General features: G+C 39.7%; 54 protein-coding genes, 5 tRNA genes and 1 riboswitch (1 of these 60 running past the window's edge). Of the genes, 44 read left to right on the top strand and 15 right to left on the bottom strand.

Annotation, left to right across the window (positions count from 1 at the left end):
* Positions 1-322, bottom strand: the 5' portion of a protein-coding gene (gene lpxL, locus I6F49_RS00295) for an LpxL/LpxP family Kdo(2)-lipid IV(A) lauroyl/palmitoleoyl acyltransferase (RefSeq protein WP_197177951.1). 608 nt of this gene lie to the left of the window's left edge; only the first 322 of its 930 coding nucleotides appear in the window; the start codon lies at positions 320-322; the stop codon falls past the left edge of the window.
* Between the two features lie 109 nt (positions 323-431).
* Positions 432-1,787: an outer membrane channel protein TolC gene (gene tolC, locus I6F49_RS00290; protein ID WP_166376475.1), complete on the bottom strand. Its 1,356-nt coding sequence runs from the start codon at positions 1,785-1,787 to the stop codon at positions 432-434.
* A 151-nt stretch (positions 1,788-1,938) separates the two neighbouring features.
* On the opposite strand from tolC, the gene I6F49_RS00285 reads away from it, so the two are divergent.
* The 10 genes from I6F49_RS00285 to I6F49_RS00240 all read left to right on the top strand — a co-directional run bounded on the left by I6F49_RS00285 (position 1,939) and on the right by I6F49_RS00240 (position 13,332).
* Positions 1,939-2,565 carry an NUDIX domain-containing protein gene (locus I6F49_RS00285; RefSeq protein ID WP_010553288.1) on the top strand — a complete coding sequence of 209 codons (627 nt, stop codon included), beginning with the start codon at positions 1,939-1,941 and terminating at the stop codon, positions 2,563-2,565.
* Positions 2,566-2,615: 50 nt separating this feature from the next.
* Positions 2,616-3,074, top strand: coding sequence for a DUF1249 domain-containing protein (locus tag I6F49_RS00280; protein ID WP_166419721.1), 459 nt, complete (start codon positions 2,616-2,618; stop codon positions 3,072-3,074).
* Positions 3,061-3,846, top strand: coding sequence for a metallophosphoesterase (locus I6F49_RS00275; protein ID WP_166419722.1), 786 nt, complete (start codon positions 3,061-3,063; stop codon positions 3,844-3,846). The genes I6F49_RS00280 and I6F49_RS00275 overlap by 14 nt, the downstream gene beginning before the upstream one ends.
* Positions 3,831-4,391: a YqiA/YcfP family alpha/beta fold hydrolase gene (locus tag I6F49_RS00270; protein WP_166419723.1), complete on the top strand. Its 561-nt coding sequence runs from the start codon at positions 3,831-3,833 to the stop codon at positions 4,389-4,391. Before I6F49_RS00275 ends, I6F49_RS00270 begins: the two co-directional genes overlap by 16 nt.
* Positions 4,392-4,499: 108 nt before the next feature.
* Entirely contained in the window at positions 4,500-6,389 is a 1,890-nt protein-coding gene (parE, locus tag I6F49_RS00265) for a DNA topoisomerase IV subunit B (protein ID WP_197177950.1), read from the top strand.
* A gap of 29 nt (positions 6,390-6,418) precedes the next feature.
* Complete coding sequence (locus tag I6F49_RS00260; protein WP_197177949.1) at positions 6,419-7,513, top strand: PQQ-dependent sugar dehydrogenase; 1,095 nt, start codon at positions 6,419-6,421, stop codon at positions 7,511-7,513.
* 10 nt (positions 7,514-7,523) lie between these two features.
* The gene (gene parC / locus I6F49_RS00255) at positions 7,524-9,818 is read left to right on the top strand and encodes a DNA topoisomerase IV subunit A (RefSeq protein ID WP_197177948.1); all 2,295 of its coding nucleotides are present in this window, start codon (positions 7,524-7,526) and stop codon (positions 9,816-9,818) included.
* A gap of 162 nt (positions 9,819-9,980) precedes the next feature.
* Positions 9,981-10,694, top strand: coding sequence for a 1-acylglycerol-3-phosphate O-acyltransferase (locus I6F49_RS00250; RefSeq protein WP_024590693.1), 714 nt, complete (start codon positions 9,981-9,983; stop codon positions 10,692-10,694).
* Positions 10,694-11,029, top strand: coding sequence for a ribonuclease E inhibitor RraB (rraB, locus tag I6F49_RS00245; protein WP_007585369.1), 336 nt, complete (start codon positions 10,694-10,696; stop codon positions 11,027-11,029). The genes I6F49_RS00250 and rraB overlap by 1 nt, the downstream gene beginning before the upstream one ends.
* Before the next feature lie 1,115 nt (positions 11,030-12,144).
* Positions 12,145-13,332, top strand: coding sequence for a polysaccharide lyase family 7 protein (locus tag I6F49_RS00240; RefSeq protein ID WP_197177947.1), 1,188 nt, complete (start codon positions 12,145-12,147; stop codon positions 13,330-13,332).
* Positions 13,333-13,422: 90 nt separating this feature from the next.
* On the opposite strand, the gene I6F49_RS00235 is transcribed toward I6F49_RS00240, so the two are convergent.
* Entirely contained in the window at positions 13,423-14,394 is a 972-nt protein-coding gene (locus I6F49_RS00235) for a zinc transporter ZntB (protein WP_166419729.1), read from the bottom strand.
* A gap of 286 nt (positions 14,395-14,680) precedes the next feature.
* Between I6F49_RS00235 and I6F49_RS00230 the strand changes: the two genes are divergently transcribed.
* Genes I6F49_RS00230 through I6F49_RS00220 form a run of 3 tightly spaced genes read left to right on the top strand, consistent with a single transcriptional unit; the run spans position 14,681 to position 17,068 of the window.
* Entirely contained in the window at positions 14,681-15,115 is a 435-nt protein-coding gene (locus I6F49_RS00230; protein WP_166419730.1) for an ATP-dependent zinc protease family protein, read from the top strand.
* Between the two features lie 2 nt (positions 15,116-15,117).
* Positions 15,118-16,023: a 30S ribosomal protein S6--L-glutamate ligase gene (rimK, locus tag I6F49_RS00225; RefSeq protein WP_002961977.1), complete on the top strand. Its 906-nt coding sequence runs from the start codon at positions 15,118-15,120 to the stop codon at positions 16,021-16,023.
* Entirely contained in the window at positions 16,010-17,068 is a 1,059-nt protein-coding gene (locus I6F49_RS00220; protein WP_197177946.1) for a succinylglutamate desuccinylase/aspartoacylase family protein, read from the top strand. Before rimK ends, I6F49_RS00220 begins: the two co-directional genes overlap by 14 nt.
* Before the next feature lie 108 nt (positions 17,069-17,176).
* Here the strand turns inward: I6F49_RS00220 and I6F49_RS00215 are convergent, their stop codons facing one another.
* From I6F49_RS00215 to recQ, 4 genes are all read right to left on the bottom strand, one after another.
* Positions 17,177-17,749, bottom strand: a complete 573-nt coding sequence (locus I6F49_RS00215; RefSeq protein ID WP_166419732.1) for a mechanosensitive ion channel domain-containing protein — start codon at positions 17,747-17,749, stop codon at positions 17,177-17,179.
* A gap of 68 nt (positions 17,750-17,817) precedes the next feature.
* Positions 17,818-19,527, bottom strand: coding sequence for a ShlB/FhaC/HecB family hemolysin secretion/activation protein (locus tag I6F49_RS00210; RefSeq protein ID WP_197177945.1), 1,710 nt, complete (start codon positions 19,525-19,527; stop codon positions 17,818-17,820).
* A gap of 171 nt (positions 19,528-19,698) precedes the next feature.
* The gene (locus I6F49_RS00205; protein ID WP_166421312.1) at positions 19,699-19,983 is read right to left on the bottom strand and encodes a DUF3630 family protein; all 285 of its coding nucleotides are present in this window, start codon (positions 19,981-19,983) and stop codon (positions 19,699-19,701) included.
* Between the two features lie 7 nt (positions 19,984-19,990).
* Positions 19,991-21,814: a DNA helicase RecQ gene (gene recQ / locus I6F49_RS00200; protein ID WP_197177944.1), complete on the bottom strand. Its 1,824-nt coding sequence runs from the start codon at positions 21,812-21,814 to the stop codon at positions 19,991-19,993.
* 201 nt (positions 21,815-22,015) lie between these two features.
* Here recQ and I6F49_RS00195 point away from each other — a divergent pair, with 201 nt between their 5' ends.
* Both I6F49_RS00195 and rarD read left to right on the top strand, forming a co-directional pair.
* Entirely contained in the window at positions 22,016-22,471 is a 456-nt protein-coding gene (locus I6F49_RS00195; protein WP_197177943.1) for a thioesterase family protein, read from the top strand.
* A gap of 51 nt (positions 22,472-22,522) precedes the next feature.
* The gene (gene rarD / locus I6F49_RS00190) at positions 22,523-23,440 is read left to right on the top strand and encodes an EamA family transporter RarD (RefSeq protein WP_166421310.1); all 918 of its coding nucleotides are present in this window, start codon (positions 22,523-22,525) and stop codon (positions 23,438-23,440) included.
* A gap of 16 nt (positions 23,441-23,456) precedes the next feature.
* Here rarD and I6F49_RS00185 read toward each other — a convergent pair whose 3' ends face one another.
* Positions 23,457-24,692 carry a GGDEF domain-containing response regulator gene (locus tag I6F49_RS00185; protein ID WP_197177942.1) on the bottom strand — a complete coding sequence of 412 codons (1,236 nt, stop codon included), beginning with the start codon at positions 24,690-24,692 and terminating at the stop codon, positions 23,457-23,459.
* An 85-nt stretch (positions 24,693-24,777) separates the two neighbouring features.
* Entirely contained in the window at positions 24,778-25,152 is a 375-nt protein-coding gene (locus tag I6F49_RS00180; protein WP_166421308.1) for a DUF413 domain-containing protein, read from the bottom strand.
* Between the two features lie 91 nt (positions 25,153-25,243).
* Between I6F49_RS00180 and I6F49_RS00175 the strand changes: the two genes are divergently transcribed.
* The 8 genes from I6F49_RS00175 (at position 25,244) to ung (ending at position 32,988) form a co-directional block, all read left to right on the top strand.
* Entirely contained in the window at positions 25,244-26,116 is an 873-nt protein-coding gene (locus tag I6F49_RS00175) for a LysR family transcriptional regulator (RefSeq protein ID WP_007583736.1), read from the top strand.
* Positions 26,117-26,282: 166 nt separating this feature from the next.
* A complete protein-coding gene (locus I6F49_RS00170; protein WP_197177941.1) occupies positions 26,283-27,215 on the top strand; it encodes a porin in 933 nt (310 codons plus the stop codon).
* Positions 27,216-27,318: 103 nt separating this feature from the next.
* Positions 27,319-27,384: riboswitch (cobalamin riboswitch) on the top strand.
* Positions 27,385-27,569: 185 nt separating this feature from the next.
* Positions 27,570-28,382 (top strand): ABC transporter ATP-binding protein, encoded by an 813-nt coding sequence (locus I6F49_RS00165; protein WP_197177940.1) that lies wholly within the window; start codon positions 27,570-27,572, stop codon positions 28,380-28,382.
* Between the two features lies 1 nt (position 28,383).
* A complete protein-coding gene (locus I6F49_RS00160) occupies positions 28,384-29,388 on the top strand; it encodes a FecCD family ABC transporter permease (RefSeq protein WP_197177939.1) in 1,005 nt (334 codons plus the stop codon).
* Positions 29,389-29,392: 4 nt separating this feature from the next.
* A complete protein-coding gene (locus I6F49_RS00155; protein ID WP_197177938.1) occupies positions 29,393-30,877 on the top strand; it encodes a cobyric acid synthase in 1,485 nt (494 codons plus the stop codon).
* On the top strand, positions 30,870-31,469 hold the full coding sequence (gene cobO / locus I6F49_RS00150; protein WP_197177937.1) for a cob(I)yrinic acid a,c-diamide adenosyltransferase: 600 nt from the start codon (positions 30,870-30,872) through the stop codon (positions 31,467-31,469). Before I6F49_RS00155 ends, cobO begins: the two co-directional genes overlap by 8 nt.
* Positions 31,469-32,329: a cobalamin-binding protein gene (locus I6F49_RS00145; RefSeq protein WP_197177936.1), complete on the top strand. Its 861-nt coding sequence runs from the start codon at positions 31,469-31,471 to the stop codon at positions 32,327-32,329. The genes cobO and I6F49_RS00145 overlap by 1 nt, the downstream gene beginning before the upstream one ends.
* Entirely contained in the window at positions 32,326-32,988 is a 663-nt protein-coding gene (ung, locus tag I6F49_RS00140; protein WP_197177935.1) for a uracil-DNA glycosylase, read from the top strand. The genes I6F49_RS00145 and ung overlap by 4 nt, the downstream gene beginning before the upstream one ends.
* Positions 32,989-33,095: 107 nt before the next feature.
* Here the strand turns inward: ung and I6F49_RS00135 are convergent, their stop codons facing one another.
* Positions 33,096-33,284 carry a DUF3545 family protein gene (locus I6F49_RS00135; RefSeq protein ID WP_166421303.1) on the bottom strand — a complete coding sequence of 63 codons (189 nt, stop codon included), beginning with the start codon at positions 33,282-33,284 and terminating at the stop codon, positions 33,096-33,098.
* A 224-nt stretch (positions 33,285-33,508) separates the two neighbouring features.
* Positions 33,509-34,459 carry a transaldolase gene (gene tal, locus I6F49_RS00130; protein WP_007583747.1) on the bottom strand — a complete coding sequence of 317 codons (951 nt, stop codon included), beginning with the start codon at positions 34,457-34,459 and terminating at the stop codon, positions 33,509-33,511.
* A gap of 225 nt (positions 34,460-34,684) precedes the next feature.
* Here tal and yaaA point away from each other — a divergent pair, with 225 nt between their 5' ends.
* From yaaA to I6F49_RS00115, 3 genes are all read left to right on the top strand, one after another.
* Positions 34,685-35,464 carry a peroxide stress protein YaaA gene (gene yaaA / locus I6F49_RS00125; RefSeq protein WP_197177934.1) on the top strand — a complete coding sequence of 260 codons (780 nt, stop codon included), beginning with the start codon at positions 34,685-34,687 and terminating at the stop codon, positions 35,462-35,464.
* Between the two features lie 120 nt (positions 35,465-35,584).
* Positions 35,585-36,541 carry a mechanosensitive ion channel family protein gene (locus I6F49_RS00120; protein ID WP_197177933.1) on the top strand — a complete coding sequence of 319 codons (957 nt, stop codon included), beginning with the start codon at positions 35,585-35,587 and terminating at the stop codon, positions 36,539-36,541.
* 238 nt (positions 36,542-36,779) lie between these two features.
* Complete coding sequence (locus I6F49_RS00115; protein WP_024592854.1) at positions 36,780-37,463, top strand: hypothetical protein; 684 nt, start codon at positions 36,780-36,782, stop codon at positions 37,461-37,463.
* 93 nt (positions 37,464-37,556) lie between these two features.
* Here the strand turns inward: I6F49_RS00115 and I6F49_RS00110 are convergent, their stop codons facing one another.
* Positions 37,557-37,877, bottom strand: a complete 321-nt coding sequence (locus tag I6F49_RS00110) for a BON domain-containing protein (RefSeq protein ID WP_165727216.1) — start codon at positions 37,875-37,877, stop codon at positions 37,557-37,559.
* 434 nt (positions 37,878-38,311) lie between these two features.
* Positions 38,312-39,538 carry an ATP-dependent RNA helicase SrmB gene (gene srmB, locus I6F49_RS00105; protein WP_165727217.1) on the bottom strand — a complete coding sequence of 409 codons (1,227 nt, stop codon included), beginning with the start codon at positions 39,536-39,538 and terminating at the stop codon, positions 38,312-38,314.
* A 75-nt stretch (positions 39,539-39,613) separates the two neighbouring features.
* On the opposite strand from srmB, the gene I6F49_RS00100 reads away from it, so the two are divergent.
* From I6F49_RS00100 to I6F49_RS00090, 3 genes are all read left to right on the top strand, one after another.
* Positions 39,614-40,312 carry a tRNA1(Val) (adenine(37)-N6)-methyltransferase gene (locus I6F49_RS00100; RefSeq protein ID WP_197177932.1) on the top strand — a complete coding sequence of 233 codons (699 nt, stop codon included), beginning with the start codon at positions 39,614-39,616 and terminating at the stop codon, positions 40,310-40,312.
* A 119-nt stretch (positions 40,313-40,431) separates the two neighbouring features.
* Positions 40,432-40,878 carry a DUF2147 domain-containing protein gene (locus I6F49_RS00095; protein ID WP_197177931.1) on the top strand — a complete coding sequence of 149 codons (447 nt, stop codon included), beginning with the start codon at positions 40,432-40,434 and terminating at the stop codon, positions 40,876-40,878.
* 154 nt (positions 40,879-41,032) lie between these two features.
* Positions 41,033-41,500, top strand: a complete 468-nt coding sequence (locus I6F49_RS00090; RefSeq protein ID WP_197177930.1) for a YHS domain-containing (seleno)protein — start codon at positions 41,033-41,035, stop codon at positions 41,498-41,500.
* A 90-nt stretch (positions 41,501-41,590) separates the two neighbouring features.
* On the opposite strand, the gene fldB is transcribed toward I6F49_RS00090, so the two are convergent.
* Positions 41,591-42,112, bottom strand: coding sequence for a flavodoxin FldB (gene fldB, locus I6F49_RS00085; RefSeq protein ID WP_007583764.1), 522 nt, complete (start codon positions 42,110-42,112; stop codon positions 41,591-41,593).
* Positions 42,113-42,206: 94 nt separating this feature from the next.
* Here fldB and xerD point away from each other — a divergent pair, with 94 nt between their 5' ends.
* The 15 genes from xerD to I6F49_RS00010 all read left to right on the top strand — a co-directional run bounded on the left by xerD (position 42,207) and on the right by I6F49_RS00010 (position 57,131).
* Positions 42,207-43,133, top strand: a complete 927-nt coding sequence (gene xerD, locus I6F49_RS00080) for a site-specific tyrosine recombinase XerD (protein WP_197175915.1) — start codon at positions 42,207-42,209, stop codon at positions 43,131-43,133.
* Between the two features lie 63 nt (positions 43,134-43,196).
* Positions 43,197-43,925 (top strand): bifunctional protein-disulfide isomerase/oxidoreductase DsbC, encoded by a 729-nt coding sequence (gene dsbC / locus I6F49_RS00075; protein WP_024596174.1) that lies wholly within the window; start codon positions 43,197-43,199, stop codon positions 43,923-43,925.
* Between the two features lie 80 nt (positions 43,926-44,005).
* Positions 44,006-45,727 (top strand): single-stranded-DNA-specific exonuclease RecJ, encoded by a 1,722-nt coding sequence (gene recJ / locus I6F49_RS00070; protein WP_197119781.1) that lies wholly within the window; start codon positions 44,006-44,008, stop codon positions 45,725-45,727.
* A 143-nt stretch (positions 45,728-45,870) separates the two neighbouring features.
* Positions 45,871-46,969 (top strand): peptide chain release factor 2 gene (gene prfB, locus I6F49_RS00065; RefSeq protein ID WP_139016071.1). Its coding sequence is split into 2 segments (ribosomal slippage): positions 45,871-45,945 and positions 45,947-46,969, totalling 1,098 coding nucleotides; the frame shifts between segments, so codons are not numbered across the junction.
* A 26-nt stretch (positions 46,970-46,995) separates the two neighbouring features.
* Positions 46,996-48,531: a lysine--tRNA ligase gene (gene lysS / locus I6F49_RS00060; protein WP_165727225.1), complete on the top strand. Its 1,536-nt coding sequence runs from the start codon at positions 46,996-46,998 to the stop codon at positions 48,529-48,531.
* 330 nt (positions 48,532-48,861) lie between these two features.
* Entirely contained in the window at positions 48,862-49,044 is a 183-nt protein-coding gene (locus tag I6F49_RS00055; protein WP_010553261.1) for a hypothetical protein, read from the top strand.
* Between the two features lie 128 nt (positions 49,045-49,172).
* Positions 49,173-49,265: transfer RNA gene (locus tag I6F49_RS00050), tRNA-Ser, on the top strand.
* 38 nt (positions 49,266-49,303) lie between these two features.
* A tRNA-Arg gene (locus I6F49_RS00045) sits at positions 49,304-49,380 on the top strand.
* 75 nt (positions 49,381-49,455) lie between these two features.
* Positions 49,456-49,532, top strand: a tRNA-Arg gene (locus I6F49_RS00040).
* 51 nt (positions 49,533-49,583) lie between these two features.
* Positions 49,584-49,660: transfer RNA gene (locus I6F49_RS00035), tRNA-Arg, on the top strand.
* Positions 49,661-49,775: 115 nt separating this feature from the next.
* Positions 49,776-49,852 (top strand) — tRNA-Arg (locus I6F49_RS00030).
* Between the two features lie 710 nt (positions 49,853-50,562).
* On the top strand, positions 50,563-51,738 hold the full coding sequence (locus I6F49_RS00025; protein WP_197177929.1) for an exo-beta-N-acetylmuramidase NamZ family protein: 1,176 nt from the start codon (positions 50,563-50,565) through the stop codon (positions 51,736-51,738).
* A gap of 9 nt (positions 51,739-51,747) precedes the next feature.
* Positions 51,748-53,406 (top strand): penicillin binding protein PBP4B, encoded by a 1,659-nt coding sequence (gene pbp4b, locus I6F49_RS00020; RefSeq protein ID WP_197177928.1) that lies wholly within the window; start codon positions 51,748-51,750, stop codon positions 53,404-53,406.
* 191 nt (positions 53,407-53,597) lie between these two features.
* Entirely contained in the window at positions 53,598-54,974 is a 1,377-nt protein-coding gene (locus tag I6F49_RS00015; RefSeq protein WP_165740614.1) for a Na+/H+ antiporter NhaC family protein, read from the top strand.
* Positions 54,975-55,388: 414 nt separating this feature from the next.
* Positions 55,389-57,131 (top strand): potassium/proton antiporter, encoded by a 1,743-nt coding sequence (locus I6F49_RS00010; protein ID WP_197177927.1) that lies wholly within the window; start codon positions 55,389-55,391, stop codon positions 57,129-57,131.
* Positions 57,132-57,215: 84 nt separating this feature from the next.
* Here the strand turns inward: I6F49_RS00010 and I6F49_RS00005 are convergent.
* Positions 57,216-57,671, bottom strand: a 456-nt coding sequence (locus tag I6F49_RS00005; protein ID WP_197177926.1) for a transposase, incomplete at its 5' end; no start/stop codon positions are given.

The raw sequence follows: 57,671 nt of genomic DNA, 5'->3' as shown, positions 1-57,671 counted from the left end.
ATGCTTTTTGTGCTCGCCACTGCGGCCACCACCAGGCCATACCAGTCTCAACCATTGCAATACCGGTGTTTTCCATATTTTTGAGCACAAGTTTTTTTTGATCTGCTTCGCTCATATCAGGAAAACACAGCTTAATATTTACTTCTGCAATATGGCGACGGCGCTTCATAAATTTATGAACTAAGCGACCAAGCTGTTTACCCATTGCCAATTGTAGTTTTTGCGGTAACCAAGAAATTAAATATAAAAATAGAACGCCAATCCACGTTAACCAGTATCGAGGGCCCAAAAAAGATGCTTTAAAAGGAGATGAGGTGACCACAAAAATATCTCTGAGAATAAAAACGATAGTTTAACGCTAAGCGCTGTAAAATACAAAAAGCCAGCATTTAGCTGGCTTCCAATGTTTTTAACTACATGAATTATGCGATTTAAGCGGCTTTTAAACCTTGGTTTATAGCAACTAGATCTGCACTTGTTAATGTACCAGCAGCTTGTTTTAGGCGAAGGGTAGATAACACATAACGGTAACGTACATCAGCAAGGTTACGCTTTGCATCGTATAAATTTTGCGTACTTACTAGTACGTCAACAATGGTACGAGTACCTACTTCAAAACCAGCTTCAGTTGCTTTAAGCGCACTTTGAGCTGAAACAACAGCTTGCTCTAGCGCTTTGTAAGTAGCAATGTCTGAAACAACTTGGTTATAAGATGTAATCACTGTGCGAGTTACTGCACGATAATTTGTTTCATAATCTTGGCTCGCACCTACGTAAAATGCACGGGCCTGATTTGTTGCAGCAACTGTAGCACCACCTGAATATAAAGGTACGCTAAAGTTAAGCCCTACAGAGCTTGAGTCTGAACGTGGCTGATCATCAAAGTTAGCGCCATTTATTTGATTGTCTGTAAGAGAATCGCCGTAACTAGCACTTAGGGTTAGTTTTGGGTAATGACCCGCTTTTGCTAATTCAATTTGATCTTTTGCAATATCAACCGTTACTTTAGACACTTGCAGGTTTATATTTTTATCTTCAGCTATTTTAACAAAGTCGCTTGAGCGCTTAGTTGGTTTAGTTGTTGAGAAAGTATCTGTATTTAAAAAATCTAATTTTTCGTGGTATTTACCTGTAATCTCACGAAGTTGCTCGCGTGCTGTTTCTACAGCATTACCTGCAATAATTTCTTGAGCTACTGAGTTGTCAAACTGAGCTTGCGCTTCGTGTACGTCTGTAATTGCTGTTAGGCCAACTGCATAACGTTGTTTTGTTTGCTCAAGTTGGCGTTCAATGGCACGTTTTTCAGCTTCAACAAATTCAAGGTTATCGCTTGCACTTAATACGTTAAAATAACCCTCAGCAACGCGTACAATTAAGTTTTGTTTAGCTGCATCGTATAGGCCGCTTGCTTGTAGAGCTTGTTTATCAGCAATATCTAACGTATTCCAGGCACCTAAATCAAATAATGTTTGGCTTAAGCTTACACCGCGAGAGAATTGGTCTGTATCACTTTCAACTTTTACTTGGTTAGATAAGTCGCCAACGCTTTGGTACGACGTTGCATCGCTTTTTGTATAACCCATAGTTAAACCAATTTGAGGTAATAGTGCACTCATCGCCAAATCGCTTTGGTAAGACTGCGCATCGGCTTGGGCTTTTGCTTTTAAAACAGTAGGATCGTTAGCTGTCGCTATTTCAAAAACTTGTAGTAAATCTTCAGCTTTCACTGCTGTTGCACCTAGTGCGCATGATAAACTAACTAGCGCCGCAAGAATGTTCTTTTTCATGTGGGGTTCGGTCCTTAGACAATTTTTGTACTAAAAGCATGTTAACCTGTTTTACTCCATAACAAAAAAAATAATTAGTAAAACAGTATGTTCAAGTGTAACAGAATATATTAACGCATTTTAAAGCTTTAGATAAGTAGGAGGTAGGTACGTGGTTGATAAAAAACTCGTTCAATTTACACATAAAGATGTAAATTTAAAGCCAATAAAAAACCTTTATAAAGGTTTTTTTCAGGTTGATTTGTACCAGTTTGAACATGCTCTTTTTGCGGGTGGAAAATCTAAAGTAATTAGCCGAGAAATATTAGAACGTGGCGATGCAATTGCAGTACTCCCTTATGACCCAATTTCAGATACTGTTCTTTTAATTGAGCAAATACGTATTGGCGCTATTAAAAGCAAGCATTCGCCTTGGCTACTAGAGTGCATAGCTGGAATGACAGACGGCAGCACTGATTACGAATCAGTTGTAAAAAAAGAAGCGTATGAAGAAGCTGGGCTTGAATTAACTGAACTTGAATTTATGCTTTCATACCTATCAAGCCCTGGTGGTACAACTGAGCGCTTGCATTTGTATTTAGCGCGTACTGACTTAAGCCAAGTGAAATCAGGTGTATATGGTCTTGAAACTGAAGGGGAGGATATAAAAACTCACATTCTATCAGTTGATGATGCGCTAATGCGCCTCAATAACGGTGAAATGGATAATGCGGCAACGGTTATTTGTATGCAGTGGCTTGCGCTTAATCGCGAAAAAATGGCCAGCAAATGGGCATAAGTTTTTACTAAAACTCTTATTAAAACTATTACTAAAACTATGGCGGTACTTTGACAGCACAATTAGCAACAAAGCGATATATTCAGAGCCTCCCAAAGTATTTAACACTTTGTGAGCATAACTATGTGCGACTATTAAAGTTGTTACCGAGCGAGCGCAATATAGGAAGCATTCGAGAAGTAAAACTTGGCAATAGTGAATTTGCTACAAAAATTGATGGCAGCGCAAAATACACCATGGATATTTCAATTAAGCAGCTAACAGGAATGGTTAAAGGGATTATGCCGCTGTATTTAACGGTGCGTTTGTATCACGATGCCAAAGTGGCTGAAATTGTTCATCACGATTACCATCAACGTATAAAACCATCTTATGGATACCCTAACCCTAAAATGCATCAAAAAGATGAAAAGTATCAACTTAATGCTTTTTTATACGACTGGTTAGTAGCCTGTGTAGAGCACGGGCAAGCGACATTAAATTGGGATGTAAATAATGGCTTGGTTTGATGATACGTATACATTTGATAAATCATCTTTGTGCATTGCTCATATTACTGACAGTCATTTATTTGCAGACAAAAGCGGTGAGTACTTTAATGTAAATACCGCAGATCATTTTGAACAAGCCTTAGCACACATTGCTGAGCAGCCAATAGACTGCATTATTTTTGGGGGCGATTTAACGCAAGATCATAGCTTTGAATCGTACTTACTATTTAGTGAACTTATAAATGCCAGTGACATAACTTGCCCTGTATTTTGGGTGCCAGGTAATCATGATGAACTAGCAATGCTTAATCGTATAAGTGGTGGGCAAATAAATTCGGCTAAACATATTATTGCTAATGGGGTTGAGCTACTTCTTATTAATTCGAAAGGACCTACGCCCGCAGGATGGGTTACTGGTGCGCATTTGGATGAAATAACGGACGCTTTAGTCAACTCGAGTAATAGTAAAATTATATTTTGTCATCATAATCCGCTGCCAATAAATGGCTACCTTGATAAACACTTATTAGAAAATGGCCCACAGCTTTTAAATATTTTAGTTAATAGTAATAATGTATCTGCGCTTTTTCATGGGCATGTGCACAATGATTACGAACAAAGTTTTAGAGGGCTGCCCATATATGCGACCCCAGCCAGCTCAATACAGTTTGTAAAGCACACTTCACAGTGGGAGCAAAAAAATACAGGGCCAGCTTATAGAATGCTAAATATAAAAAGTAAAAAAGATAAAGTAGATGTAAAAACGGAAGTAGTATGGCTAAACGCGTAATTTATATTCATGGCTTTAATAGTTCACAAAAATCATATAAAGCTGTGCGCTTTGGTGAGCTTATGGCAAACTATGACGTTGATTATTGTGTACCGAACCTAAACCACGAGCCCCTACAGGCTATCATTGAGCTTGAGCAATTACTAACGCCAAATACCGTTTTATTAGGTAGCTCGTTAGGTGGTTTTTTTGCCACGTATTTATCGCAGCGTTATCAAATTCCTGCAGTGGTTATTAATCCCGCGGTCGCACCCTATAATTTATTACAGACGTTACTTGGGCCTAATTATAATCCGTATCAAGATTATCATTACGACTTAAATAACAGTCACATTGAGGCGCTTACATTACTCGCTGTAGATAAATTAGCACACCCTGAGTTGCTGTACTTATTACAGCAAACAGGCGATGAAGTGTTGAACTTTCAACACGCAGTAAAATATTATTCACAATGTAAGCAATTGATAGAATTTGGTGGCGATCATAGCTACGTTGAATTTGAACGCACCTTTGCAAGTATTGTAGATTTTCTTAAAATCACGTAAAACTAGTTAGCCTGAACTGAGGTTAGTTACTATATTAACGCTTTAGCGCATATAACAATAAAACTAGTAAAACGTATTAGAGCCTTAGCGGATATAAAGACAAAAACTATGAGTGATCAAAATTATAACGCCGAAGCCATTGAAGTACTTAATGGATTAGATCCGGTAAAACGACGCCCAGGGATGTACACAGATACAACACGTCCCAATCATTTAGGCCAAGAGGTTATCGATAACAGTGTCGATGAAGCTATGGCGGGTCATGCTACTCGTATCGACGTCATACTCCACGAAGACAATTCGCTTGAAGTAAGCGATGACGGGCGTGGTATGCCTATTGATATTCACCCAGAAGAAGGTATCCCTGGGGTAGAATTGATCTTCACTAAATTACACGCTGGTGGTAAGTTTTCTAATAAAAACTACCAATTTTCGGGTGGTTTACACGGTGTAGGTATTTCGGTAGTAAATGCGTTATCTACGCGTGTAGAAGTAACAGTAAGACGCGATGCTCAGCAATTTAGAATGGCATTTGAAAGCGGCGATAAAGTAGAAGACTTAAACGTAATTGGTACAGTCGGTAAGCGTAACACCGGTACTACGGTTCGTTTTTGGGCTGATGTTAGCTACTTTGATTCACCAAACTACTCAATTACCAAGCTTAATCATTTATTAAAAGCCAAAGCGGTTTTGTGCCCAGGGCTACGTATTAAGTTTGTTAATAAGCAAACAAAAGAAACCCAAGAATGGTTTTACGAAACAGGCTTAAAAGATTATTTAGTTGAAGCCGTTAAGGGTTTTGAAACATTACCGCAAGACCCGTTTGTTGGTGAGTTTAAAAGTTCAATTGAAGGCGCTGACTGGGCTGTTGTATGGCTGCCAGAAGGTGGCGAATCAATAGCTGAAAGCTACGTTAACCTTATTCCTACCGCGCAAGGTGGTACGCATGTAAATGGTTTACGCCAAGGCTTGCTTGAAGCAATGCGTGAATTTTGTGAGTTTAGAAACTTACTCCCTCGTGGTGTGAAATTAACGCCTGATGACATTTGGGATCGTTGTAGTTACGTGTTGTCGGTAAAAATGCAAGACCCTCAATTTGCCGGTCAAACAAAAGAAAAACTATCATCACGCTCGTGTTCTGCGTTTGTATCGGGGGTTGTAAAAGACTCGTTTAGTTTATGGTTGAATGAACATACAGATACCGCAGAATTATTAGCTGAGTTATGTATTTCAAATGCGCAAACTCGCTTGCGTGCAGCTAAAAAAGTAGTGCGTAAACGTGTTACTGCAGGTCCTGCCTTACCGGGTAAACTTACCGATTGTAGCGCGGCCGATAACGACCGCACCGAATTGTTTTTAGTGGAAGGTGATTCTGCTGGTGGCTCTGCTAAACAAGCACGCGATCGTGAGTTTCAGGCAATTATGCCGCTACGTGGTAAAATTTTGAATACCTGGGAAGTTGAGTCAGGCCAAATACTAGCATCACAAGAAGTACACGATATTTCAGTGGCGCTGGGTATTGATCCAGAATCAACCGATATGTCGGCATTACGCTACAATAAAATTTGTATATTAGCCGATGCTGACTCGGATGGACTACACATCGCAACACTATTATGTGCACTGTTTGTTCGCCATTTCCCTGAGTTAGTAAAAACAGGGCATGTGTATGTAGCAATGCCGCCATTATTTAGAATCGATATTGGTAAAGAAGTTTATTACGCACTTGATGAGCAAGAAAAAACCGCTATTTTGGCACGTATAGAAGCCGAGAAAAAACGCGGAAAAGTAAACGTACAACGATTCAAAGGTCTGGGTGAAATGAACCCGTTACAACTGCGTGAAACCACGATGGATCCAAATACACGACGTTTAGTGCAGCTTACGCTTGATGAAGAAGTAGAAACCATGGAAATGATGGATATGCTGCTTGCTAAGAAACGATCGCCTGATCGTCGTCAATGGTTAGAAGATCATGGTAACAAGGCACTCGTTTAATTACCTGTGCTTAACACTAGGAGAGGCGAATGAAAAAGCTACTAGGAAGTTTACTGTTACTTGGGCTGACTACCGCTCCTGTAATGGCGAAAAATATACTCGATAAGCTCACAGTAGCACCGGGATTTGAAATAAGTTTATTTGCAAACGATGTAGAAAATGCACGTCAAATAGCCGTTTCAAAAAAAGGTATTGTGTATGTTGGCTCTCGCAAAGCGGGCAACGTATATGCGCTTATTGATCATAATAGCGATGGCGTAGCAGATAAAAAAATTGTTGTGGCTAAAGGCCTAAACATGCCCTCTGGCATAGCAATTAAAGATGGCGATTTATACGTAGGTGAAGTGCATCGTATTATTCGCTTTAAAAATATTGATACCCAATTAAAAGATCCAAAATTTGATGTGGTTTATGACGCATTACCGAGCGAGCGTCATCATGGTTGGAAAATTTTACGTTTTGCACCAACGGGCGAGCTAATCATTCCGGTGGGTGTACCGTGTAATATTTGTGCTGAGGATGAACGTTTTGGTCGTATTTTTGCGCTTAATGTAGAAACAAAACAAATAAAAACAATAGCCAAGGGCGTTAGAAACACCGTCGGTTTTGATTTTCATCCAGCTACTCAAGCTTTATGGTTTAGTGATAACGGTCGCGACATGATGGGCGATGATATTCCGCCTGATGAGTTAAACCGTGCAACGCAAGAAGGTGAGCATTTTGGTTTTCCGTATGTTCATGCCGGTGCAATTATTGACCCTGAGTTTGGTGAAGGTAAAAATATTGCCGATTACACGTCGCCAGCTCTTGCACTTGCTGCGCATGTAGCGCCACTGGGTATTCATTTTTATAACGGTAAGCAATTTCCAGCAAGCTATAAGCAACAATTATTTGTTGCTGAACATGGCTCATGGAACCGTTCTAAAAAGTCAGGTTATAAAATAGGGCTAGCAACAATTGAAGTAGGTCGCGTAACTAAATATACGCCATTTATTACTGGCTTTATGAAAGACGAAACAACATTTGGACGCCCTGTTGCATTTGCAGAATTAGGTGACGGCAGTCTGTTAGTAAGCGATGATTACGCCAATGTAATCTACCGTGTAAGCTATAAGAAAAACTAGGTAAGCTTTAATGAGTGATACAGATACCTTGCTAATGCAAGGAATTGAGCAACAAACAATGGGGCGTTTTACCGAAGACGCCTATTTAAATTATTCCATGTACGTGATCATGGACCGCGCCTTACCGCATGTAGGTGATGGTTTAAAACCAGTACAGCGTCGTATTATTTATGCGATGAGCGAGCTGGGTTTGTCGGCTAACGCTAAGTACAAAAAATCAGCCCGTACAGTGGGTGACGTGCTTGGTAAGTACCATCCACACGGCGACAGTGCATGTTACGAAGCGATGGTATTAATGGCGCAGCCGTTTTCTTACCGCTACCCTTTGGTAGATGGACAAGGAAACTGGGGTGCGGCAGATGACCCTAAATCGTTTGCAGCAATGCGTTATACCGAAGCGCGTTTATCTAAGTTTTCAGAAGTACTATTAAAAGAGCTTGGCCAAGGCACCGTAGATTGGACACCAAACTTTGATGGTACAATGGATGAGCCTGTTGTACTGCCTTCTCGTTTACCGCATATTTTACTAAACGGTATAACGGGTATTGCCGTAGGTATGGCAACCGATATTCCGCCACATAACGTACGTGAAGTGGCTAGTGCATGTTGTTTATTACTTGATAAACCAAAAACAGAGCTTGAAGAATTACTTGAGCTTGTACATGCACCAGATTACCCAACAGATGCTGAAATAATTACTCCAAAAGCCGATATTCATAAAATATATAAAACCGGTCGTGGGTCTATCAAAATGCGTGCGGTTTATACCGAAGAGCATGGCGATATTGTTATTACAGCGCTGCCGCATCAATGTTCTGGTGGTAAAGTACTTGAGCAAATTGCAGCGCAAATGAACGCTAAAAAATTACCAATGATTGCCGATTTACGTGACGAGTCAGATCACGAAAATCCAACACGCATTGTAATTATTCCGCGCTCAAACCGCATTAAAGCTGAGCCATTAATGGCGCATTTATTTGCAACCACCGATCTTGAAAAAAATTACCGCGTAAACTTAAACATGCTAGGCCTAGATGGCCGTCCGCAAGTTAAAGACTTACGCTGTATTTTAAGTGAGTGGCTAATATTTAGACGCGAAACAGTGCGTCGTCGTTTGCAGTATCGTTTAGATAAAGTATTAGCACGTCTACATATTTTAGAGGGTTTGCTAGCCGCCTTTTTAAATATTGATGAAGTGATTGAAATCATTCGCAGCGAAGATAAACCAAAGCCTGTATTAATGGAGCGCTTTGATTTAACTGATACGCAAGCAGAAGCAATTCTAGAATTAAAACTTCGTCATTTAGCAAAACTTGAAGAGTTTAAAATTCGTGGTGAGCAAGACGAACTGGCTAAAGAACGTGATAAATTAGCGCAAATTTTGGGCTCAGAACGTCGTATGTCGACACTGCTTAAAAAAGAAATTCAAGAAGCCGCTGAAATGTACGGTGACGATCGTCGCTCACCAGTGATTGAGCGCTCAGAAGCGAAAGCACTTAACGAAAAAGATTTAATTCCGTCAGAGTCAGTTACTGTTGTGCTATCAGACAAAGGTTGGGCACGCGTTGGTAAAGGTCATGACTTAGATGTACAAGGCTTAAATTATCGCTCAGGTGATGCCTTTAGAGCCTCGGCTCGTGGTAAGAGTAATCAACCTGCGGTATTTTTAGATTCAGCAGGGCGGGCGTTTGCAACCGATGCCCATAGTCTACCTTCGGCGCGAAGCCAGGGGGAGCCAATGACAGGTCGTTTTAACTTAACACCAGGCGCTAATTTTGAGCACGTGGTAATGAGTGAAGACGAGCAAGTATTGCTTATGGCGTCAGATGCAGGTTACGGCTTTATTACCGACTTCAAAGACTTGGTTAGTAAAAATAAAAACGGTAAAGCGCTCGTAAGTGTCCCTAAAGGTGGAATATTACTTTCTCCTATTAGAGTGAACGATGTTGCTAGCGATTACTGTATGGCTATTTCTAACGAAGGTCGAATGCTTTTATTCCCGCTGCGAGACTTACCAAAATTAGGTAAGGGTAAAGGTAATAAAATCATCTCTATACCAGGTGCTAAAGTACAAGCCCGTGAAGAGTTTGTAAAAGTGCTTGCTGTTGTACCACTAGGTAGCAGTGTTACGCTTCATGCTGGTAAGCGTAAACTAACACTTAAACCAAGTGATTTAGAGCATTATCATGGTGAGCGAGGACGTAGGGGTAATAAACTACCGCGTGGCTTACAGCGTGTTGACGAAGCTGTTGTTGAGCTAACACCTCAAGATGATGAACCAATAGACGTTATTAGCGAAGAGTAGCCAATTACTTTTTTGTATAAATAAAAACGGTCTGCATTTGCAGGCCGTTTTTGTTTTAAAATAAAGAGCTTAAATATTTCAGCGTACACTTGTGCGCTATTGACTCGTTTGTGTCACAAAATAACGCTATAATAATTATAATTCATTTTTGGAGAAGCCCATTTGCTAGCTGTTATACGCGTTTTTATTATGCTGCTGTTTATATTATTCAGTTGTATTTTTGGTTTATTACTTTCGATTGTAAGACCATTTCACCCTAATAATGTACATATTATAGCGGGTTGGTTTGGCTCAATGGCTAAAATGGTTGGCGTTAAGCTAGTTCTAACACGTCATAAAGATGCCGTTGATCCAGGTCCTGCAGTTTATGTTGCTAATCATCAAAATAGCTACGACTTATTTACAGTGCCAGCAATGGTGCCAAAAAACTGCGTAAGTTTGGGTAAAAAGAGCTTAAAGTGGATCCCATTTTTTGGTCAGCTTTATTGGTTGTCGGGTAATATATTAATAGACAGATCGAATCGCTCCAAAGCGGCAGGAACTATCTCAAAAGCAGCCGAAAAAATTAAAAATAATGGCTTATCTGTATGGATGTTTCCAGAAGGCACACGAAGCTATGGAAGAGGGTTACTACCATTCAAAACGGGTGCATTTCACACCGCAATGAGCGCAGATGTACCCATAATTCCGGTATGTATGAATACAACACATAAAACCATTAAGCTAAATCGTTGGGATAATGGTACAATTCACATCGAAATGTTAGCGCCTATACCGCTTGATAAAGAAATTAGCGCGCGTGAGCATGCTAAAAGCGTGCATAGCATTATGGCTGCTAAAATAACTGAATTAGATGCTCAAGTGAGAGAAAAATAATGGAAAACTGGCGTGAAATAAGTGAAGACATCGTAAGTTCACTACTTGAAGATGGGTCAGACCCTGAAATACTTTATGAAGTAGAGCACCACTTTGTGTGTGAAGACTTTCCTAAGTTAGAGCAAGCTGCACTTGCTGCTTTTAAATTGGGTTACGATGTTGAAGAACCAGCAGAGCTTGAGCTTGAAGACGGTAACAAAATTTGGAGCTTTGACATTGTAGTTGAAGCTGAGCTAGACGTAGACGTTATTATGGAAGACGTTGATAAGCTAGCGCAACTAGCCGTTGAGTGCGAAGTTGAGTACGATGGTTGGGGTACTTACTTTCAAGAGTAATTAGCTGACTGTTATAAAAAAGACGATCATTGCAAAGTGCTCGTCTTTTTTAATGCCTGTAAAAGCGTGCTACCAAACATGCGCTTCCCCTAGGTTTTTTTCTAGGGACGATTAACTCTTTGTTGCCTAAATGGATGTGGTAAGGGGCGTGAACAGGACGCGGAAGCTTTGCTCGGTTTTTACTTATTTTCACATGGAAGTAAGCCAGTAGCGTAACGCAGGAGTAGTTACCGAGCCAGCTAGGTTACAAACCCCGCGCCGCGATTTAACCGCCCCCTAGATTAAACTAATTTCAATCCGCAAAGGACAACATGCCGAGTTCTGCTAAAACTTTTAATTCGAACTAAATCAAATCAACCTTCTAGGTGTTTTCAATAGTTTATTTAAAACTTATTGGTATGTTTTGTACAAATATTATTAATAAATTATCTATAGAAAATAAAATATCCACCTTCACTGAGCTCAAACACCTCTTAAATTTTCTAAGCTACCCTTCACTAATATAATAATACTTTCATCTTTAAATTCTTATTTCAAATGCATTTCGTTCTGCCATTATTAAATTTTATTTTATATAAACAGTCTAAATTAATTGGTTAACCAGTGGTATTCTAGTTAATTAAACTGAACGTAAGCTTTACTGCATAAAATAAAATGAAAACCAATTTTGTTATTACAGGAAATGCGATTTTTGAATTTTTAATAAATTACCAATTAAAGTTTTATTTAATGCTTTTTCATTATTTTATATTTTTCCCTTATCTGGGTTTTGTTGTTTTTTTACGGTGATTTATTTTAAGTCTCTGTTTTTATTTGTTTTTATTATATGTTGATTTAATGAATCTAAATGAAATCAATACTTATTACCTATTAAATAAATTGTTGCAAATTTATTACAAGCAATATAACTTGTGTCTCAGCCCAGCTGGCAATAATCATTGGTAATATTTATTTGTAAACCAGGAGCGGTTTTTTTACATTTAACTTATTACCAATTACACATAAAAACACAAGTTAAAACCTATTTGCAGGCGGTGATCTAGGCTCAAGTGAAATACTCATTTATAGCCATGTAGTAAGATTTTTTCATGTACAGGTTTGGAGAAATAAAGATAATGATTAACCAAAAATCCCTATTTATGCTTGCAGCAATGACTGCTAGCTCAAGTTTTGTACAAGCGGCAACTGTTAATAATGCTGGATTTGAAGATGGTTGGAATAACTGGAATGAAACAGAACCAGCGGCTATTTCAGGTAGTGCTTACAAGGGCTCTAAATCATTAAAAATTCAAGGTAGTCCAGGGCGTGTTTACCAGAATGTAGATGTAGATCGAAATACTCAGTACACGTTAAGTGCGTACGTACTTGGCAAGGGACAAATCGGCATTAATGATCTTAATGGTTTGTTTAAAAGTGAGAAATTTAACGTTTCTTCGTGGACAAAAGTATCTAAAACTTTCACTACAGCTAGCACTAATTCATTGCAAGTATTTGCTAAGCATGACAATAGCTCAAACGATGTTCGCTTTGACAGCTTTTCATTAACTAAGGGAAGTTCTTCTGGCGGCGGAGACTCGGGTGGTGGTGATACTGGCGGTGGCGACACTGGTAGTGGTTCCGGCATAGCAAGCAATATCACCAACGGTAGTATTTTTGACCTTGAAGGTAACGATCCTCATCCATTAGTAAATAGCGACACTTTAGAGTTTGTACCTCTAGAAGCGCGTCATATTACTCCAAACGGGAATGGCTGGCGTCATGAATATAAAGTAAAAGAAAGTGCACGTGTTGCAATGACCGAAACCTATGAGGTTTTTGAGGCAACTGTAAAAGTTGAAATGTCAGATGGTGGTAAAACGATTATTTCTCAGCACCACGCTAGCGATACGGGTACTATTTCAAAAGTATATGTTTCAGATACAGATGAATCAGGCTTTGATGATAGCGTAGCGGATAACGGAATTTTTGACGTTTATGTTCGCTTGCGTAACACCAATGGTAAAGAAGAAAAGCATGCACTGGGTACTATCAAAAGTGGTGGTTCATTTAATCTAAAAGTAGTTAATAATTACGGTGATGTAGATGTGGCTGCATTAGGTACTACCTTTGGTATTCCGGTAGAAGATGATTCAGAATCTTACTTCAAGTTTGGTAATTACCTACAATCACAAGACCCGTACACACTAGATGAATGTGGCGAATCAGGTAACTCAGATTCATTTAAAGAGTGCTTTAAAGATTTAGGAATTACAAAAGCTAAAGTGACAATGACTAACGTTAGTTATACGCGTAAAACTAACTAATTAATTATTTAGTTATTAAGTAGTTTAAAAGGCCACTCAGTTTAAAGTTGAGTGGCTTTTTTTAATACTTTTTAAATGTATAAAATTAATTTATAACCATTTTTTATTTTTAAAATACACACCAATACCGCCAGTAAGTACAATCAAAAATATAACAAACGCACTAAATGCATAGGGGCTCTCGGTACCTGGAATACCTCCTACGTTTACACCTAACAGGCCGGTTAAAAAGCCTAAAGGTAAAAACAATGCAGCCACAACCGACATTACATACATACGCTGATTTAATTGCTCAGACACTTGGTTAGTGATTGTTTGCTGAATGATTTGCGCACGTTCAATAGAGCTGTCCAGTTCCTCTAAATAACGAATAAGTAAGTTAGTGGTTTCGTTAAGCTTTGCTTTATCGTCATCTAGTAGCCACGGATAGTGATTATTTACCATTGAGCTGAGTGCTTCTTTTTGCGGTTTTAAATAGCGCTTTAAAGCGATGGTTTGGCGGCGCAATTGCGATAAACCTTGGTTATCAAATTTTTTGCTTGGCTCATCTATTTCTTCTTCAAATTCGTCAAGTGTTTCATCTAGTGAGTCTATAACGCTTTGCATACGTGAGGTTAGTTTTTGCGTTATAGAGCATACAAGCTCAGAAATATTGCATGGGCCTTTATTTTCATTTAAACAGGCCAGTGTATCTTGCACCGATAGTAAACGGCGCTTACGGGTGGTAATTAAAATATTTTCGCTGATGAATAAACGGATTGAAACCATGTCTTCAGGGCTTTGTGCTGGATTTAAATTAACACCTCGTAAAAATAACATGTGCCCATTAGTTGTGGCCGTAATGCGCGGGCGTGTTTCATCAGCAATTAAAGAATCTAGCTCGTAATCGGTTAGGTGAGACTGTGCTTTTAACCAGTCGACGGCTTCACTTTGGCTATAATCCATATGAACCCAAAGTTTACCTTGGCCTGGTTGCCAGCTATTTAGCTCATTAGTGCTTTCAATAGAGCGTGCGCCACCTTTTTCGTCAAGCACAAGGGCATGTAGTAAACCATTAATCATAATTAATTCTCATAATAGTGTATTTTTAATACTGTTAACTATAGTGTATCTACTTAGTTGCTTACAGACTTACCTTTACTTTTAATAAGTTAAGTTTAAATCGCAAAAAATATGCAGAGCCTCTGTGCTGAGTAAAGTGACATAAAGTACTACTTAGCAAGGCGCGCATTGTGTGACCAGTTGCTTAAAAAGATCAATTTAATTTACTAATCGACTAGATAAATTTATTTCGTTGGTGTTTTTTTGCCTGTAGCGTATAAGTCACTTTTTTATTAAGGGCACATTTATGACAGCAAAGATCACAGTTGGTTGGCGTGAGTGGTTAAGTTTACCTGAGCTTGGCATCAACGAGATAAAAGCAAAAATTGATACAGGCGCTCGCACTTCATGTATTCATGCAATTAACATTGAAGAGTATGAAGAAGATGGCGAAAAATGGGTTAAATTTACAGCCCAACCACTGCAAGATGATGAGCAAACTCAAATTATTTGCAGAGCAAAAGTTAAAAAAATGAAGTACGTAACCAGCTCAAGTGGGCAAAAAGAGTTACGCTACTTTATAGAAACTACATTGCATGCAGGCGAACATAGTTGGCCGATAGAGCTTACTTTAACAAGCCGTGCAACAATGAAGTTTAGAATGTTATTAGGGCGTACAGCCATGGAAAATCGTATAGTCGTTGACCCGGCTTTATCTCAACTATTAGGTCGTAAGGTTTAACTATGAAAATTGGTATTTTATCTCGCAACAGAAAATTATATTCAACACGTCGCTTAATTGAGGCGGCAGAGGCACGCGGTCACGAAGTTAAAGTGATTGATGCATTGCGCTGTTATATGAATATAAACTCTGAGCAACCAGAAATTCACTATCGCGGTGAAAACTTAAAAGAATTTGACGCAATCGTCCCGCGTATTGGTGCATCGGTTACATTTTATGGCTGTTCGGTACTTCGTCAGTTTGAAATGATGGGTGTTTACCCTGTAAATGAATCAGTCGCTATTTCTCGTTCGCGCGATAAATTACGCTCACTTCAGTTACTTTCGCGCAAAGGCGTTGGTATGCCAGTAACAGGTTTTGCTAGCAAACCAGATGATGTAAAAGACTTACTAGAAATGGTAGGCGGTGCACCTGTTGTAATTAAATTACTTGAAGGCACACAAGGCATTGGTGTTGTACTTGCTGAAACACGCAAAGCGGCAGAAAGCGTTATTGAAGCATTTATGGGCTTAAAAGCTAATATTATGGTTCAGGAATACATTAAAGAAGCGGGTGGTGCCGATATACGTTGTTTCGTATTAGGCGATAAAGTAATAGCAGCAATGAAGCGCCAAGCACAAGAAGGTGAGTTCCGCTCTAATCTTCACCGTGGCGGTAGTGCTACATTAGTTCGTATTACTCCAGAAGAACGTAAAACGGCAGTAGCGGCGGCTAAATCAATGGGCTTGAACGTAGCGGGAGTTGATTTACTTCGCTCATCTCGTGGACCACTTGTGATGGAAGTAAACTCATCACCAGGTTTAGAGGGCATTGAAATAGCAACAGGTAAAGACATTGCAGGCATGGTGATTGATTTCATCGAAAAAAATGCTTCAAGTAAAGGAACAGCAACACGTGGCAAAGGTTAAAATTAACCGTCCTTTTTCCTTATTAGGAGAGAGTGTAGGCGTAGGCGAGCGTAAAACACTTGCCTTAGAGGCAGCTAAACTTTATACCCATTCACCACTTAATATTCCTATTGAAGTGGTTAACGGTGTAATGGAAGGTCCTGTGCTTATGGTGTGTGCGGCTATTCATGGTGATGAGCTAAATGGCGTAGAAGTTGTGCGTCAATTAATTGCTAAAATAGACCCAAGCCAACTGCGCGGTACAATAATCGCTGTGCCTATTGTGAATGTGTTTGGCTTTATTCATAAATCGCGTTACTTACCAGACAGACGCGATATGAATCGTAGCTTCCCAGGTTCTGAGCGTGGCTCACTTGCTGGGCGTATGGCTTATATGTTTTTTAATCAAGTGGCAATACATTGTACCCACATTATTGATTTACATACTGGCGCTATTCATCGAACTAACTTACCGCAAATTCGCGCTAACTTAGCTGATGAAGCAACCGCGGAAATGGCTAAAGCATTCGGCACGCCAGCAGTTATAGATGCATCATTGCGTAATGGCTCATTACGAAGTGAAGCTGCAAACCTAGGTATCCCGGTTATAACCTATGAAGCTGGTGAAGCACTGCGTTTTGATCCAATCGCAATTGCGGCCGGTGTACAGGGTGTTGATTATGTTATGCGTCATTTAAAAATGATCCGTGGCAAGCGTCCTAAAAAGTTACCAGATCCTATTATTGCAGGTTCAACTAGTTGGATACGTGCCGAAGTTGATGGCATTGTGCGTGCACAAGTATCACTAGGGGAGCATGTAACTAAAGGGCAAGTACTTGCTTATATTAGTAGCCCACTAGGTGACTCTGAGCTTGAGCTTTTAGCGCCTAAAGGCGGTATTGTTATTGGTCAGCAAACTATGCCGCTGGTAAATGAGGGGGATGCAGTATTCCATCTTGCGTACTTTGCTAGTGATAATAGTTTAGTAGAGCAACAGCTAGAGAACTTTATTGACGAGATAAACGATTTAGATGAAGAGCTTAAAACAGCTGAGCTAAATAACTAATAGCTAAACTAAATTCTGTTTAGCTAAGCATTAAAAAGCCGCAGTAGGTAATTAATTACTTACTGCGGCTTTTTTGTGAGTATTGCTTTATAAACGATGCTTTTTAAACTATGTTTTTTTAGGGCCAATAATGCGCTTTATAACGGGAGCTTTTGTTGGCTTTGGTTCTTTATTTAAAACCATGACAGGGCGTGTCACAAAAAGATTGTTAGGGTAAATTACACGGTGCCCATCAATGTGTTCAAGCACAACATTCATTAAGCCCATTTCAACAATGCGGCCTTCAACATGATTCGCACCATCAATAATGCGTACCCAATAGCCAACACGGCAGTCGTTTTGAATAAACATCAGTAAAAATGCGGTAAGGTTACTCAATAGCGACCACGCGGCAAAAAGTGCTACGCCTAACATGGCAAATAAAGAGGAGCCTAAAACCAATAAGCCACGCAGCTCTATACCCCAAAATACTAAAACTAAACACAGCACGACAAAGGCGAGTATAATTTTTAGTAGCAGCTCTGCACGATATTTTCGGTGCAAATCTACTTTTCCCTTAATCGCTTTTTCGAGTAAATTTTTGGTTATTTTTAATAGCAGAGGGAAAGCCAAAATAGCGATTATAGTGACAATTAATTTATATTGTGATGCAAACAATTCTAAAAATTCTATTATTTCCACATTAGACCCTGAGCTTTCATAACAATTTAGTTAAATTATAAGTGCTTAGTTTAACGCGTTTGTATTATTTAAAAAGTGTTTTTAACGCTCACTAACCACTGTACTGAGTCCACATCGTCGTAGCTATCAATGGGGGCTGCAATATCAATGTGAATCATAGTGCCTGAGTTTGCACGACTCGGTGCTAAACGAAGACCAACACCTACATTTTTTAATACATGTGCGTTTTCGCCATTATTTTCATCGTTAAACCATGCTCGGCCTACGTCCACAAAAGCGGCTCCACCCACTTTAAATAGTTGCAGTAAATCGTACTCCCAGTAATAACGTTTTTCTAGATTAACTAAAAAACTACGGTCGCCATGTTGATAATCCATAGGGTAACCACGCAGGCCAGTTTCGCCGCCTAAAGTAAGCTGCTTATCGGCGGTTAAATTTTTAGCATATTGGACTCTGGCTTTTACATACCAAGATTGGTCTTCACTGGTATTTAAATAATATTGTACTTGGCTGGTGGCCATAAAGTTTTCGAGCTTTTTCTGTTCTTTATTCCAATAGCCATCAATATCAGCACTAAAGCGCCACAATGTTCTATCGGTGGTAAAGTGCGCTTTTTTAAAGTTAAATGAATACACCGCGCGGCTATCGTCATTACTTAATGACTCGTCTGAATAACCAATTAAGCTTTTAATATTCCAGCCTAAATTTAAATCTTCTGTGCGAGATATGCTGTCAAAGTTTCGTACTTTTATGTAGTTATCTTCAAACCAATGGCCGCTTATAAAGGGGTAGCTTAAGCTTCTGTCATCGGCAAGTGGTGCAAAGGTCGTGTCTATCGCTTCAAAGGTATGTTGCTCATCGGTATAGCCTAAGGTTAAGCGCTGGGTCCAATTATTATTAAGCGCTTTAGAGTGCCCGATAAATGCACGGTTTAAATCGGTAGTTTGATCAAATTCACTAAACTCTTCGCCGCGTTTATATAGCGACTCTTCGCGCTGCTCAGAATAGCTTAAAATACCGTAACTAAAAGGAGTGTCTATCGCGTAAAATGGATAGGTTAGCTCAAGCAAATGGCGCTTACCGTCGCTGTTATCAGCGTATTCTAATCGACCTCGGTAACGTGTAGATAAAATATTAGGATCGTCGTAAACAAATAAGTAGCCGCTTCTGTCACTGTCGGTCGTACGAGATAAAGAAAGACGCTTACCCCAGCCAAGCAGGTTTGATTCTCTAAAGCCTATACTCGATTTGTTTTCTCCGCCGCTACGGCTAAAGTTTACTTCAGGTAAAAGTGTCCATAAATCGCGGGTAACCACCTCTACGTTAACGTCGCCGTCGCAGTTTTCGGTTGCACTAATTTGGGCAGCATATAAGTAACTTTCTTTACGAAGTAAACGCTCAGACTCGGCAAGTTTTTTAGCATCGTACTTGTCACCAGGGGAGAATAATAAAAGGTTATTTATTACATCGGGTTCTGTTTGAATATGAGCGCGGTTGGCAAATCGAAATAAGGCATTATTTTCCTCTTCAAGCTCAGTATTAAATACATTAAGTTGTTTGAGCTTTATTGAGGCTATTTTAGCGTTATTGCTACTGTGCGAGAGGGTTGTTTTGTCTTGAACTTCTCGGCGTAAGTTTTTATTTGTGCTTAAATCTGTCTGTTCTACAAGGCAGTTATCAGTTTTCGTTGAAGATTGTTGTGCGAATGCATTAGGCACATAAAAGCTTAAAACCGTTAAGCTAATACAACATTGTGCTATCCATTTCTTGTTCACCATTAAACCTCTTTACTGCTACGTAGCAAATGACTATCGTAATATCAGCTTACATCATTGTTATTATAATGTAAGTAAAAGGTATGGATTTTGAAACTAATTAATTGTTACTCATATTCACTTTTGTTAATAATCAATTTATTTTAGAACAGTCTGTGCGCTGGGCATTAAAAGCTAGCTTAAATAAAATGCTAAAGCGGCTAATAAGTGCTCAGCTTCATGGCCTTCGGCATTAATCCAAATACTTTGGCTGTAATGCTCATAGTTTAAATTAAAGGTCAGCTGATTATAGGTAAAGCGAACTTGATGGCGATCGGCGCCTGCAGAGTATTCGTTGATGGTTACATCATCTGAGTGTAAAAATAGGGTACTCCACAGCTCAAAGTCTTCATCGTGTGGAGGCTCGACTGGCGTAATTAAAATGTATTTATGGGCGTGGTCATATTCTATTTGGGTCATAACATTCTTAATTTGTAGCTAGGTAATTGCGAATTGCAGTTAAAAATTCGCCGCCGTACTTATTTAACTTAGTAAAACCGACACCCGACACTTTTAAAAATTCACTGTCGTTTGTTGGCATAAGCTGCGCCATTTCGGCTAACGTTTTATCATTAAATACAACATAAGGTGGTACATCGTCGGCATCAGCAAGCTCTTTACGTAGTGCGCGTAGGCGAGCAAACAATTTTTTGTCGTAATTAAATTGCGCTAACTTATCTTGATAAACGTGTTTGGCTTGCAGGCGTGGCTCGGCTAACTGCAGTGCGTACTCACCTTTTAAAATGGCACGCGCGGCTTCTGTTAATCTAAGTGACGCACCTTGCGTAATATCTTGGCTAAGTAAGCCTTGATGAATAAGCTGGCGTAAAATACTAAGCCAAAATTCACTGCTTTTATCTTTGCCTATACCGTAAGTGCTTAGCTCATGATGATTGTTATCGCGTATGCGGCTAGTATTTGCACCACGTAGTAATTCAACAATGTACCCAAGACCAAAGCGCTGCTCAGCTCTATACACACACGAAAGTGCTTGCTGGGCAACTAGCGTACCATCAAAGCTTTTTGGCGGATTTAAGCAAATATCGCAGTTGCCGCAAGGCTCACGTTGATACTCACTAAAGTAATTAAGTAATATTTGCCTACGACATGTTTGCGCTTCAGCAAAACTTGCCATCGCGTTAAAGCGTTGCTCTTCTACGCGGCGACGTTGTTCGTCGTCTATGTCTTCAAAAAAGCGCCTTACACGGCCAATATCAGCTGGATCAAAGTACATTATGGCTTCTGCGGCAAGTCCATCTCGCCCAGCACGCCCCGTTTCTTGATAGTACGACTCTATACTTTTTGGAATATCGTAATGCAGTACAAAACGCACGTTAGGCTTGTTTATACCCATACCAAAGGCAACGGTTGCGACCACTATTTGTATATCGTCACGGGCAAAACCAGTTTGTACAAATTGTCGTTGCTCGTTACTCATACCAGCATGGTAAGCGGCGGCGTTTAGCCCTGCATCAGCCAATTTTTCGGCAATGTCGTCTACACGTTTACGGCTGGTACAATAAATAATACCGCTTTGGCTTTTTTGCTCTTTTAAGTAGCGAAGCAATTGCACCATAGGTTTAAACTTTTCTTCTATGGTGTAGCGAATATTAGGTCGATCAAAGCTGCCAGTATGAATATAAGGCTGTTGTAGTTTTAGTTGCTCAACTATATCAAAACGGGTGGCTTTATCGGCAGTTGCAGTCAGCGCCATCATAGGAATATGTGCAAAGCGCTGCTTTAATTCGTTTAAGCGGAAGTAGTGCGGTCTAAAGTCGTGACCCCAATGCGATACACAGTGCGCCTCGTCTATTGCAAATAAATTCACATTTAAATGCGACAAACGCTCTAAAAACTCGCGTTGTAATACTTTTTCAGGTGCTACATATAAAAGCTTAATTTGCCCCTGATGAAGCTGTTGATACACCAATTGCTGCTCTTCTCGCGCTAAGCTGTTATTAACGTAAGCGGCTTTTACTCCAAGTGCTTGCAGTTGCGTTACCTGATCTTGCATTAGCGATATAAGCGGAGATATAACAATAGTTACACCTTCAAGCACTAAAGCAGGAATTTGGTAGCACACCGATTTTCCGCCACCGGTGGGTAGTAATACCAGTGAGTCTTGGCCATTAATAGCAGCATCAATAACTGTTTTTTGACCGTCGCGAAATTCACTGTAGCCAAACACTTGTTTGAGGACAGTTTCGGGTTTACGCACTAGTGTGCTCGAAGAGGGAGTTGATGTATTCATTGGCGGGTATTTTAGTGGTTTTTTAGTGAGATGTCTTTAGCTGAGTTACTTAACCTTACCCCTATTGTAAGTAAATTTAACTCTGCTAGTGTTGAGATAGCTTTTTAATATCAGGCCTGTTGTAAATACTTAACGAGAGTCTCGTAGTTTGGCTCAAGTTATGCTTTACTCATCGTACCAGTTTATACATAGAGAATAATAATGAATAAAGAAATGTTAATTGAACAAGTCGGCGCATTGTTTGTAAATGGTATGCCCTTTAATCAGTTTTTAAATATCTCGGTTGAGTCACTTACTCCAGAGCAAGCAAAAATAAGTTTTCCTTGGCAAGATGTATTTATAGGAAACCCTGCGCAAAAAATATTACACGGTGGCATTATTTCAGCCGTTCTCGACAACGTAGGAGGCATGCTCGCGGCAGCGAGTGTAATTGATAAATTAACCGATATAGACATTAAGAGTGTACAGCAAAAGCTAGCAACCCTTGGCACTATTGATTTACGAACCGATTATTTGCGCCCAGGAAAAGGAGAGAGCTTTATAGCGAGCGCCACACTTATTCGCTCAGGTAATAAAGTCTGCGTGTGCAGAATGGAATTACATAACGAACAGTCTGTTCAAATTGCTTTTGGGACTGGCACGTATTTAGTTGGATAAAACACCTACGGCAAGTAAACTGTCGGCCTTTTAAATCATTAAGTGTTTATTATGTCGATTGATACCGAGCAGCGTAAAGGTGCTATTTTTGCTTGTCTTGCTTTTTTAATGTGGGGCCTTGCGCCAATATATTTTAAGTTAATTCAGCATGTTACTGCCTTTGAGATTTTAATGCATCGGGTTGTTTGGTCGGTTGTATTTTTAGTACTAGTAGTAAGTGTTTTAAAGTATTGGGATAAAGTTAAACGCATCATTGTTCAGCCTAAGCTTTTGCTTATGCTTGTTATTACCTCTGCACTGCTTGGCTTTAACTGGGGTTTATTTATATGGGCTATAAATAATAACCACATACTTGATGCAAGTTTGGGATACTACATAAACCCTCTTTTAAATGTATTGCTGGGTATGCTCTTTTTAGGCGAACGCTTACGTAAGTTTCAAGGCGTAGCAGTAGCACTTGCCTTTAGTGGTGTTGTACTGCAGCTAATTAGTTTTGGCTCGTTTCCGGTAGTGGCATTTTCACTGGCTATATCGTTTGCACTTTATGGTTTATTACGTAAAAAGTTACCGGTTGAAGCCTTACCGGGTATTTTGCTAGAAGCACTTATATTGCTGCCTGTGGCACTAATTTATTGGTGGTTAATGGTGCCTACACCAACATCAAGCCTGCCAGCTAACGATTGGCATACTAATGCACTACTTATAAGTGCAGGCATTGTCACTACACTACCGTTGTTGTGTTTTACCGGAGCCGCCAAACGCTTGCAGTACACTACACTGGGCTTTTTTCAGTACATTGGGCCAAGCCTAATGTTTATATTGGCAGTGGTGTTTTACGGGGAAGTATTTGACGCTGAGAGATTAGTTACGTTTGCATGTATTTGGAGTGCACTGGCTATTTTTAGTTGGGACTCTTATCATCAATCACGCAAACGTAAAAAAGCGGCTATTACAGCCGCAGAAGTATGATTAACTAATAGAATGGTCAACTAACTACTTTATTACGACCAGATTCTTTAGCGTCGTAAAGCTTCAAATCGGCCTGTTTTAATAATTCATCAATTTGATAAACAGGCCCATCTGCAAAACCAATAGATATAGTAAACTTGATTTTTTCTTTACTAAACTCTTGGCTATTCATTTCTATAAAATACCTAAAGCCTTCAAGCCTTTTTAAGGATTCTTGCTTATCAGCATCTGCAAAATAAACCGCAAATTCTTCTCCGCCTAAACGTGCAACTAAATGTTTTTCAAAATACTTACTAAAACAGATTGATAGTCCTTTTAATACTTCGTCGCCTACATCGTGTCCGTATGTGTCGTTAATCGCTTTAAAATGATCAATATCAAGCATGGCTAAAGCAGCACAACCTTTAGTACGTTTAATTTTCTTTAATGACTTTTCAGCTTCTTCGAAAAAGTAACGGCGGTTTGGTAAATTAGTAAGGTAATCAGTATTAGCCTGTCGTTTTATGGTGGCCATAAGTTCTAACATATCGACGTTTTGACTTAGACGGCAATAAAATTCTTCATTATTGAAAGGTTTATGCAGATAATCATTTGCGCCATTTTTTAAAAACAAAGTTGATAAATCAGACGAGTCTGCGGCTGAAATACCTATAATCACTTTTTCATCGTTATTATATAAACGGCGAATTTCGGTACACAATTCATCACCGTTCATATTTGGCATTTCATTATCAGTGATAATAACCGAGATGTCAGGAGCAGCTTCAAGCATCGCAAGTGCTTCTTTTCCATCTTCTGCTTGTAATATTTGATATTTATGGCGTGCAAGTAAATTACATATATAACTTCGTGTAGAGGCTAGATCGTCAACAACGAGTACTTTTACATTTTCGTTGCGAGTTAGTCTCAGTAATTGCTTTTCTAAATATTGGTAAGCTTGTTTGTTTTCTTTAATGATGTAATCGATGATTGGATATTTTTCTACTGTATCGCGAGTTTTTTTATCAATATTACCTGTCATTACAATCGTTGGAATGTCAGCATTTACAGTGCAAGGTACTGCCTCGCCAGACGGGGCATCTGGTAAAATAAAATCGACTACAGCGCAAAAGTAACTGTTTTTACTTATTAGTTCTTTTGTTTGTGCTAATGACTCTGCTATATCAACTGCATACCCTGCTTTAAGCGCGATATGCTTTTGCACTCGCGCCATTGCAGGTGTATCTTCAACTATTAGTATTTTTCGCGTCACGTAACACCTTGTTTATATTTTGCAAAATGATTTGCTTATATAAGTTGTAACTGTTAAAACGCAAAAAAGCAAATAACTTAAGTACTTACAGGTTATCAGCTTCTGAATAATACTCTTGGCTAATTGGTGCTGGTCCTGACATTTTTGAGCGGCCAAACAAGGTATGAAACTTACTTTTGCAGGTCGTTAGCTTTAAATATTTTACCCAAGCACGTTCAATTGGGTTAGTCGGTTCTTGTGAGCCAGTGACTACTGCTACAAACTGTTCTTGATGTTCGTTTTGCGGCTCAATTGTTTTGCTATATAAGCCTCTTAAAACAACACCGTGTTGTTCTAATATACTGGCTTCTAATAAGGTGAAGTTTCCGCTGCGGCCAAAACCACGTGGAAAATTCTGATCATCATAAAATTGACGTTGGCTAACAAATGCTTGGCGTAGTAATGAAATGTTATTGCTCATAGCTTTATCCTCATACCCTATTAATTAGCTGGAGTATGATGCAAGTTTGGCAATTTATTAAACAAATTATTTTTATCGTGAGGATAAAAAATTGGATATCGATTTATTAAAAACATTTGTTGAAGTAGTGCGTACGCGTCACTTTGGTAAAGCGGCCGAAAACCTTTATATTACGCAGTCTGCAGTGAGCTTTAGAATTCGCCAATTAGAGCAAGGGCTTGGGGTTAATTTGTTTATTCGCCAGCGCAATAATATTCAACTTACCGCACCGGGGGAGCGTTTATTACCTCACGCTCAAATGATTATTACAGGTATGCAGCGCGCCAAAGTAGATGTTGCACTTGCCGATAATATGCATAAGCAAATTAGCTTAGCAGGAACGCCTAATATTTGGGATGCTTTTTTACAGTTTGGTATAACAAATATTGTATCGGCAATGCCGGGCGTGTCGTTGGTTGCAGAAGTTAAAGCACAGCAAGAAAGCACACGGCTTTTATTAGAGCGCACTCTCGATTTGGCTATATTATTTGATCCACCAAAAGTAGATGAACTCGTAGTAGAGCGTATTTGTGAGTTACCCATTATTCCAGTAAGCGGATACGACACGGCTACCAACGAAAACTTTTTTGATAATCAATATGTGTATGTTGATTGGGGAACCACTTTTTCACTTTGGCATGCGCGCCAATTTACCGGTAAAACGCCTCCTTACTTTAGAACCAGCACAGGACGTATTGCGCTTGATTTAATACTGCAATGTGGCGGTAGTGCATTTATACCGCAAGTTTTGGTAGAAGGGCATTTAGAAAAAGGTGAGCTGTTTCATGTTAAAGGGGTAGAAAATACCTCGCGAGACGTATTTATTGCGTATCACAGAGACAACGAGCAAAAAGAGCTAATAGAAACCTTAGTTAATTTACTTTCGCAAATGACGCCAAGCTTGTCATTAAAGCAAGATAAGTAAGTACGGCCGTTTATTAAATTTTCATGTTATTTAGATTTCACATTTAATGCATTTTTATTAATTTAAAAAGACAAAAATGTTTCGGTTGTAATATTACTGTCATTTATCAATGACAAAATGCAGCTGTTTTAAAAATTAGTCTTTTGTGATTATCCAAGGAAATAACATGAAATTTGTAAAATCGAGCTTATGCTTAGCACTATTAAGTGGCTTATCTTTTAATGCACTTGCCGACGTAGATATTTACGGTAAAGCGAATGTAACAGTGCAATCGTCTGACGATGGCGAAGGGTCTTTTACTGAGATTAAAAGTAATGCATCTCGTCTTGGTGTTAAAGGTTCTGAAAAAATAAATGAGAGTTTAGAAGCCGTTTATAAGTTCGAATTTCAAGTTGATGTGTCTGATGCTGATTCAAAAGGCGATAACGACGATAATATTTCTGCGCGTAACCAATATGTTGGTTTAAAAGGTGCATTTGGCCAAGTTGTAATTGGTCGTAACGATACTGCGCTTAAGCAATCTCAAGGTAAGTTAGATTTATTTAACGACCTTGAAGGCGATATTAAAAATGTATTTAAAGGTGAAAACCGTTTAGGAAACACTGTTAGCTACTCATCAAACTCATACGAAGGCTTTAAAGTACTTGCTACTTTTGTAGCTGAAGACGATGTAGACGCTGATAACGGTTACTCAATGGCGGTTACTTACGGCGACGTTGCACTTAAAAAGAGCGCGGTATACGCCTCTATTGCAGCCGATAGCGAAGTAAATGGCTACGATGTAGTACGTGCTTCAATCCAAGGTAAAGTTGAAAACTTTAAGTTAGGTGCAATGTACCAAACACAAGAAAAGGTAGACGGCAGCGCAGAAGCAGACGGTTACTTATTAAATGCAGCGTACAGCATGGGTAACAACACATTTAAAGTGCAATACCAAGATATGGACTTTGACGACAGTGATGATAAGTCAGCAATTTCAGTTGGTATTGATCACAAATTAAATAAAAACATTAAAGTATTTGGCTTTTACTCAAGCTTCGACATGGACAACAACGTTGACCAAGATTACGTAGGCTTAGGTATGGAATACAAGTTTTAACGACTAGTCTAATTAGTTAGAGCACTCCCTTTTTAACCGCGCTCCTTTGAGCGCGGTTTTTTTTGCTTTAAATTATTTACCCGCCCATAATAGACCCTCATTTGGAATGAGGTGCAAATCCTCAACTATTCCCGTAACTGTAATTAGTACAACGCTTTAAGTCAGATACAAATGAGCAATACAAATCAGCATAAATATTTGAACAATTTAACGAATTAAATTTATCGCTTAATAAGTTCTATATCTAAGTAGATTGGTATAATTTTTTAACGAGCGGGTTTACTCATTTTTATTAATGCACTAGTTATTGTTAGTTGTATTGTTAGTGAGTACACGCCTACCAAGGACTCACTGTTGCACAATAAATCAGCGCTAAACACGCCTTTACTTAAGGTTAAAAATGTTTCGTGGGGGATTGCCAATAAAAGCATTTTAAATAATATTAATTTGCAAATATCGCCAGGTAAATTTGTGGGTTTAATTGGCCCAAATGGGGCGGGTAAGTCGAGTTTGCTGCGTTGCTTATATCGTTTTAACCGGCCAATATCAGGGCAGATTACTTTTAATAACCATGATATTTGGCAACTTAAAAGTGAAGATTATGCAAAGCAAGTCGCTGTGGTACTTCAAGAAACACCTTCGCAATTTAACTTAAGCGTATTTGATGTTATTGCACTTGGGCTAACGCCTCATAAATCGCTATTTAGCTCAATAACCAATATTGATAAACAAAAAATCATCCAAGCAATAAATACTGTAGGGCTTGAACAACACAGTAATCAAAGTTTCGAATCGCTCTCAGGCGGTGAAAAGCAACGTGCCTTGATAGCTCGTGCGATAGTCCAGCAACCTCAACTATTAATTATGGACGAACCAACCAGCCATTTAGATGTTAAATACCAAATACAAGTTATGGAGCTGGCTAAATCGTTGGGTGTTACTGTGTTTGCATCGTTTCATGACTTAAACCTAGCCGCTGCAATGTGCGATGAACTAGTCGTTATTAAAAACGGCGAAATTACGCATACAGGCACGCCAACTGAGGTATTAACTGAAAAGATGCTAGGTGATGTTTTTGGTGTCTGCGCCCAAGTAAATAGCCACCCGCAGTTATCTAAATCGGGAAGTAGCATTCCTCACATTACTTACTTTTATGGTTATGAATAATATGAGCGCAGTTAATACTCGTCACTCACTTGCACTATGTATAAGTATTGCAGCTGCTTTATTTAGCTTATTTGCTGCACTTAGTTTTGGCGCAGCAGAGACCTCACTTCAAGACGTATTAAATAGTTTTTTACTCTCAAATGATGCGTCTTTTAATACGCGAATTATTTACGAGCTAAGAATGCCACGCACGTTACTTGCCTTTTTAGCGGGCTCTGGTTTAGCCATTGCGGGGCTTATTTTACAAACAGTAACGCGTAACCCTTTAGCCGATCCTTACTTATTTGGTATATCGTCGGGTGCCTCTTTTGGGGTGGTGTTACTTATGGCGCTAGCAGGCATTAGCGCAGGCTTTATGCTATCGGCAGCAGCACTGCTGGGCAGCTTACTCGCTATGAGCTTATTAATACTCATAGCAGGCAGGCAGCAAAGTGGACAGGTAGAATCAATGTTATTAGCAGGTGTTGCGCTGTCATTTTTATTTAGTGCTTTTACTAGTTTGTTACTTTATTGGAGCGATCCTCAGGCGGTAGCTGCTATTTTATTTTGGACACTGGGCAGCTTTGCTCGTGCACAGTGGGCTACGCTTTGGTTGCCTTTATTGGTAATCACATTGTGTACGTTTGTAATGCTGAGCTTTAGAAGGCAACTCAATGCGATGTTACTTGGCGATGAAAGCGCAATTACATTAGGTGTTAGGGTGCAGCGCTTTAGAATACTTATGCTGGTTTTGAGCTCATTAATTACCGCTGTGCTGGTGGCTATGTGTGGTGGTATTGGGTTTGTAGGTTTAATGGTGCCGCATATTGTGCGCTTTTTTATATCCCAAGGCACCATCGCGGGATTGCTAGTAACCAGCTTAGTGGGCGGTACATTTATGGTGTGGGTTGATGTACTTTCGCGCTCCTTGCTAAAAAACCAAGAGCTGCCCGTAGGCGTTATTACTGCTGCTATTGGTAGCGTGTTCTTTTTAAGTTTATTGTTTTTTAGAAAGCGAAAGGTATAACGCTATGAAAACATTAATGGTGCAAGGCACTACATCAGATGCTGGTAAAAGCACCTTAGTTGCCGCCCTTTGCAGAGTGTTTGCTAAGCGTGGGGTAAAAGTGGCACCTTTTAAACCACAAAATATGGCACTTAATAGCGCTGTAACAAAAGACGGCGGCGAAATTGGTCGTGCACAAGCTTTGCAAGCAATAGCGGCTAAAGTAGAGCCCGAAATAGACTTTAATCCCATATTGCTTAAACCTAATAGCGACACGGGCGCACAAGTTATTATTCATGGAAAAGCCATTAGTAATATGGAAGCGGGAAAATATCACGACTATAAAAAAGTGGCGATGGATGCAGTAATTACCTCACATAACCGCTTAGCTAAACGCTTTGATTTACTCCTTGTTGAAGGGGCAGGTAGCCCCGCTGAAATAAACCTACGCGAAAACGATATTGCTAACATGGGTTACGCCGAAGAGGTAGATTGCCCTGTCATTATAATTGCCGATATAGACAAAGGCGGCGTATTTGCACACTTGGTAGGCACGCTTGCGTTGTTAAGCGAGTCAGAACAAGCGCGCGTAAAAGGCTTTGTTATAAACCGCTTTAGAGGCGATATAAGTTTATTGCAAGGCGGACTTGATTGGCTTGAAGAATACACAAATAAACCCGTACTTGGCGTATTACCTTATTTGCACGACCTAGCGCTTGATGCAGAGGACGCCGTTGCAATTGATAATAACGTAACCAATGCCACAATTAATATTGCAGTGTTGCTTGTACCACATATTAGTAACCATACCGATTTTGATGCACTGCGTTTGCACCCAAACATTAATATAAATTATGTGCGCCATACGCAAACGATCCCCGACGTTGATCTAATAATTATCCCAGGCAGTAAAAATGTGCTGGGCGATTTAAATTTTTTGAAAAATGAAGGCTGGGACACTCAAATTAAGCGCCACTTACGCTATGGTGGAAAAGTACTTGGCATTTGTGGCGGTATGCAAATGTTGGGCAATACGCTCAACGATCCCGAGGGTATTGAATCATCATTAAAGCAAGTAAATGGGCTTGCTCTATGCGATTTTGAAACCACGCTGACAGCACAAAAAGTATTAACCAAAATAACCGCTACACTACTTTTAAATAACCAACAAACACTCTGTAGTGGTTACGAAATACATGCAGGTATTAGCCAAGGTGCAGCGCTTAATAAGCCATTTTTAACCTTTGACGAAAACCACCCGAATGGTTTTACGTTTGATGGTTTTATTAGTGACGATAATGCTATTGCAGGCACCTATTTACATGGTTTATTTGATGAAGCCGATGCGACATCGCAAATTTTAAAATGGGTAAAGCCAAGCGCTACCATTAACCCTATTAGTATTGCCGCTCACCGCGAGCAGCAGTTAGAGCGCTTAGCAACCATGTGCGAAACGCATTTAAATATACAGCAAATTATCTCGATTTATGAAGGGCACAATAATGACTGAACAAAACAACGATAAGCACCAGCAGCGCCAGCAAAAAGTAAAAGAGCAAGTAGATGCGCGCGTTGCTGCCGCGCAAGATATAAAAGGTATTTTTCAGGTAATTACCGGTAATGGTAAAGGTAAATCAACCTCGGGTTTTGGCGTTGTAGCTCGCTGCGTAGGGCATGGTAAAAAAGCCGCTGTGTGCCAATATATTAAAGGCACTTGGGAGTGTGGTGAGCGTAATTTATTACAAGGTGCAGGCGTTGAGTTTGTAGTAATGAACACCGGTTTTACTTGGGATACACAAAACAAAGAAGCCGATACCGCCGCCGCGCAAGCCACATGGCAAGAGTCAAAACGTATGCTTGCTGATAGCAGTATTGATTTAGTATTACTTGATGAGCTTACGTACATGGTGACTTACGGTTACGTTGATTTAGATGAAGTAGTAACAGCGCTTAATAACCGCCCGCCAATGCAGTCGGTTATTATTACAGGGCGTGCAGCGCACCGCACTTTAACCGAACTTGCCGACACCGTAAGTGAAGTGCGTAATGTAAAACATGCATTCGATTCAGGCATAAAAGCGCTTGAAGGGTTTGATTACTAATGTTTAAAGCGTTTTTTATTGGGCTACTGTTTTTAAGTGTATCGGGCGGTGCACTTGCAGAGCAGGCTGAGGATTCTAAAAAGCTGCGAATAATTGCGCTTGCACCACATATAGTCGAAAACCTATTTGCCATAGGGGCGGGCGATAACATTGTGGGCACAGTTGATTATGCCGACTACCCTGCTGTGGCTAAAAATATTGAGCGAATAGGGGGTTATTATGGGGTTTCGCTTGAAAAAGTATTGGCGCTTAAACCCGACTTAGTTATTGCGTGGAAAAGCGGAAATCAAAGCGAAGATTTAGCCCAAATAGAACGTTTAGGCATAAAAGTGTATTTGAGTAATCCCACCACAATCGCTGGTGTAGCCGACGAGTTACTTACTTTTGGTGAATTTACAGGAAATATTGAGCAAAGCCAGCAAGTAGCAAGTGCATTTATTACTAAGCTCCAAAATATTAAAAAACAGCAGCAGGGCAAAAAAATAGTAACTGCGTTTTATCAATTATGGTCAGAACCGATGATGACAGTAGGTAAAAATACGTGGATAAGCCAACTGATTGAAACATGCCATGTAAGTAATGTATTTGCCGATAGCGTTACAGATTATCCGCAAATTAGTATCGAAAATGTCATTGTTACTAAGCCACAAGTTATTATTATCCCTGATGAAAAATCAAAAACACCACAACCGATTGTTAATTGGCAAAAGTGGCCAGAAGTGCCCGCTGTTAAAAATGATCAATTTATTAGCGTAAATGCCGATTTATTACATCGTTTTACCCCGCGTATGCTAGATGGACTTACGGATATGTGTGATAAAATAGACGCATCACGTAAACAGATTAAGAGTACACAATGAGCGATTGGGCCACATTTTTAAAAAGTGAATTACAGCAACCTTACATGCAACAAACGTTAGAGTATGTGGCTAATCGCCGCAATGAAGGCGTTGCTGTTTATCCGCCTGAACCTCAAGTGTTTAGCGCTTTTGAAGCCACAGCGCTTAATAACATTCGCGTTGTAATTTTAGGGCAAGACCCATACCACGGTGAAGGCCAAGCACATGGTTTGTGTTTTTCGGTATTGCCTGAAGTTAAAAAGCTGCCGCCGTCGCTTAAAAATATGTACAAAGAGTTAGCTACCGATATCAGCGGTTTTGCTGTTCCTGAACATGGGTACCTGCAAAACTGGGCAGATCAAGGCGTGTTTTTACTTAATACCGTACTGACCGTTGAGCAAGGGCAAGCGCATTCTCATAAGCATTTAGGGTGGGAGCAATTTACCGATAATGTAATAGCGCATATTAATAAACACTGCGAAGGTGTGGTATTTATTTTATGGGGTGCACATGCACAAAAAAAAGGTAAAGGCATAGATAGCGCTCGCCATCATGTTTTAAAAGGGCCGCACCCATCGCCGCTTTCGGCGCATAGAGGCTTTTTTGGTTGTCAGCATTTTTCAAAAACGAATGAGTTGTTACAAGCCCAAGGTGAAAAGCCGATTAACTGGCAGGTGTAAACAACCTGGGCTCTGAATAATAAATTTATCTCATACAGCTAATTTCAGCGCATTAAAAAAGGCTTTCATATAATGAAAGCCTTTTTGTTTAGTTGGGACGTATTGAATTAAAAATTTAGCTCATCAATCGCAATACTGTCTGTAAAAAAATCATATTCCTGTAATTCTTTACGTAAGCGGTGTTTGTCTTTTATTGCTTCTATTTCCCGCCACTTTCTTTTTTTATTTTTCTGAGAGGTTTTCCTTGTTGTATCTGGTCCTTCTAATATCTCTAATATATCGTTTAGGCTATCCATGTACTTCTCCTATTGATTTTATTGACCTCAAGAATACCTATACCACAGGCCTAGCTAAAATAGAATAAAAAAGTGACAGTAATGTTACTGGAATGTGATGAGTTGATGAAGGTTTATACGAAGATTGTATGAAGTGATATCAATATTTATATTAAGGAATAGCGTATTTTATGCATAAAAAAACGCCGCAATAGCGACGCTTTTTAAAGTACGTTTAAAGCAAATTACATTGCTTTAAAACGTGCTTCCAGTTGTTCTTGTGCATCAGCAAAAGAGCGAATACCTTCAGCTAGTTTTTCAGTAGCCATAGCATCTTGGTTATGTAACCAACGGAACTGTGCTTCTGTTAAAGGCTCTGGTTTTGGCTCTTGTGGAACATCGCTTTCTAGCAAGTATTCTTGTGCGCCTTCTAAGTTACCTAAATCTTCTAAAAGATTAGGGCTAATAGTTAGCTTGTCACAACCAGTAAGTGCAATAATTTCGCCTGTATTACGGAAACTTGCACCCATCACAACTGTTTTGTAGTCATGACGTTTGTAAAATTCAAAAATGCTGCGTACAGACTGAACACCTGGATCTTGTAGCGGATCGGTTGGTTTTTCCATGCCGTTAGCAACGTGCCAATCTAAAATACGACCAACAAATGGCGAAATTAAAAATACATTTGCATCGGCACACGCGCGGGCTTGGGCATCGCTAAATAATAAAGTAAGGTTACATTTAGTGCCTTCTTTTTCTAGCTGCTCAGCGGCTTTAATACCTTCCCATGTAGACGCAACTTTAATTAAAATTTTGTCTTTGCTTACGCCTTCTTTTTCGTAAAGGCTAAGTAGAGTATGTGCTTTATCAATTGTAGCTTGCGTATTAAACGAAAGGCGTGCATCTACTTCAGTAGAAATATAACCAGGTACAATAGCGCTAATTTCTTTACCTAGTAATACGGCAAAGTAATCACATGCTAGTTCAAGTTGTTTAGCAGGCTCTTGCTCGGTTTCTTTTGCATAGCTCCAAGCTTTATTTAGATAAGGCTTATAAGCTTCAATCTCGCTCGCTTTTAATAAAAGCGACGGGTTTGTTGTTGCATCTTCTGGTTGATGCTTTTTGATCGCTTCAATATCGCCAGTGTCGGCCACGATAGATGAATGTTGTTTTAGCCTTTGTAGAGCTGAAGTCATTTGCTTTCCTCATTCCAAGCAAGTTAAAAGAATAATCTAAACACTCTTAATATATACAATCCATACTGCAACAGTGTGACAATGCTTGATAGGTCTTATGTCCTGATCAATAAAAAAACGGCAATGCATGGGTTATTAAGAGAGGATTTATTTAAACAAAACGTGCTTTTCGTTTCATTTAATGTTGAAATTGACACTAAATAAATTACAAGTCAATAGCTAACTATGATCACTGTTATTTCACCTGCAAAAAATCTTGATTACGAAACGCCACCCGCAACAGACAAGTTCACTCAGCCTGAATTACTAGAGCACAGCGAAGAGCTCATGAAAGTATGCCGTGAACTAACACCAGCGCAAATTGGCAGTTTAATGAAAATTAGCGATAAGCTCTCAGGGCTTAACGCAGCACGCTTTAGCGAGTGGGCGCAGCCGTTTACAAAAAGCAATGCTAAACAAGCCGTACTTGCCTTTAATGGCGATGTATACGGCGGTTTAGATGCAGGTACCCTTAAAGCGAGTGAGCTTGATTACGCACAAAACCACTTACGTATCCTTTCGGGTTTATATGGCTTACTAAAACCACTTGATTTAATGCAAGCTTACCGCCTTGAAATGGGCACCAAGCTTGAAAACCCACGTGGCAAAAACTTATACGAGTTTTGGGGCAGCGTAATAGCGAATAAACTAAACGACGTGTTAAAAGCGCAAGACGCACAATACCTAGTTAACCTTGCTTCAAACGAATACTTTAAAGCGGTAGATAAAAAAGCATTAAATGCACAAATTATTACCCCACACTTTAAAGACTGTAAAAACGGTCAATACAAAGTAATTAGCTTTTACGCTAAAAAAGCACGCGGCATGATGGCTCGCTACATTATCGAAAATAAAGTAACGCAATTAAGTCAGCTTAAAGAGTTTACTGTGGCGGGTTATTATTTTAGCCCTGAGGCAACAGCAAAAGAGCTTGAGCCCGTATTTATGCGTGACGAACAAAATTAGGTTTATAAGCTTAAATAAAAATTTGAAAGCCGTGCATCGCATGGCTTTTTTGATGTTGGCGTTATATTTGCAATCTCATCTAATATTAATGAGAACACTAATTAAATAGGTGCAAATAAAATGATCAGCATTCCGTCAGTAGGCGAAGCCGAAAAACTAATAGAAGAAAAGCTCGGAGGGTGGTTTGATGTTGTAATAAGCCATATCCCTAATTTTATAGTTGCGATACTGATCGCAATTGTGTTTTCAATATTGGCGCGCTTTGCTGGCAAGCTGATGAAAAACGTATTACGCAGATCCCTCGATTCAAAACAAATTGCCGATTTAATGGCTTCAATATTTAAAGTTATTGTTTTGTGTATCGGTTTATTTATAGCGCTCGATTTTGTTGGCTTAAAAGGCACAGTTACCTCACTACTTGCTGGTGCGGGTATTGTGGGCTTAGCAATTGGTTTTGCGTTTCAAGATATGACCGAAAACTTAATAGCCGGTATTGCCATGGGTGTACGCAAACCATTCAAAACAGGTGACGTAATAGAAACCGATGACGTGTTTGGTTCAATACATTCTATAAACCTGCGAAACACGCTAATAGAGAGCTTTTACGGGCAGTTAATACTAGTACCAAACAAAGTATTATTTAGAAATGTACTAAAAAATTACACCACTTTAGGCGTTAGGCGCATAGAAGTACCTGTTGGTATTTCGTATGGCGATGATATAGAAAAAGCAAAAGACGTTATAGTCGAAAAAATTAATGAATTCGACTTTGTAATACGCAAAGACGAAACCGCGGTATACGCCGAAGGTTTTGGCGACAGCAGCATTAATTTACTGGTGTGGTTTTGGATTAAATACCCAGGTGAGCCTGACTTTATGACGGTACGCCACAAAGGTGTTGTTGCCGTTAAGCAGGCACTCGATGAGGCTGACATTAGCATTCCATTCCCAATTCGCACTTTAGATTTTGGTATTAAAGGCGGCGAAAAACTCGATGCCATGATCAGCGATAAAATAAGACAGCAATCATCAAATAAAGGCAGAGGTGATGATGCTGATTCAAACCAAAGTGAGTAATTTAGTTAAAACTCATTAGGCAAAAGCATTGGGAAATAGTTACTTACCAACATCGCATTTTTACAGAGTAAAAATGCGCTGTTTAATTAGTTCAAGTCACTTTTCTTTATTCATTAATTATTTTCTTCAGCAGATTTTGTAACGTATTTTTTATAAGGTAAGTTTCCCTTTTATCTATTTATTATGCAATTATTGGTTATACAAGGTGTATTTTTTTAGATATTAGGATTACAAACAAATGAAGTTAAAGATTAAATGGTTTACAAAAATAATTTTATTTTCAAGCCTAGTTATTAGCTTTATTTCAGTAGGTAACGAATATAATGCTAAATATGATGTGAGTTATAAATTAAATATAGATAACAATACCGCTGAAATACTTTTTCTCGATAAAAACAAAAACCTTACCTCTACATTAATCTTACCAAATAAAGCGGCATATATTGAAAAAGAGAAGTTACGAGAGTTTTGTAGCTCAGATGATGTTTTATGCCCTAGAAAAAGTTATGAAAGTAACGTTATCACTTGGTCACCTGATAATGAATATTTAGCTGTGTTTGTGGGTAATACAAAAGGGTTTTGGTTTATCCCCAGTAAAGAGATAACAAAAGCCGCATTCAATAAAAATAATGTAGTTAAAGTCGGCGTACATACTCAAAACGATAAAATAAATATTGCTCTATTTCATGGCGCGGCAGGATGGGTTGATAATCATCATTACGTTTTTTCAGCGGGTTTAAGTGGTGACAATTTTGTTTATAAGTTTAACCCAAAAACAAAGGAACTTAAGGGTTTTCCTTTTGAGCTAAATGAAGATTCTACGGTAAGCAGTTTTAAAGAAGTTTTTGTTGAAAGTTTTAATTCACAAAAAAGTAGTTTTAAATTAAGTGATGTTATTCAACAACTAGATAAATTGAAATAACTACAAAAAATAAATATAAAAAAGCGCAGATTGTGTTGGAGTAACAAGCCGCGCTTATGAATTAGTTATACAAATAAGTTTATGTGGTGCGTATTAAATAACGCTAATTTTATTACGAATGATTTTTACGCCATCCATATTTTCTAAAAACTTTTGAGCTAGTGCGCGCTGAAAACCAGTTTGTGCTTCACCGTATAAATCTACTTCACCATTTTTTACCTGCACACGAATATCACTTAACACTAGGTTAGGATTAGTTCGTAGGGTGTTGGTGATAGCTTGTTGTAGGTTAGGTTGAGTGGCTACACTGCTTACTACGGCCATGTTAGTTGCTGCACTTACTTTTGTAGCGCAAGCTAATAAAAATAAACAACAAAATGATACTAAAGCGATAGTTAACTTGAAGCGGTTCATAACTTAATCCTTACATTACGGTGAATAGTGCAGCCACAATATGGAAATTATATCGGGCTAGTTACCTTTGTTATTACAATTTCGATGCCATAATTAATGCACTGAAATATAAGGATATTTTATTAAGTGAGAATTCAGGTGGGCAATAATTACATTTAAATGAGTATGAGTTACATGCTTGGGTTACATATGTAATACCAATTCGCTTAATTAAGTGATTTATTTTGAGGTAAGAAAATCGTGTCGATAACAAGGCAAAAATTTCGTTATTTAGTTGTTCTATATTAGAATTTTTTAACGCAGTTAGCGTCAGATTTAATCCTTAAAATTGATTAAGTATTATTGCGGATTGGTATAATGGTACAAACAGCAGAGCTTGCAAGGCTTGCATTAAAAAGCCGGCAAAAGCCGGCTTAGTATAAAAATGTTTTAGGTTACTTTTTCTTTTTAACCTTGGCCTTTTTCTTGGCTTTCATTTTTACTGGATCTTTACGCTTTTTAGCAGGTGGTTTAGCTTCTTTATGCTGTGGCTCAACACCTCTAATTACACGGCGTTTTAATTTTTGCTCAACGTAGCGCTCTACTTTATATAAAATACCAATGTCGTGTGCTTCAACTAGCGATATTGCTATCCCTTTTTTACCAGCACGGCCAGTACGGCCAATACGGTGTACGTATACGTCGGCAGTGCGCGGCATATCAAAGTTAATAACGTGGCTGATGTCAGATACGTCAATACCACGTGCAGCTACGTCGGTAGCAACTAATATGCTTGTTTTGCCACTGTGGAAGTTTTCCATGGCTTTCATACGTTTGTCTTGTGGCATTTCGCCGCGTAGCCACGCTGCTTTTACATCATTAGTGGTAAGTTCACCAATTAATGTTTCTAAGCGCTCACGAGTTTTAACAAACACAATCGCTTTAGTTACTTCAGGATTTTTTAGCGTATTAACTAACAACTCAAGTTTATGATGGTAGTCGTCGGCTAAATGTACCCATTGGTGAATTTTAGCTTTTTCTTTACGTGATGATTCAGCTTCAAGCAGTGCAGGGTCGTTTAATGTTTTTTCAGCAAACCTTTCTACGCTGTCACCTTCAAGTGTTGCTGAGAATAAAAAACATTGGCGACGATTTTTAGCTTCGTCACAAATACGGCTCATTTCTTTTTTGAAACCCATGTCTAACATGCGATCTGCTTCATCAATAATAAGCATTTCTACGTGTTCAGCATGAAAGTTTTCGGTTTCAAGATATTCCATTAATCGACCTGGTGTAGCGATTAAAATATCGTTATTTTTTTCAAAAATTTCTTTATGCGTGCCGTAGTTAATACCGCCTGTTACTACACCAATTTTTAGGTGTGTGCGTTTAGCTAGCAGTTCACATTGTTCATGAATTTGATAAGCGAGTTCACGAGTCGGGGTCATAACGAGTACGCGCGCAAAACCAGGATCACGACGTGGGAAATCCAGTAAGTACTGAATAGCCGGAATTAAAAATGCCGCTGTTTTACCTGTACCAGTAGGCGCAGATGCTAAAATATCGCGCCCCTGTAGTGCTTCAGGAATAGCTTGTTGTTGAATGCTGGTTGGCGTCTCGTAGCCCATTTTATTAATGGCATCGAGTAGCTTGTTATCAAGATCAAATTCAGAAAATTGCATAGAGTGTCTAAAATAAGGGACAATTACCCTGATTATACGCGCTATGCTGCGCTTGGTGAATGAAAAGGTGAAAAAATGTCTGGTTTTGTATTTAAACAATTTAAAGTTGAACACGACCACTGTGCAATGAAAGTTTCTACCGATGGCATTTTGCTTGGCGCATGGGCTAATTTAAGCAGTGCAAAGTCGTTATTTGATATAGGCACTGGCACCGGCTTATTAGCACTAATGTGTAAGCAGCGCAGTAATGAGCTTAATATAACTGCGGTAGAAATTGACGAAAGCGCCTATACCCAAGCATTACAAAATGTAGCTAATAGCCCGTGGCCAACTATAAATATTAAGCATCAAACTATTCAAAGCTTTAGTAGTGACGTTAAGTTTGATGTGGTTATCTCTAATCCGCCGTATTTTAATCACAGTTTAAAAGGCGATAATGTTGCACGTAATACCGCACGCCATACAGACGGCTTAAGTTTTGAAGAATTAATAAATGCGTTTAAACGTTTAAGCCATCGTGGTTCTCGCTTTAGCTTAATACTCCCAAGCGTTGAAGGCGCGCTATTTATTGAGCTTGCTACTCAAAATAGGCTTTATTTAAATGCTCATTGCCAAGTGAAAGCCACGCCCAATAAAGATATTAGCCGCAGTTTAATGACATTTAGCTACGTAAAAAGCGATATAGAATCATCAATCCTGTGTATTAGAAACTTAGATAATACCTACACAGCTGATTATATAGCCCTGTGCAAAGCATTTTATTTGAAAATGTGAAGCAATAAAGTTGAGTGAACTCTATTGGGTTATTCCTAATTTGAGATGAGCTTTAATAGTGTGTTTATAAATCACCTGATATGATTTAGCCATTAGCCCCTTAATTTAAAGGCAACACAATGAAAAAATTAAATAAAACAGCATTACTTAGCACGTTAGCAGCCACCATTTTTGCAAGCCAAAGCGCGTTTGCTGCCATTTCGCCAGTTGGGCTTTGGAAAACTATTGATGAGGATACAAACCAAGCTAAGTCGTATGTACGTATTACCCAAACTGATGGTGTATTAAGCGGTACCGTTGACAAAATCATTGATCCAACAAAACAAAACGATATATGCAGTAAATGCGATGATGAGTTAAAAGATCAGCCTATTTTAGGCATGACTATTATTAAAGATGTAAAAGCACAGAATGATGGTATCTGGGGAGACGGTGAAATACTCGACCCAACAAATGGTAAAACCTACACTTTGCAACTAACCCCACAAGAGGAAGGTAAAAAGCTCGAAGTACGCGGTTATATTAGCTTTTTTTACCGCAACCAATACTGGGTAAGAGTGGAGTAAGTTTTACTATTTATTTAATGGCTATGCGTTAAATTGTTTGGCGTTAAATAATTAACCGTTAACTGAAATCATTTTTGCGCTTTGCCTTTCTTACTCACTAAGCCAGCTATATTTAATTGGCATTCAATTTTGAGTAAGTAATAAAGGGTAAAATATGATTAAGTACGTAGTTGCTTTAATAATGCTAAGCACACTGTTAATAAGCGGTGGGGCAAATGCAAAGGATGATGCTGTAAATACGGGTTGGTTTAATAACACGGCTATTAAAGGGTACGACAGCGTTGCTTATTTTACGCAAAATAAAGCAGTTAAAGGCAGCGATAAATACACGCTTAGTTATTTAGGTGCCGACTGGCACTTTTCGAGTGAAGAAAACAAAACGACATTTGCAGAAAACCCAAAGCGTTATGCACCGCAATACGGTGGTTGGTGTGCTTATGCAATGGCTGATGAAGGCAATGCTGTAGGTATAGACCCAGAAGCATTTTATATTCACGAAGGTAAGCTTTACTTAAATTACAGCCAAAGCGTACAGCAAAAATGGTTAAGTAATTTACTGCCGTACATTGTTATGGCCGATGGGTACTACCCGCAAACAACAAACGTGATGACGTTTCAGTAAATTTACTTTTATTACTAATTAAAAAGCCCGTAACTAGGTTAGTTACGGGCTTTTTAATTTTTAAATATCGGTATTTACTAACGAGAATAACTAAAGCGTTTCGCCGTATTCAGTCATTACCTGTTCAACCCATGTTGCAATGCGGTCGTCGCTTAGCTCGTATTGACTGTCTTCGTCGAGCGCGAGTCCTACAAACTGTTTACCATCAGGCGTTAATGCTTTTGAAGCTTCAAACTCGTAACTACTGTCGTTTGGCCAAAAACCAAGTTGAGTAAATGTTTGCGTATTTATTTCGTCGTGTAGCATGCCTAGCGCATCTTGAAACCACTGCCCGTAACCTTGCTGGTCGCCCATGCCAAATAAAGCAATGGTTTTACCATTTAGGTTTACGTCGGCTATGTCGTCCCACTTTGACTCCCAGTCTTCTTGTATTTCACCAAAATCCCATGTTGAAATACCAAAGATGATAAAGTCATACTGCTCTGCATTTTTTAGTGGCTCGTCTTTAATATTGTGCAGGGTAACTATATCGGCACCAATAATGTCGCGAATCTTTTCTGCTGCCATTTCGGTGTAGCACGTAGTAGAACCAAAAAATAAACCAATTTGCATCGTATTTATCACTGTGTAATTGCCTGATATGATAGGCTCAAGTTTACCGTAAGGTATTTTTAATTGATACCTTAGCAAAGCATGAGAGCATAATGTGACAACGCTATCTGACGATTCTTTTGAAAATAACAGCAGTATGAGCAGTAATAGCGACTACCTAGAAACCTTTTTAGATAGCCTGTACTTAGAGCAAGGCGTAAGCGAAAACACATTAAGTGCTTATCGCAGTGATTTAGATAAGTTTTGCCTATTTTTAAAAGGGCAAAATTTAATGACGGTAACAGGGCTTGATGTAGAGAGTTACTTAGCGCACCGAGTCGATTTAGGATTAAAACCACGCAGTACGGCACGTAGCATTAGTGCGCTTAAGCGTTTTTATCAGTACTTTGTGCGCGAAAAACTAATTAGCGACACCCCCATGCTAAATATTTCTCAGCCAAAAGCAGGGCAGTCGTTACCTAAAACACTCTCAGAGGCCGAAGTTGAGGCATTATTAAATGCGCCTAATACCGAAGAAGCGATGGGACTGCGCGATAAAGCCATGCTAGAGCTACTTTATGCAACGGGTTTGCGTGTAAGTGAGCTTGTTGGCCTGCGCATGGAGCAAATTAATTTGCGCCAAGCAGTGGTGTTTGTAAAAGGTAAAGGTAATAAAGAGCGCTTAGTTCCACTGGGTGAAGAAGCCATGTATTGGCTTGAGCAATTTTTAAAGGGTGGGCGTGCGCAAATGATAAAACACGCCACCGATTTTGTGTTCCCGTCTAAACGCGGAGTAGGCATGACGCGACAAACCTTTTGGCATAGAATTAAACACTATGCTATTTTGGCAGCAGTTGAGTCTCCATTATCGCCCCATACTATGCGTCATGCTTTTGCTACGCACTTATTAAATCATGGGGCAGATTTACGTGTGGTACAAATGATGTTGGGCCATAGCGATTTATCAACGACGCAAATTTATACCCATGTTGCCAATGAACGGTTAAAGTCGGTACATGCGCAGCATCATCCACGTGCGTAAGTTTGAAATTAAATATCATTAAGCCGGTCAATATATTAAGTATTTTTAGGATAGAGAGAAGTTATGAAAAAATTAATGTTAGCAGGTGCCATGTTGTGCACAAGTATTAGTGCATTTGCAAATGGCGTTGCTGTAACACCAGATGCTAATGATCCTATTATTACTAAATTTGCCGAGCTTGGTGTAACTGTAAAGCAAATTAATCCAAGCCCCGTAGCGGGTTTAAAAGAATTGATCACTAATAAGGGCGTGCTTTACGCAAGTCCAGATGGTCAATATTTAATGCAAGGTACGTTAATTGATTTAAATAATCGTAATAACCTAACAGAGCAAGCATTAAATGGCGTGCGTGTTGAAGGTCTTAAAGAATACGAAGAATCGATGATTGTGTACAAAGCGCCAAACGAAAAACACAGCATTACTGTATTTACCGACATTAGCTGTGGTTACTGTCGTAAATTACACCGCGAGTTAGACGATTTACTTGATGCGGGTATTACCGTTAAGTACTTAGCGTTTCCACGTGGTGGCTTACAAGGTTCAGGTTACGCAGATTTAATGAACGTATGGTGTGCACGCGATCAGCAAGAAGCACTAACAGAAGCTAAATCGGGCACAAGCACTAAAGTAGTTGCAGGCTGTAGCGCACCGGTTGCAGAGCATTACCAATTAGGTCAAAGCTTTGGTATTAGCGGCACACCCGCTATTATTTTAGAAGATGGTACGATGATCCCTGGTTACCAGCCAGCAGCAGCACTAAAAGCAGCATTAGAAGCGAACAAAGCGTCGTAATTAAACGCGTAGCATTATTAAAAAGGCCTTAATGGCCTTTTTTTGTCTTTTTAATACGACTCAATAAGTTAAAACTCTGCATGAAAAAACTAATCATTGCGCGTGAAAACGTTGACGACTCGCATCTCCCGAGTAATTTACACCCTGTAATTAAACAAATTTATGCTAACCGTAATGTATTCAATGCCGAAGAGCTAAATAACAGCGTAGCGACGCTTCACGACTTTAAACTGTTTAAAGACATCGACAAAGCCAGTGACTTATTAATTGAAGCATTAAAAGCACAAAGCCATATTTTAATAGTTGGCGACTTTGATGCCGATGGCGCAACAAGCACTGCAACATTAATGCAAGGCCTTGAGATGTTTGGCTTTAAGCATTTAGATTACTTAATTCCTGACAGGTTTAGCTTAGGTTATGGCTTAAGCCCCGCGCTTGCAGAGCAAATAGTACAAATAAAACCTGATTTAGTGATCACCGTAGATAACGGCATATCGTGTATTGCCGGTATTGATATTTTAAAAGCGGTTGGCATAAAAGTGCTGGTTACAGATCACCACTTACAAGGTGAACAGCTGCCAAATGCCGACGCAATAGTAAATCCAAATAGGCACGAATGTAATTTCCCGTCTAAATCGATTGCAGGCGTTGGCGTTGCTTTTTACTTACTAATAGCACTGAGAAGCGTAATGCGAGACTTAGGTTATTTTGAGCAGCAACCGCCACCTAATCTAGCTAATTTACTCGATATTGTAGCGCTTGGTACGGTTGCTGATGTAGTGGCGCTTGATGCAAATAACCGCACTTTGGTACACCAAGGTTTAGCACGTATTCGCAGTGGCAAAACACGCCCTGGTATTACCGCGCTAATTGAAGTGGCTAATCGCAATGCTGCCCGCTTAAGTGCTAGCGACTTTGGTTTTTCGCTTGCGCCGCGTTTAAATGCAGCTGGGCGATTAGACGATATGAGTTTGGGTATAGCGTGCTTACTCAGTACCGATATAAATCAAGCTCGCAGCATAGCGGGCGAACTCGATAGCTTAAACTTTGCAAGGCGCGAAATAGAGCAGGGCATGCAAGCAGAAGCGCAAGCTGTACTCGATAGACTCGCATTTAGCGACGATAACATTCCTGATGCCATTTGTTTGTTTCAAGATGATTGGCACCAAGGCGTTATTGGTATTTTGGCTGGCCGCCTAAAAGAAAAATACCATCGCCCAACTGTTATATTTGCTGGTGGCGAAAATGGTGAAATAAAAGGCTCGTGCCGCTCTATTGAAGGGCTACACATGCGCGATTTACTCGAAGGGCTTAATACTGCCGATCCGCACTTAATTAATAAATTTGGTGGCCATGCAATGGCTGCTGGTTTAAGTATTAACGAGCAGCACTTTAACGACTTTAAAATAGCGTTTGATGCCGCAGTGAGCGCGCAGCTCAGTGAAGAAAGTAAGCGCTGCATTGTGTTTACCGACGGCGAGCTGCCAAACGACTGCTTTACCATGGAATTTGCCCAGCTATTAAAGCAATCGGGCCCGTGGGGTCAGCAATTTCCTGAGCCGGTGTTTGAGCATACCTTTGAAATAATACAGCAGCGCATAGTTGGCGAAAAGCATTTAAAGCTCGTGTTAAAGCATCAATCTGGTCGATTAGTTGACGCCATTGCCTTTGGTATTGACGTAAAAGAATGGCCCGACACCGAGGCTAAGTTTGTAAAAGTAGCGTACCAGCTCGATATAAATGAGTTTAGAGGTAAATTTACGCTGCAATTAATAGTTAGAGAGCTTGAAAAAGTGCACTAAAAAATATGTAATATCATGCATAAAATGCTAATAAAGCGCGCGGTTTTTTGTTAAAATCGGGCGTTTTTATCATTTGACGATAATTTATTGCGAAAATCCCATTTTAAGGGGCGCAATTACCTAGCCATTTTGGAGTGATGTACATGTTTGAAGTGAATCCTGTGATTAATCAAATCAAGGAAATTCGCGAACGTACTGAATTGCTTCGGGGGTACCTTTGACTACGCTCTTAAACAAGAACGCCTAGAAGAAGTTAACGCCGAACTTGAAGATTCAGCCGTATGGAATGAGCCTGAACGCGCACAAGCGCTTGGCCGTGAAAAATCAGCATTAGAAGCAGTTGTTGAAACAATCGACAACCTTGTAGCCGGTACAGACGATGTTGAAGGCTTACTTGAGCTTGCAGTTGAAGCTGAAGACGAAGACACCTTTGTTGAAGCGCAAACTGAACTTGCTGATTTAAACGGACAGCTAGAAGGTTTAGAGTTTCGTCGTATGTTTAGCGGTCCTCACGACTCAAACGATGCTTACCTTGATTTACAATCTGGCTCTGGCGGTACTGAAGCTCAAGACTGGTGTAATATTTTACTACGTATGTATTTACGCTGGGGCGAAGCTAAAGGCTTTAAAGTTGAGCTAGTTGAAGCGACCGACGGTGATGTTGCTGGTATTAAAGGCGCAACAGTTCGCTTTGTTGGCGAATATGCTTACGGTTGGTTACGTACCGAAACGGGCGTGCATCGCTTAGTGCGTAAAAGCCCGTTTGATTCAAGTGGTCGTCGTCATACCTCATTTGCTTCTGCGTTTGTATATCCAGAAGTTGACGATAATATTGAAATTGATATGAATCCGTCAGACTTACGTATAGACGTTTACCGTGCATCAGGCGCGGGTGGTCAGCACGTTAACACCACCGAATCGGCGGTTCGTATTACTCACGTACCAACAAATACCGTAGTGCAGTGTCAAAACGAGCGTTCGCAGCATAAAAATAAAGCCCAAGCGATGAAGCAGTTAAAAGCTAAATTATTTGAGCTTGAGCTACAACAGCAAAATGCTGAAAAACAAACGCAAGAAGACGCTAAATCTGATATTGGTTGGGGTAGTCAAATTCGTTCATACGTACTTGATGACGCACGTATTAAAGATTTACGCACAGGCGTTGAAAACCGCAATACCCAATCGGTACTTGACGGTAACTTAGATAAATTTATTGAAGCCAGCCTTAAATCTGGCCTATAACCACCAAGCTAATAAAGAGCTAAAAAATGACTGATAAAATCCAAGACGAAAACAAGTTAATCGCTGAGCGTCGCGGCAAGTTAGACGCTATACGCGAAAATTGCCCAGCCAACGGTCATCCAAACCAATTCCGTCGTGAGCATTACACGGCTGATTTGCAAGCCCAGTTTGGTGATAAGAGCAAAGAAGAATTAGTAGAGATGCAAGAAGTTGTGTCTATCGCTGGCCGTATTTTAGCAAAGCGTGGACCGTTTTTTGTAATTCAAGACATGAAAGGTCGCGTACAAGCGTATGCATCTAAAGATGTTCAAAAAGACCTTAAAGAAAAGTATGGTCAACTAGACACTGGCGATATTATTGGTGTTAAAGGCGCACTAAATAAATCGGGTAAAGGCGATTTATACGTAGAAATGACTGAGTATCAATTATTAACTAAGTCACTTCGTCCGTTACCTGAAAAATTCCATGGCTTATCAGATCAAGAAACAAAGTACCGCCAACGCTATGTTGATTTAATTACTAACGAAGCAACGCGCGAAACATTCCGTATTCGCTCGCAAGTAGTTGAAGGCATTCGTCGCTTTTTAGCAGACCGTGACTTTATGGAAGTAGAAACACCTATGCTACAGGTTATACCTGGCGGTGCATCTGCGCGTCCGTTTGTAACTCACCATAACGCGCTTGATATCGACATGTACTTACGTATAGCGCCTGAGCTTTACTTAAAGCGCTTAGTGGTAGGTGGTTTTGATCGTGTATTCGAAATTAACCGTAACTTCCGTAACGAAGGGTTATCTACGCGTCACAATCCAGAATTCACAATGATTGAGTTTTACCAAGCATACGCTGATTACATCGACCTGATGAACATCACCGAAGACATGCTACGTACAGTTGCAGAAAACGTACTTGGTAGTGCAGTTGTAGTTAATACAACTAAAGACGAAAACGGCGAAGTGATTGACTCAGTAGAGTACGACTTTGGCCAACCGTTTACACGTTTAAGCATGGCGGACGCTATCTTAAAATATAACCCTGAGTTTGATGCTGCGGTATTTAATGACCCAGAAAACCACTTTGACGAATTAAAAGCGTACGCTAAACAAGTGCACGTTAAAATTCCTGAAAACTGCGTTTGGGGCCCTGGTAAGTTCTTGTGTGAAATATTTGAAGAAACAGCAGAGCACATGCTTATTCAACCTACGTTTATTACTGGCTACCCGTGGGAAGTATCGCCACTTGCACGCCGTAACGACGACAATGCATTTGTTACAGACCGTTTTGAATTTTTTGTTGGCGGTCGTGAACTTGCAAATGGTTTCTCTGAGCTTAACGATGCACAAGACCAAGCTGAGCGCTTTACTCGCCAAGTTGAAGAGAAAGACGCAGGCGATGATGAAGCAATGCATTACGATGAAGACTACATACGCGCACTTGAGTACGGCTTACCGCCAACTGCAGGTGAAGGTATTGGTATTGACCGTTTAGTAATGTTGTTTACTGACTCATCAACAATTAAAGACGTGATTTTGTTCCCGCATATGCGTCCGCAAGCTGACTAAGCTTTAGGTAGAACAAAGTAAGTTAATAAACGCCGCTTAATAGCGGCGTTTTTTTGTTTTTTAAATCGGCTTTTGTTATTTTAGTTAATAAGTACTACACTAAAAATTAAATGTAGTTATTAGTGCTGGTTAATGTGCAATCAGCTTCGCTAATTTATTGCTATTGGCAGTTTTAATATTAAAACTAACAGTGCTATAACTTTTTAGTATGATTGTTTTTTAAACATATGTTGTATTTATGTAAAAGTTTTAGCTAGAATACGCACGAAATTTACACTGCTTGGTATTTAGCAGTTAAATATAGATTCTTAAAGGACTTAGAATAATAGTATGAAAGACAAACGAGTAGATGATTTATCAGAAGAATGCACATCAGAGCAAGAAAGAAATGCTTACTATCGTGCTTGTATTGCTGAATTTCAACAATTAGGTTATCAAGAACAGTATTTGGCTCAGTTAACGGATGACTTAGTTCCTGTGCTAGGTGTTAATCCTTCAAATAAAAATACGTAACCCGCTTAAATTTCAAACTAATTACACTTTTAAACCAAGCATATGTGCAATCTATAACCATATAGTCGTTTTTGGTAGAAAAGTGTTTGACATATTTTCTGAAATCTTTATTATACGCCCCACAAGACGGAGAGGTGTCCGAGTGGCCGAAGGAGCTCCCCTGCTAAGGGAGTATAGAGTTTGTAGCTCTATCGAGGGTTCGAATCCCTCCCTCTCCACCATTTCTTTTAATGGCGTGTTTTGTAAAGTTTTAAAGTATGGGTGCATAGCTCAGCTGGATAGAGTACTCGGCTACGAACCGAGCGGTCGGAGGTTCGAATCCTCCTGCGCCCACCATACTTTAATAACTCTGCTTAGAGTCTAAATAAGCAAAAGCTCTACTTATGAGTTAAAATAAGTAAACTATAAAGTGGGTGCATAGCTCAGCTGGATAGAGTACTCGGCTACGAACCGAGCGGTCGGAGGTTCGAATCCTCCTGCGCCCACCACTTTATAGACTCTCACTTAGAGTAAAAACAAGTAATAGTAAAAATGAAAGTGGGTGCATAGCTCAGCTGGATAGAGTACTCGGCTACGAACCGAGCGGTCGGAGGTTCGAATCCTCCTGCGCCCACCACTTTCATGTTTTCATACACTTTTAAGTGTAAGAAAAATAAACCGATGGAAATCGGTTTTTTTATGCCTGAATTTATACGCTCTGCTTAGAGTTTAAATAAGCAATCTATGAAAGTGGGTGCATAGCTCAGCTGGATAGAGTACTCGGCTACGAACCGAGCGGTCGGAGGTTCGAATCCTCCTGCGCCCACCACTTTCATACTAAGCCGACATTAAGTCGGTTTTTTTGTGCCTAAAATAAAGTGAAATGTAGAGTTTAGGAGGATTGAGAACTAAGAAGTCGGAGGTTCACTCTTACAAGATACGTCCTGCGCCCGCCACTTCCATAAACAAGCCGACATTAAGTCGGTTTTTTTGTGCCTAAAATAAAGTGAAATGTAAACTACCACTCCTGTAGCCGCAGAGCTTGCTCGCGTGAGAAGCGACAGCTTCTATTCCCCCCTCAAAAATATAATTTATAAGATTTTATTTGTTGGCAACGCCAGAAATAAGTAATTTATTCACAAAGAGTTTAAGAGGCGCTGCGCTTTTAGAGGTAGTAATAAAGCTAAGCTAAACTAATAAACCCGGGCTTATGCCTTCTCATTTACTTTTCTTTGTGTAATAGATCTTTAAGTGGTTCATTGACCAAGAAATTAAATAACTAGAAGCGTTTAGCTCTAAGAAGGTTAAATACGGTCTTTAAGCTTAAAATGGGAGGTGGTATTTTCAAGTAAAACTAGCTCTAATCTTTAAATCTAAACTCCGAGTTTATTTATCCGTTGTAGACGCTGAGCTTGCTCGCGTGAGAAGCGCCAGCTTCTAATCACTGTATCTACTCAAGCCCACTTAACCCTTTTCTAAAGCTGCTCTTTAATATTACCTATGTTATTTTAAACGCCTTGTTTAAAAGGATATTGCAGTATGTTTAAAACCCTATTTATTACGTTATTTTTTATTTTTAGCGCTATTTGTATTTCCAGCGCACAAGCCAACGAAGCTAATAACTCACTTATGGTAGGTGCGCAGCAATATGCTAAATATTTACCGCAGTTAAAAAATAAAAGCGTAGGGCTGGTAGTTAATCAAACATCAACGGTAGGGCAAACTCACTTAGTCGATGCGCTGCTGACTAAAAATATTAATATAACTAAAATTTTTGCACCTGAGCATGGCTTTCGTGGCGATCATGATGCGGGCGCACATGTAAAAAATGCCGTTGATGGTAAAACTGGTATTCCGCTTATTTCTATTTACGGTAAAAATAAAAAACCAAGCCAAGCTGCTTTAGCCGATGTTGATGTCATTGTTTTTGACATTCAAGATGTAGGCGTGCGTTTTTATACCTACATAAGCTCTATGCACTACATGATGGAAGCCGCTGCAGAGCAGGGGATAGAATTTTTAGTACTCGACAGACCCAATCCAAATATTGCCTACGTTAATGGGCCAATATTAGAGCCAGAATTTAAATCGTTTGTAGGCATGCACCCAATTCCTGTTTTACACGGCATGACCGTTGGCGAACTTGCCAAAATGATCAAAGGCGAGGGCTGGATCAATAAAGCACCCGATTTAAAATTAACTGTGATCCCTGTTGATTATTACACTCGCAAAAGTACTTACAGCTTGCCGGTAAAACCCAGCCCTAATTTACCTAACGATCAGGCCATTGCACTTTACCCATCACTTTGCTTTTTTGAGGCAACGCCTATCAGTATCGGTAGAGGCACCGACTTTGCGTTTCAAGTAATTGGCTATTCGCCAGTTGCATTAGGTGATTTTAATTTTACACCGCGCGCAATTAAAGGCGCTGCTTTAAACCCTAAATTTAAAAACCAAACCGTACAAGGGCTCGATTTAAGACAAGCAAATATCACAGGCCTAAACTTAACTTACTTAATAAATGCGTACACGGAGCTTAGTAAAAGCAACATCTCGTTTTTTGAGCGCGCTGACTTTATGGATAAACTAGCGGGTACTAATAAATTGCGCTTAGCTATTGAAGCAGGGCAATCAGAGGCGCAAATAAAACAAAGTTGGCAGGCGGGGCTTGCGCAATTTAAAGCGCAAAGAGCGCCTTACTTGTTATATAAATAAGGGCTAAGCATGTTTATTGCTTTAAAAAATCAAAGGTGTAGTTATATAAAAAAAGCATTTATAGCGGCGTTAAGCTTTATTGTTGTGGGTTGTAGTACACCACCTGAGCCTATTAGCTCAGTGCTACCACTTACAAAGAGCCAACTTGTAGAGCTGCCTAATGCACAAGTGGTTGTAACGTTTCCTGAGGTAAATCCAAGTAGCCGGTTTTATGTAAATAACCGAGGAACGTTTAAAGCTTACAAAGGGCGCGGGCAATTATTGATACAAAACCATAACGCACAAAGCGCCGATATTTACATTAATAATCAAAAGCTCGACGTTAAACAACTAAGCGCCAACACCTTATACAATTACAGCTTGGCAAAAAATACTCACAACGGCGTTAATACTTTTAAAGTTGAAAATATTCTCCCTATTGGCGCAAGTTTAACGCTGCGTTTTGCATTTCCTACTTTAAGCGACGATCCAATAAAAAGCATAGATTTTAGCGAAGTGGACGCATTAATAAATCGCGATGTAAAAGCGGGTTTTCCTGGGGCTGTGTTGGCTGTTGTTAAAAATGGCGAGCTAATAAAGTTAACTGCTTATGGCGATGCAAAGCAATATCAGCAAAGTGATTTAATGCTGTTACGCCCGGAGCCAATGCAAACTAATACCTTGTTTGATTTAGCCTCAAACACCAAAATATTTGCCACCAACTTTGCACTTATGAAATTAGTAAGCGAAGGGTTATTAAATATTAATAAACCCGTACAAAGCTACCTAAGCGAATATAAAGGCGAAGGGCGCTCACAACGCACAGTAAAAGATTTACTTACACACAGCGCCGGATATCCGCCAGTATTTGACTTTCACCGTAAAGATGGCAGCAATGGCGACGCGTTTTATTCGCTAAATAGTAAAACCACCAAACAGCTATTACTTACCAGCGTGCCTTTTAGCAGTGAATCATCTGGGCAGCCTATTTATTCAGATATTGATTACATGATTTTAGGCGTACTAATTGAGCGTATCACTGGGCAGCCCCTTGACCAATACCTAGAGCAGCACGTGTATGCGCCACTAAAATTAACTAACACGTTATTTAATCCACTTAAAAAAGGCTTTAAGCCGCAGCAATTTGCAGCCACCGAGCTTAGCGGCAACACACGAGACGGGCGTATTAAGTTTGATAATATTCGCACCACTGTTTTACAAGGCCAAGTGCATGACGAGCGCGCTTACTACTCGCTTGATGGCGTAGCAGGGCATGCGGGGCTATTTAGTAACGCTCATGACTTAGCCGTGCTTTGCCAGCTATTATTAAATAATGGCGGCTACGGTGACCAACAATTATTTAGTGCAAGCGCCTTAGCGCAATTTTTAACGCCGCAATCAAGCGACGAAACCTACGGGCTTGGTTTTAGGCTTGCCGGTAACAACCAAGCAAGGCGTTGGCACTTTGGCCCTTATGCAAGTGCGCAGGCTTATGGGCACACCGGTTGGACTGGGACTGTGACCGTAATTGACCCCGCTTACGATTTAGCTATTATTTTACTTACCAATGCTCGCCATAGTGCCATTAAAGGCTCGCAAAAACGTTACGAATTTACAGGCAAACAATTTGAAACCGCACAGTACGGATCGGTAGTGTCGCTTATTTATGAAGCACTACTAAATCAATAAGCTATCGTATAGGTTAAAACGTACTAACTGTGCCACCTTAAGTGATTTATTTACAGGTGACTTGAGTAAGCCAATCCATTAAGCTAAGCGGTCTATAAAACTAAGCCGGTTTATGTTGTTAGGCTTAACAAATAAGCGTTAAAACGCGTACAAAGCGAGGTTTACTCGCTAATAATTAAGGTTAACTTTTTATGCATTGGTATTCTATTTTACCGCCGCTAATTGCGATTGCTATCGTGTTTTGGCGAAAAGAAGTGATTATGGCGCTACTTGTTGCCGTTGCTTCTTCTGAGTTTTTACTCGCCTTGCAGGGCGAAGGTAATAGCTTGTTTGATACTTTTTTAAATACCATTGAACGTATTATTTCGGTTGCCAGCTCGCCAGGTAATACGCGCATATTAATATTTAGTATTTTAATTGGTGCACTGCTTGCCTACATTCGCGAATCTGGCGGCGTGGCAGCAACGGTTAATATGCTAATGAACAAAGGCATTGCAAAAAGTAAGCGCCAAGTGGGCTTTTTAACCATGTTTACCGGCATTGCGGTGTTTATAGAATCTAACCTGAGCGTACTTACCTCGGGTATTTTATCGCGTGGCTTGTTCGATAAATTTAAAATGAGTCGAGCGCGACTAGCGTATATTATTGATAGCACCAGTGCGCCAGTGTGTATTTTAATACTACTTAACGGCTGGGGCGCATTTGTACTTGGTTTGTTAGGTAACTACGAGCTAGGTGAGTCGGCCGTATCGGTATTATGGGGCAGCGTAGGGTATAACTTTTACGCCATAATTACCCTTGTTATTGTTTTTTACACCATCGCGTTTGATAAAGTGCACGGCCCAATGAAAGAAGCCGAAGAAAAACTAGAGCTTCAAACAACCGACTTAAAAGATGAAATAAAAGCCTCTAAAGCGCGTTACATGTTAATCCCGCTTATTACGCTCATTACCAGCATGGTTGGCTTTATGTATTACACCGGTAATGGTGTGTTGGCAGAGGGCAGTGGCTCTAAGTCAGTATTGTACGCAACGGTTTTAGCCATTGTTGTCGCTTACTTTTTAATGATTGGCTCACGTAAATTTACGCACCATCAATTAGTTGATACCGGTTTTAAAGGTATGGGCGAATTAATGCCGCTAGTCGCCATTGTACTGCTTTCGCTTACACTTGGCGCAAGCTTAAAAGAGTTGGGTACTGGCGTATTTGTAGCGTCACTTGTTGGTGACTACTTACCTATTTACCTAATAGTACCGGTGCTGTTTTTAACTGGCGCGGTAATGTCGTTTACTACAGGTACATCGTGGGGCACGTTTGCTATATTAATCCCAATTGGTGTGCCACTTATTCAAGCGCTAGGTTTACCGCCATCGCTTGTTGTTGGTGCTATTTTGGGTGGTGGTATATTTGGCGATCATTGCTCGCCTATATCCGACACCAGCGCTGTATCGGCTATTGCATCGGGGTGTGACTTACTCACCCACGTTAAAACGCAGCTACCGTATGCCTTATTTGGTGGTGGCCTTACGTTTTTAGCGTACTTAATAACAAGCATTATTGTTTTATAAAATACGATAGTTTAAATAGTTAAAAGCCTGCTTAATTGCAGGCTTTTTTGTTTTCAAAATAAATAAAGCTAATTAATATAGAGCCAAGCAATACCAAACTAAAAGGCTCTATAGTTATTAGAAAAACTATTTAATTATAGACTTAAGTACCCGTATTTATATTTTTTAGGTTATTGTATAGCATGAGCTTTAAGCTTTTGTTAGCTATAAATTCTTACTTTTTAATACCAATTCGCTTAATTAAGTGAGCTATTTTGAGGCTGGAAAAACGTGTTGATAGCTAGGCAAAAAATTCGCTATTCATTTGTTCTAAATGAGATTTTTTTAACGCAGGTAGCGACACGTTTAGCCCCGCAAAATGACTAAGTATTATTGCGGATTGGTATAATTCATATAAGGCTGTAAATCCACACTATGTTTGCAATTGATAATATCATTCTCGTTAGTGCCATTTTAATTTTACTAGGAGTGATCTCGAGCAAGTTATCTGCACGCGTTGGCTTACCTGTACTGGTGCTATTTTTACTTGTAGGCATGCTCGCAGGTGAAGACGGTATTGCAGGTATTTCATTCGACAACGCTGAGGCCGCACATGCTTTGGGTACTCTCGCGCTTGCCATTATTCTATTTGATGGCGGCTTACAAACGCCTACCAGTTCAATTAAACAAGTGTGGAAACCCGCGTCTGCTTTAGCAACCGTCGGGGTATTATTTACCGCTGTAATTACAGGCCTTGTGGCCACATATATTTTAGACCTGCCCATATTACAAGGTGTTTTACTGGGTGCCATTGTTGGCTCTACAGATGCTGCAGCAGTGTTTGCACTTTTACGAAGTGCGGGTATTCACTTAAATAAAAAGCTTAAATCTACGCTTGAAATAGAAAGTGCCTCGAACGATCCAATGGCTATTTTTCTAACGGTTGGTTTGCTCGAAATGCTCGTTAACGACATGCCAATAGGGCTGGATTTACTACAGTTATTTGCTCAACAAATGGGTGTTGGCGCTATTTGTGGTCTTTTAATTGGTAAGGTATCGGTTTGGTTTATTAATCGAATTAAACTAAATGCATCGGGTTTGTATTTAGTGATGGTAACCGCATTTGGACTGCTTTCTTTTGGCCTTTCTGCAACGCTCGGCGGCAGTGGATTCTTAGCTGTATTTATAACGGGTGTTATTTTAGGTAACAGCAAATTTGTATATAAACGCGGTATTTTTCTTTTTCATGACGGCTTAGCATGGCTTGGGCAAATAACCATGTTTGTTGTATTAGGACTCCTTATTAACCCGTCATCGTTGGTTGATGTATGGCTAGAAGGATTGCTTATTGCACTGGCGCTCATTTTTGTTGCACGCCCATTAGCGGTAGCGCCTATTTTAAAACTGTTTGGCTTTAATAATCGCGAAACCCTGTTTGTATCTTGGGTTGGCCTTAGAGGCTCAGTACCCATTATTTTAGCTATATTCCCATTATTATTTGGCCTTTCAGGGGCTGAACTTATTTTTAATGTGGTTTTTTTCGTGGTGTTAATTTCAGCCACGTTACAGGGCTCAACAATGCCTTGGATGGCTAAAAAACTAAATTTAGTAGAGCCGCCACCTGATCTTGCCGCTGCAACACTCGAAATCACAGCACTAAACGATATTGATATAGAAATTGTAGAATACACTTTAAGTGATGTTTCTCGGGTTTCTGGGCGCAGTTTGTCACATGCTGCACTCCCGGAGAGTGTGGTTGTTGCTATGATCACTCGGGGTCCGTCAATCATACCGCCACGAGGCTCAACTAAGTTAAAACCAAACGATCACTTATTTGTTGTTTTAAAACCAGATAATAGGCCTTTTGTTGATTTAGTTTTTACAGCAACCGATAAAACAAACCATCAAGATAGCCACCTAGCGCATAACGAACTTAAAGTGAAAGGGGTAACGTTGGTAGGTGATATATTTTACTCTTACCACATGCATATAGACGCCCCAGAAGAGATAAGCTTAGAAGAAGTGATCAACCAAAAGCTTTCAGGAGAAGTCAGTAAAGGCGATATTGTTGTTATTGGTAATGTGCAAATACGCGTTATAACCATGGTACACACACGCATAGTCACCATTGGTCTAAAGTATTTAAACAATCCAGAAAAGCGACTTTTAAAGCAGTAATCATTAACAATGATTTATTAAGTGGTGACAGCTCGTTTATAGCGGACGTAGATACCATCTCTTCTAACCAGCCTCAAGCTTTCTTTAAATAGCTTGAGGCTGGTATTCAGTTTGATTCTTCACAACACCAAAACAGATATGTGTCAGCTTTCTCATTGCAGCACCAATTGCCTGCATTTTTGTTTTACCTTGCCCCACTAATCGCGTATTTTGGGCTTTTATATCTGGATTATGTTGTAGAGCGACTACAGCAGCCATATATAATTTAGCCCTTATATACCCAGGCCCTTCTTTGCTTAAGGTTGTTTTTCCAGCCCGTTTGCCTGACTCATTAAGCTTAGGTATTAAGCCTAAGTAACAAGCTAATTGCTTGGCATTTTTAAACTGTTTACATGCCAGCAAGGACACCATCATACGTGATATTACCTCTCCAACACCTTTGATACTTTGAAGCAATTTGCGGTTCTTTTTTAATTGCGGGTGTCTATCAATATGCTCATCAATGTCATTTTTTAGCTTGCCTATCTCAGTTTTTAGTAC

Origin of the sequence: Pseudoalteromonas sp. SWN166 (genome assembly GCF_015864485.1) — a bacterium.
In the GTDB taxonomy this organism is placed as follows: domain Bacteria; phylum Pseudomonadota; class Gammaproteobacteria; order Enterobacterales; family Alteromonadaceae; genus Pseudoalteromonas.
This window is presented reverse-complemented; position numbering and strand designations above follow the sequence as displayed.

Bases quoted from the DNA above. Each gene is read 5' to 3' on its own strand.
- fldB (WP_007583764.1), bottom strand. From the start codon at position 42,112: ATGCAAATTGGTTTATTTTTTGGTTCTACTACGTGCTACACCGAAATG.
- I6F49_RS00235 (WP_166419729.1), bottom strand. From the start codon at position 14,394: ATGATTAATGGTTTACTACATGCCCTTGTGCTTGACGAAAAAGGTGGC.
- recQ (WP_197177944.1), bottom strand. From the start codon at position 21,814: ATGAATACATCAACTCCCTCTTCGAGCACACTAGTGCGTAAACCCGAA.
- I6F49_RS00100 (WP_197177932.1), top strand. From the start codon at position 39,614: ATGTCTGGTTTTGTATTTAAACAATTTAAAGTTGAACACGACCACTGT.
- parC (WP_197177948.1), top strand. From the start codon at position 7,524: ATGAGTGATACAGATACCTTGCTAATGCAAGGAATTGAGCAACAAACA.
- lysS (WP_165727225.1), top strand. From the start codon at position 46,996: ATGACTGATAAAATCCAAGACGAAAACAAGTTAATCGCTGAGCGTCGC.
- yaaA (WP_197177934.1), top strand. From the start codon at position 34,685: ATGATCACTGTTATTTCACCTGCAAAAAATCTTGATTACGAAACGCCA.
- I6F49_RS00120 (WP_197177933.1), top strand. From the start codon at position 35,585: ATGATCAGCATTCCGTCAGTAGGCGAAGCCGAAAAACTAATAGAAGAA.
- I6F49_RS00115 (WP_024592854.1), top strand. From the start codon at position 36,780: ATGAAGTTAAAGATTAAATGGTTTACAAAAATAATTTTATTTTCAAGC.
- I6F49_RS00230 (WP_166419730.1), top strand. From the start codon at position 14,681: ATGACAGCAAAGATCACAGTTGGTTGGCGTGAGTGGTTAAGTTTACCT.
- I6F49_RS00145 (WP_197177936.1), top strand. From the start codon at position 31,469: ATGTTTAAAGCGTTTTTTATTGGGCTACTGTTTTTAAGTGTATCGGGC.
- parE (WP_197177950.1), top strand. From the start codon at position 4,500: ATGAGTGATCAAAATTATAACGCCGAAGCCATTGAAGTACTTAATGGA.
- I6F49_RS00110 (WP_165727216.1), bottom strand. From the start codon at position 37,877: ATGAACCGCTTCAAGTTAACTATCGCTTTAGTATCATTTTGTTGTTTA.
- rraB (WP_007585369.1), top strand. From the start codon at position 10,694: ATGGAAAACTGGCGTGAAATAAGTGAAGACATCGTAAGTTCACTACTT.
- rarD (WP_166421310.1), top strand. From the start codon at position 22,523: ATGTCGATTGATACCGAGCAGCGTAAAGGTGCTATTTTTGCTTGTCTT.
- ung (WP_197177935.1), top strand. From the start codon at position 32,326: ATGAGCGATTGGGCCACATTTTTAAAAAGTGAATTACAGCAACCTTAC.
- I6F49_RS00015 (WP_165740614.1), top strand. From the start codon at position 53,598: ATGCATTGGTATTCTATTTTACCGCCGCTAATTGCGATTGCTATCGTG.
- recJ (WP_197119781.1), top strand. From the start codon at position 44,006: ATGAAAAAACTAATCATTGCGCGTGAAAACGTTGACGACTCGCATCTC.
- I6F49_RS00160 (WP_197177939.1), top strand. From the start codon at position 28,384: ATGAGCGCAGTTAATACTCGTCACTCACTTGCACTATGTATAAGTATT.
- cobO (WP_197177937.1), top strand. From the start codon at position 30,870: ATGACTGAACAAAACAACGATAAGCACCAGCAGCGCCAGCAAAAAGTA.
- I6F49_RS00170 (WP_197177941.1), top strand. From the start codon at position 26,283: ATGAAATTTGTAAAATCGAGCTTATGCTTAGCACTATTAAGTGGCTTA.
- I6F49_RS00135 (WP_166421303.1), bottom strand. From the start codon at position 33,284: ATGGATAGCCTAAACGATATATTAGAGATATTAGAAGGACCAGATACA.
- rimK (WP_002961977.1), top strand. From the start codon at position 15,118: ATGAAAATTGGTATTTTATCTCGCAACAGAAAATTATATTCAACACGT.
- I6F49_RS00260 (WP_197177949.1), top strand. From the start codon at position 6,419: ATGAAAAAGCTACTAGGAAGTTTACTGTTACTTGGGCTGACTACCGCT.
- I6F49_RS00270 (WP_166419723.1), top strand. From the start codon at position 3,831: ATGGCTAAACGCGTAATTTATATTCATGGCTTTAATAGTTCACAAAAA.
- pbp4b (WP_197177928.1), top strand. From the start codon at position 51,748: ATGTTTATTGCTTTAAAAAATCAAAGGTGTAGTTATATAAAAAAAGCA.
- I6F49_RS00055 (WP_010553261.1), top strand. From the start codon at position 48,862: ATGAAAGACAAACGAGTAGATGATTTATCAGAAGAATGCACATCAGAG.
- dsbC (WP_024596174.1), top strand. From the start codon at position 43,197: ATGAAAAAATTAATGTTAGCAGGTGCCATGTTGTGCACAAGTATTAGT.
- I6F49_RS00205 (WP_166421312.1), bottom strand. From the start codon at position 19,983: ATGACCCAAATAGAATATGACCACGCCCATAAATACATTTTAATTACG.
- I6F49_RS00240 (WP_197177947.1), top strand. From the start codon at position 12,145: ATGATTAACCAAAAATCCCTATTTATGCTTGCAGCAATGACTGCTAGC.
- I6F49_RS00275 (WP_166419722.1), top strand. From the start codon at position 3,061: ATGGCTTGGTTTGATGATACGTATACATTTGATAAATCATCTTTGTGC.
- srmB (WP_165727217.1), bottom strand. From the start codon at position 39,538: ATGCAATTTTCTGAATTTGATCTTGATAACAAGCTACTCGATGCCATT.
- I6F49_RS00095 (WP_197177931.1), top strand. From the start codon at position 40,432: ATGAAAAAATTAAATAAAACAGCATTACTTAGCACGTTAGCAGCCACC.
- I6F49_RS00090 (WP_197177930.1), top strand. From the start codon at position 41,033: ATGATTAAGTACGTAGTTGCTTTAATAATGCTAAGCACACTGTTAATA.
- tal (WP_007583747.1), bottom strand. From the start codon at position 34,459: ATGACTTCAGCTCTACAAAGGCTAAAACAACATTCATCTATCGTGGCC.
- I6F49_RS00010 (WP_197177927.1), top strand. From the start codon at position 55,389: ATGTTTGCAATTGATAATATCATTCTCGTTAGTGCCATTTTAATTTTA.
- I6F49_RS00195 (WP_197177943.1), top strand. From the start codon at position 22,016: ATGAATAAAGAAATGTTAATTGAACAAGTCGGCGCATTGTTTGTAAAT.
- I6F49_RS00180 (WP_166421308.1), bottom strand. From the start codon at position 25,152: ATGAGCAATAACATTTCATTACTACGCCAAGCATTTGTTAGCCAACGT.
- I6F49_RS00025 (WP_197177929.1), top strand. From the start codon at position 50,563: ATGTTTAAAACCCTATTTATTACGTTATTTTTTATTTTTAGCGCTATT.
- tolC (WP_166376475.1), bottom strand. From the start codon at position 1,787: ATGAAAAAGAACATTCTTGCGGCGCTAGTTAGTTTATCATGCGCACTA.
- I6F49_RS00210 (WP_197177945.1), bottom strand. From the start codon at position 19,527: ATGGTGAACAAGAAATGGATAGCACAATGTTGTATTAGCTTAACGGTT.
- I6F49_RS00155 (WP_197177938.1), top strand. From the start codon at position 29,393: ATGAAAACATTAATGGTGCAAGGCACTACATCAGATGCTGGTAAAAGC.